Raw genomic sequence first — 57,671 nt, forward strand, 5'->3', positions numbered from 1 at the left:
GAATGTACAACGGTTAACCCTAGAGCCCCCCATTCTGTACCTAATACAGTCCCTAGACTCAAAGCAAAATAATCATCTCCGACACGCCCACCGCTATTTAGCGTCAGCATATTACTCAAACCATATTCAGAAATTAAATCTACAAAGTACCCACCAGACTCTGCTTGATCTACTTCACCAAATGATAACCCGTACTGGAAACTTCCTTCACGCAACGAGCCAGGCACAGCACTGAATGGCACAGTAAAACTAGAGACCTTCCCATCGGCTTCACTAATTTCAACTAACAAATCCCCCTCATAACTTGTGGGAAATAAGTCATTAATAACAAAAGGCCCCGCCGCTACTGTGGTTTGATAAATACTCACACCATTTTGCTTAATCACTACGCTGGCGGTTGAGTTAGCGAGTCCTCTGACGACAGGTGCATAACCACGCTGCGATTCTGGTAACATACGATTATCAGTCAGCAACTGTACGCCAGTAAAAGCTAAACTACCGAAAATATTTCCTCGAGTGTAGGCATCACCAAGCAAGAGTTCGCTCTGCATATCCGGCAAGGCTCTGGTGATATAAGTTCTAATAGAATTAAAACTTTCTTGAGTATTTTGGGCAACATCCTTGTACTGATAACTCGATTGATTTCTCAGGCGCCATAATCCTAAATTGACACCTGAATTAAGGCCCGTATAAATGGCACGCATATCGCTACCAGCACTGCGGCTATTAGTTTGATAGTAGTTACTGTTGTAACTGATAAATCCAGCATTCTCTCCCTCACTCCAAGATGAAGGATCAACATAGCCACGCGGAATCTGCCGTAAATAAGCTTGTGGGATCGCAATCTCTAATCTTAATTTCTCGGCATCAAATTGCGTCGATACCCCCTTGACCACAGTATCAGGGGCCGCACATTCAGCCTGCAATAATGCATCTTCGTTTATGTATATTGCAGTTACATTCGACTTGTTCCAGAAATTAAGGTCGAGACAAGGCACAACTCCTTGGGAGCCAACCTTAACAAAATTAATAATTTCCCTATTTAAGTAAGTACCATTTATATAGATATCAACTTGGTATTGACCTGGAATAGTTTCTGCTGTCGAGTTAAAGCGAGAAAGATAACTATCGCCATAACCACCACCAAGTAATAGGCTGTCATCAAATGTGAAATCCTGTAAGTCATCAGCCCTCAACGATGAAGACATGCAAAAGATCACACCAATCAATAGCAGCAAAGAGTAAATTTGGCTCATCAAACGCATGGATTTTTTCATAACCAATCTTATCAATGATGTTCAGATGCAATGACATATTCACTTTTTACAAATCCGCCGTAATCATTTACTAAAGTGAATTCAATCGTCATTGGATATGTGATGACAAACTGCTGATTCTGAATGTCTATCAACTGATTAGACTTAGGTTCAAGCATAGTAATAGGGATGATTAGCTCTTGTTTTCCCGACTTAATTTTTGCCTCAACAAAAGAGGCGAAAAAAGCCGCATTATTTTTCACATCAAGGTGAATTCCAGCATCAGCATACTGAACATCAAAGGCAATCTCTTTTGCCACATCATCTGGATTAGATTCAATCTCTACAGGCCGATAAAATATTTTCACTCTATTTTTGAGCATCACTAGCATCTGATTTTCACCAGCATTTTCTTTCGATAATGGAGGTATCTGTAGAAAATTAAGATAAAACACACTCTCACGGTCTTTTGGCAGCTCACCGCCGCTATAAATTAAGCGAATTAACTGCCCTCGCTTAGGCTCTATTCTGAAAATAGCGGGTAACGCCAAAAATGGGCCATCAGCATTCTCAGGTGTCGACTCTGAGTTATTAATATCAGTCCAGACCTGAACTACATTTGGAAAAGTATCGTTATTTGTTAACTGAACACTGCGCTCTTTAGCATCACTTGGATAAATAACACGAGTATTGGTCATCACAACACTGGCATTTACGAAATAGACCTGAAAAAAGATGACAATAAATAAAGAGAATCTAAGTAATACAGAAGATAATCGCATAAATTTTCCATCGAAAAGAAGGCTCACTCTGTATTAGAGTGAGCTCAAACAAGACAGGGTTAATACTGTTACAGGTAGGTGATAAGGTATTGCACAGTACTAATAACACGACCCGCTGTTGCACTGCCAGTTTCAGAGATATATCGCACTGCAAAATCATGGGAGGCAGAACTTTCACCTGCTGCAACATTTAATCCATCTATAGCATTTCCAATTGTTAAATCGATGCCAGCTCCACCCACGGACTCAAGAATTTGTAGTGCCACATTTGTTGCACTACCTGTATTGACCAAGTTACCACCTGCTGTAATATTATTAGAATAAAATACAGTTTTAATTGGTAGAGCTTTCGTTGCATTAACAGTACAACCACTGACCGATAAGGTAAATGGAGTTTCACCAGCCACAGCGCCTGCTGTTGCAAGCTCAACTGTAGAAACTGTGGGTAACAAGACTAGTGGAGTGGCAGCATTACCATTAATAGCCACTTCACAGGTTTGATCAGATACTTCACCTGCGAATGTAATAGTATTATTCGCTTGAACACTAGTACCAAACAATGCACCTAAAACTAAAATAGATAGCGTTAATTTTTTCATCAGACATCCTACTGTTATTACTATATGGGGATATTATGGTTATGGCTCATCGAAGCTGAGCACACAATAGCAACAACACTAACAATTACATATAGGACTAGACTTGCGATCTTGTAGGAAATTTCTGACAATAAATATACTAAATATAAAAATAAAAAAGCGATTTCAAAAAGTGAAATCGCCATTATTAATAGCAAAATTGTGCATCAATTATAATGAAGAGCAAGAATAACTTCATTCTCATTTTTTCGGCTAAAAACCAGATTATTAATTTGTTTGAACTGGGTTAATAAAACACGTTTTTCGCCACTATACATAGCGTTCGGCAATATCTTAGGCTGTATAACTTGGGTAAGAAATTGATTAAAATTCTGGTCATAACAAGAAATGGTAGATAGATCGGAGTTGCAACTTGGTTCTGCTATCTCACCTTGAAAAGAAAGAGTTCTAAACTCAGTTTTTGCTATCACGTTACAGCTTATCACCGCGCTCAACATGACTGTAGTTACGCCGAATAACGATACCTTTAACATCTCATCACCCATTTCGATTTGTAGGACACCTCCTAACTATCGACCAAGAATGGATGTTCTGAAGTATATTTACTGGCAATAAATGTACTTATTGATAGATTGAAAATTTATAACTAACTAATCACACTTATCTAGCTTAAAACACTACTCATTCATATAAAATGTCATAGCAAGAATAAGCATTTAAAAAAAACAGTAGTCAGCACAGGTTTGGTTAAGATCAACCGCTATACTATTCTTCCACTGCGCATAGTAGATTGTTGATACATTGCGGGGCAGCAACCATCGCACTTGGCTATCGTCTTGAAAATAATGAATATTGTTTTTTTTAAGCAGCTCAATTAAAACTCTCGTCTCAAATTGACATAGAATGACCTCAGCTCCCAATACATAACTAAGCTTTAAGTCCTCGCGTTTAAAAGCGATACCCTTGCAAACTAACCAAAACAAGCTCTGCTGACATACTTCGACGCCCCCATTGACACGAAATGCAGTACCCCAACCTGATTCTGATGATAGGGCTAACTTAGTGATCATTGAGAACATAACTTCCCACCTTTGTAAGCATTAAAAAAACCGCATAATGAGTATCTATCGTAAATTGGCGGGCATCCCTTCTAACTTAAAAGCTTTCCTTGGTACATAATCCATCGCTACCCGACCAAATCTTCCGTGCTCAATATCCATATCAACTTTGCTTAAGGCGATACTCAAAATGCGGAGGAACAAGAACGTTCTGTAATAAGCATCGAAAATAACTTTTGAATTGAGGCTCAAAAGTTAGTGATATATTAACTATTTATAACGGCTCTAAATGTAGGATAAATCCGATGTCTCGTGGTGAAATCAGCCATAGTCGCGTACGTTTCAATACGATTGAGCTTTATAGCTATAGCGAAATTCACTTTAAGTGTCGCGATTAAATCCATTCTTTCTCCCATAAAAAAACCTGCCGTAGCAGGTTTTTTTATGGCTAAATCACTGTCACCTTAAACGTGATGCGACTTAGGCTTCCATGCAAGCTTTCAGCTTGTTCATGGCATTTTTCTCAAGTTGGCGAATACGTTCAGCCGACACTTGATAAGTCTCTGCAAGTTCTTGCAGTGTGGTTTTATCGTCATCTAACCAACGGGCGCGCAGAATATGCTGGCTGCGTTCGTCTAAGGTTTTGATGGCCGATAATAAACGACCTTGGGCATTCGATTCCCAGTTGTCGTTTTCAATGTTTTCCGCTAAATCCGATGAATGATCTTCCAAGTAATGGACTGGGGCAAAATCATGCTCCTCATCTTGATCATTGGTTAAATCAAATGCCGGATCTTGCGCTGCCATACGTGATTCCATTTCGGTCACATCGGCCTTAGATACACCTAAATTTTCAGCCACCATAGTGACTTCTGCATCGCTGAACCAACCTAAGCGTTTTTTCGCTTTACGGATGTTAAAGAACAACTTACGTTGCGCTTTAGTGGTCGCGACTTTAACAATGCGCCAGTTTTTCAGCACATATTCATGAATTTCAGCTTTGATCCAGTGCACAGCAAAAGACACTAGACGCACGCCAACATCGGGATCGAAGCGTTTAACCGCTTTCATCAAGCCTATGTTGCCCTCTTGGATCAGGTCTGCCTGTGGCAAACCATAGCCTGAATAGCCTTTAGCAACGTGCACAACAAAACGTAAGTGCGACATAATCAGTTGCTTCGCAGCTTGTAGATCACCAGTTTCCTGTAAACGCTTGGCTAACTCATACTCAGCCTCAGCGTCCAGCATGCTGATGCTAGTCACTGAATGGATATAAGCTTCTAGACTACTGGCGCCCTGTGGGACTGTCAGTGCCATTGATTGCGTTTGAAAGGTCATTCGCTCTCCTACATTTATCAGACTACTTAACGAGTGCATTCTTAGGTTCAACAACAAAATACCCTAAGAATAAGCTCACGAACTATCGGCTAATTGACAGAGTATGTCAACCTCAGCTCGTTTGCGGATACCCTTTTTACCTCGCTGAAGTAGACATTGCAAGTGAACAAAAGTTCATTACTCAGCATATTTTTCATCACTTTTTTTAGTTTAATCGACTGATTATTATGAAGGTTCAATCGACCGTAAATGCTGGCGTACAGACAAATACGAACCTAACCAACCTAAAAATGACGCCAGTCCAACCAATTGCAACAGTTCAGTAAAAGTGAGCGATTTCATCTCGAGCTGACTGCCATACAAGCCCAACAGCTCGGCAAGAGCCGAATCGAGATACCACACTAATAAGTTAATGATAAGCCAAGCCAATATGCCACCAATGACACCATACCAAATCCCAGTGTAGAGGAATGGACGCTGAATAAAGGCTTCAGTTGCTCCGACTAGCTTCATCACTTCAATTTCGCTGCGCCGATTCATAATCGCTAAGCGAATCGTATTGCCTATCACTAAGACCACAGCCAGCACGAGTAACGCGGCAATCGCCATCACAGTACGTTCGAGTAGACGCACTACCGCCTGTAACCGTTCTAACCATTCAATATCTAAGCGGCCAAAGCTAATCTCAGGCTCGCGCTCTAGTTTAGTTAAGAGTTCACGGGCGCCCACTGGCGTTGAGTAACGCGGCGTAGGCGTAACGGTAATGACCGCGGGCAAAGGATTTTTATCTAAATAGGCCAAGGCCTCACCAAACCCAGATAAGCGTTGGAATTCTTCTAGCGCTTGATTTTTATCAATATATTGCACTTTATCCACTTCGGGATATGTCCGAATGCGAGTCAGCAGGCTCTGAATCGTTTGTTCACTACGATTATCGTCGATAAACAAGGAGATCTCTGCCGCGCTGTTCCAGGAACTGGTAATGGTCTCGGCATTTTTAACTAGCACTTGCAATGCTGCAGGCAAACTTAGGCTCACACCTAAGACTGCCATGGTCATCACAGAGGATATTGGGTTGCGCCAGAGCTCTCCCATGCTCGCCATTGCTTGCTGCGCATGGCGAATAAAAAACATCACAATCCGACCAGACAGAGGCAGCTTGCTGCGAGTTAATTTTGCGCTATCGCTCATTGCCCTTCACCTCTATTCGTCGGTGCACTGCGAGTGTGCACATTAGGATGCAACTCTTGTGCACCTAACATACGGCCCTGTTTGAGGGTAAAAGTGCGATATTTCATTCGTGCAATAAGACCTAAATCATGGGTGGCGATTAATACGCTGGTTCCCGCATCATTAAAGGTTTCAAACAGACGCAAAATATCCATAGATAATTTAGGATCTAAGTTACCCGTAGGCTCATCGGCGAGCAGTAAAGGTGGTTTATTCACAATCGCACGGGCAATGCCAACACGTTGCTGTTCGCCGCCGGACAACATAATTGGGTTATGCCGCTCCTTGCCATATAAACCCACCATATCGAGCGCACCCGCAACACGCTTACGGATTTCGCCATGGGAGAATCCCTCAATCACCAGTGGTAAAGCCACATTGTCGAACACACTTCGGTCCATTAATAGGTGATGGTTCTGGAAAATCATCCCGATATTGCGGCGCAAATAAGGCACATGTTTAGGGCTGACTTTGGCGATATCGTGACCGTTAATCGCGACGCGCCCCGTTGTTGCCCGCTCGATTACCGTGATTAATTTCAGCAGCGTACTTTTACCCGCCCCCGAGTGGCCGGTTAAAAATGCCATTTCACCTTGCTGTAGATGAAAATTCACATCCTCCAGCGCCATTTGGCCGCCAGGATAAATCTTACTGACCTGCTGAAAATCAATCATAAATTAGCTATCCGCTTTTTCTTGAGTGAACAAGGCATCGATAAATTCTTTCGAATTAAAGGTACGCAAATCATCAATTTGCTCACCCACGCCTATGTAACGGATCGGAATATTAAACTTGTCGGCAATCGCGAACACCACGCCGCCCTTAGCCGTTCCGTCTAACTTACTGATAGTTATACCCGTTACACCTACGGCTTCTTGGAATAATTGCGCTTGGCTAATCGCATTTTGTCCCGTGCTCGCATCGAGTGTCAGCATGACCTCATGCGGCGTATCTGGGTCGAGTTTTTTCATCACTCGCACCACTTTCTTCAATTCTTCCATCAAGTGCGCTTTGTTCTGTAAACGACCGGCTGTGTCAGCGATCAACACATCCACTTTACGTGCCTTGGCGGCTTGTAAAGCGTCAAACAGCACAGAGGCACTATCGGCACCCGTATGTTGGGCAATCACAGTAATATCATTACGTTGGCCCCAAACCTGTAGCTGCTCTACCGCAGCTGCGCGGAAGGTATCGCCCGCGGCTAACATCACCGACTTACCTTGGCTCTGATATTGTTTGGCTAATTTGCCAATAGTGGTGGTTTTACCCACGCCATTAACGCCGACCATTAAGATCACAAATGGGCCATTTGCATTGTCTGGCACTAACGGAATTGCGACTGGGTCGAGCGTCTTCTGCATCTCTTCCCGTAACAAGTCATATAAAGCTTCAGCATCTTTCAATTGCTTACGCGATGCTTGATCAGTCAAATTCTTGATCAAACGCGTGGTTGTTTCGACGCCAACATCGGCGATTAACAACTGTTCTTCGAGTTCTTCAAACAGATCATCATCGATTTTCTTGCCGCGAAATAGGCCGATAAAACCACTGCCAATATTCTCGCTGGTACGCATTAAGCCACGTTTCAGGCGAGCAAAGAGCCCTTCCTTAACGGGTCTAGCCTGCGGCTCAGGTTGCAATTCAGCAACGGCTATAACAGCTTGCTCAGTTTCAGCTTGTTGCTGAACTAAAGCCTCTGCTTGCTCACGTGCTAGTGCTTCGCCAGCGAGTTGTTCTTCCGCTAAGGCTTCAGCGGCATGCTGTTCGGCGGCCAAACGGGCAAGTTCAGCTTGTTCCGCTGCGAGTAATTCTGCTTCTAACTGAGCGGCAACTACACGCACCGCCTCTGCTTGAGCTAATTGCTCTGCGGCGGCTTGCTCAACCGCTAACTGCTGTGCTGCAAATTGTTCAGCGATGCGTTGTTCTGCTTCTAACTGTGCTTCGGCTAACTTCTCTGCAGCATGCTTTTCTGCACTAAGTTGTTCTGCAGCCAAACGTGTTGCTTCAGCTTGCTGATTAGCAAAATGCAACGATTCGATTCGGGCATGCTCAAGGGCGAATTGCTCGGCCTCGGCTTTTGCCTGTGTTTGTTCGGCCGCTAACTGTTCTGCAGCCTGTTTTTCAGCATGAGCTTCGGCCTCGATGGCCCCTTGTGCCTCTACTTGTTCCTGCGCTAAACGCTGTGCTGCATCAGTATCTTGTGTTGGAGTAACAACTGGCGTTTCAGCGACGACCTCATCTTGTGACTTATCTTTACGAAACCAAGAGAAAAAACCTTTCTTTGCCATGTGTGATTCCAGCGCTCTACTTCAGTATTGAATTTTGAATAAGACCCTGATGTTATACCAGATTGCCTCGGCAATTACGCCCAAAAAGTCGGCAATTAGCTAAGCTCAGTTAGCCTTCTCACCTTTTAGTGAGACTTTGATATAAAATAGCGGCCTTTATTAAGGTGGCACAGTCTACCACTTTCTTTCTTCAGGCAAAATCACGGGGGCACTTTGGTTAATCATCGAACGGTCAAAAATAATGTGACCAAGGGTCAAACAGCCAAAAATAAACCCGGCAGTGGACAAGTGCGGATCATCGCAGGCCAATGGCGCTCGCGTCGTCTACCTATCCAAGATCTCGAAGGTTTACGCCCGACGACAGACAGGGTTCGCGAAACACTCTTTAACTGGCTGGCGAATGATTTAGTCAATGCACGTGTACTCGACTGTTTTGGCGGTAGTGGCGCTTTAGCTCTCGAAGCCTTGTCCCGCTATGCCAGTTTCGCCAAAATTATCGAGTTGCAACGCGGCGCAGCCCTGCAATTAAAAGAAAATCTGCAAACCCTTAAATGCGATAAGGCCGAAGTGCTCAATGCTGATACGTTAGTGATACTGCAAAGGGGCTGCGAGCAAGGTTTCGATGTGGTGTTTATCGATCCACCCTTTCGTAAGGGATTGGCAGAAAAGACGATTCAACTGCTAGATACTCAAGGCTGGCTCAATGATGGTGCGCTGATTTATGTCGAAATCGAGTCTGAATTGCCGCAACTTGCTATCCCTTCTCGCTGGCACGCCTTAAAAGAAAAGAATGCAGGGCAAGTGAGCTACCGTTTATATCAATATCACTCAGAAACCACTGTTGAGCCCATCGAAGATGAAAACCATGCCCTTATTAATTAACTTAGGTAAAGCCATCACTCTGATTGCTTGGTTGATGATGGCCTACAACTTAGTCATCCCCTTTGAAGGCAATGTGGCGATTACTTTAAATATCCTGTTTGCCATTACCTGCATGATGCATTGCTTCCAAGTCGCGATTTTCCACATGCTGTTTAAGACCTTGCTGCCATTAACGCAACAAGATTATCTACAAGTGTTTATCTTCGGAATTTTCAGCCTGTTAGCTTATCGGCAACGAGTGATGACTCAAGCGAATTAACCGAGCACACAGACAGCGAAAAGCCCTCTATTGAGGGCTTTTTAATGGCTATCAATTAAGAAACTTAATCGCTAAACCTTATCCTTTTGGATATGGGTGTGCTACGCCTTTATGGCAGTCAACACAGGTCTTTCTGGCGTCTGGTTCTTTCTTGAAGTTATTTGAGTGCATTCTTACAGCCATTTTACTCATAGTTTCTGGCTGATTCTCGTAAATACGAGTGTGGCAATGCTGACAGTTAGCAGAATCGTTCGCACGGAAATAATTCAGCGCTTTATCCGCTTGTTCTTTACGATTTTCATCTAACCAAGCTTGAGTGTTAAAGCCATCAATTGTCATGAAACCATATAAATCTTTAGATACGATGATTTTTTTGATCAAATAATCGACTGGACCATGGGGTAAGTGACAGTCTTGACACTGAACCGTAATCCCCGCTTTGCCGCCGCCATGGGCAGAAGCCAACACTTCATCCTTCAGCGAATGATTGCTATGGCAAGACATACAGAACTCATCTGTACTGGTCGCGTGTAATGTTTGTTGAGTGGTAAAATATCCCACAACACCCACTACAATACCGACGACCAGTAGCGCCAGGATTGAATATTTCGCGCTAGGTTTAAATAGTGCACGCCAGTTCATCACTCTATCTCCAAAATTGTCAAAATTAGTTTTTATAAGACTAGTTTATGCTCTTTCATTTATTAGAAATTTGATTTTAAGCCGAAATTTGCTGATTAAATTAACCTTAAAAGCGCAAAATGAGACTTAGCTCTAACTATTTGGACGTCATTTGGTAAAAACCGCTAGCTGAACTGTGATGCACTTTAACTAAAGCTAATGCAATCACCCGATAATCGCAAGTTACCGATTATCGCGATGAGATTTCCCCTTTGAGAATCAATCACTATTGAAATCATTTCTAGAAAATAGAAATGTGATCCAGTCGATGTTTTGTTTAATTATTGAAGTAGGCGGAGAAATAAATCATTAAAAATTAAAATTTGAATCGTATATGAAACTTTATTGGGCTAACTAAGGTCTCTAAGGGTAAGCAATCAATTTTCAGAGTTATCATGGCTAAATTTTGGATCACCATAGCAGTGTTATTTTCGCTAATCGCCCAATCGGCGATAGTGAGTGCTATGCCAACTTCAGCCAACACCAATGGCCACAGCAGTCAAACCATGCTGATGATGGATGCAGAAATGAACTGCACCATGCCAGATTGTTCTGCATCCGATTGCTTGCAACACTGCCAAGATAGTATGACAAGTCATTGTCAAACCCATTGCCTATCATCACTTTACCTTGAGCCTGCAGTGCTAGAACTGGCCTTCGCCAACCCAGCAAGCAAGCGTATTGCCATACAAGGCTGGGCGATGCAAACTGCCGACCTCGGGCTCACCACACCGCCTCCTAACTCCAATTCACTGTAACGTCTTTCGTTTTTTACAACGTAAAACCGACTAAACACCTTTGATTGCGCCGCTGCATGTTCGCACCGCAACGAGGTACAGAGAATTTTTGGAGTTTATTATGAAAACCACTTTATTGAACAAAAGCTTACTAGGCCTTACTTTCGTTATCGGTGCCTTATTAAGTAGCACCACAGTTACAGCCGCCAGCTTAAATAGCACAGATGCGCTCAGTGTTATCAGTATCAATGGTGTGCCAACCACGCCCTTTAAACCCATCCAACTCTCCGCAGGGAAAGTACTGCTCGAGCTAAAATATCAGGATATATTTGATTATCGCGCCGATGATAGTGGCAACTGGGTTAAATCAGCGCCGCTTTACTTAGTGCTGGATGTGAAGGCGAGTGATAGCTACCAAATCACCCAGCCCAAAATAATGACTGAAGCTGAAGCGCGTCAATTTATTAAATATCCAACGATTCAACTCAGTATTAATGGTGACAAAGCGGGCGAATATCCACTGCAAAGCCACAGCCAACTGATGGCGAAAATGTTAGTCAGCAATCCCGCTTTCTAATTTAGACGAGTTAAATATTTAATCTGAGGCATGTGCTGAAATGTGAGTTAAATCATTACAGCATAATGCCTCTATGCTAGACTCGAGCCGTTCATCATTTGGAATACTTATGCATCACACACTCAGTCGTTATTTTTTAGTCATATTCACTCTACTCGCACTCGTCGGGCAAAGTGTCGTGTCTAATGGTCACGCCATGGTGCCACACACTATGGATATGAGTGCGATGAATCATGAGGTTTCCTACCAAATGCACCACGCTACAATGATGCAGATGGACACGGAGAACAGTTCTGACTCACATTCAATGGCCAACACGGATTGCTGCAACGATAAAATGCTTCCCGGCGCGAAACAGCATTGCTGTGATGGCACCACATCATGTTCAAATGATTGTGGTCATTGTTTGACGATTTCAGTCGCTGGCACTCTATTCAGCCCACACCTCTGGCCAAGTGTGAGCATGAGCGATACTGCAATGGCCACTCCTATGCCTCATTTCCACTCTATCTCTTTGTCTTCGGCCTTTAAACCACCGATAGCCTAGCTCTACTTTGTGCTTATTGGGCAAATAAACCCTTAAAAAAAGCCAAACGACCAAGCTAAAACGACAATGCTGTTAGCCCTAAGCTAACGCCCTATTTAGCCGTTTATTGTGGTGCCTTATCATTAAATCGTGCACCCGAGTCTAGCAAAACGTTGATTACTGAGCCGAATGCCAAATTGTGGCATCAATTCGTCTATCGAAGCGAACCGCTTTGATCCACTGTGCTCACTGACGTTTATGCGCTCGTATTCGGCCGTTAATCCGATGGAGTGAATAATATGAAAACACTAACTAATCTCGCCTTAATCACATTCTTGCTGACCAGCACAAGCGTGTTTGCGACGGCCGCGCCGCACGCACATCAACACGACAATGCCAATCCACAGGAACAAGCACATACCCATGTTTGCCCTATGCACCCTGAAGTGACTGGCAGCAAAGAGGATACTTGCCCTCAATGTGGTATGAACTTAGAGCCAAAGGCAATAGAAGCAAAACCGGCTGAAGGTGCGGCAAAAAACGCCCACAAACACCACTAAGCTAGGCTGGAGATGAGGCATATGAATTCATTTAAAACCGTAAAAAAGCAGACCCCTAAAGCCGTACTGATCTTGAGTAGCTTACTCTTAGGTACGCCTTGGTTGAGCCATGCCCAACTGGCGAGCACACAAGAGCCCGTGGCGACCGAAGCTGCAGTAAATTCTGCAACAGCGCCTAAAAATAATTCGTTAAATCAAGTAAAAACCTACACTTGCCCTATGCATCCCGAAGTGCTCAGCCATGAGCCTGGTCGCTGCCCTAAGTGCAATATGTTTTTAGTTGAGAAACAAGATACCGCAAACTCTGCGGCCGAGCATGCACAGCATCAAGTCGCAGATCACCAAGCCTCTGAGCATGGACAAATCTTGGCAGCGAAAGCTTCGAGCCAGGTATTCGATACCCCAACACCTAAGGCCGACAGCTTAGTTAAAGCCCAAAACCACGTGACAACAATCAAGTACGTTTGCCCTATGCATGCTCACATCATCAGCGATGTGCCCGGCACTTGCCCTATCTGCGGCATGAACTTAGAAAAAGTCGAAACGGGCGGCAATACCCAAGAAATCAATATCAATGTTTCCGGCAGTATGCAGCAAGCGCTGGCACTCAAAGTCGCCAAGGTTGAACGCGACACACTGTGGAAATTTGTCGAAACCGTCGGTCAAATCGATTACGACGAAAGCCAGATCACCCATATCCATGCCCGCGTCACTGGCTGGATTGAAAAGCTCATGGTCAAATCCGTGGGGGATACCGTCAAGAAAGACCAACTGATCTACGAGATCTACTCTCCCGATTTAATTAACGCCCAAGATGACTACCTGCTCGCCATGGACACCGCCAAAGCAAACGGCCAAGGCCGCTACAAAGATTTGGTGCGCAATGCGGGTTTACGCTTATCTTTCCTCGGTTTTAACGACAGACAAATCAAACAATTAGCCGAGTCACATCAAACCCAGTATCGCGTACCTTTCTACGCCAAAGAGGATGGCATAGTTAAAGCCCTCGACGTTCGTGATGGCATGTACATTCAGCCTTCGACCGAAGTCATGTCCCTAGTGGATCTCTCTAAGGTATGGGTGATTGCCGACGTATTCGAGAATGAGCAAAGCTGGATTGCTAAAGGTCAAAAGGCCGAAATTGCCGTTCCCGCCATGAATATCAGTGGCATCGAAGGCACGATCGATTATATCTACCCTGAGCTTGACCCAGTCACTCGCAGCCTGCGAGTACGAGTGGTTCTCAACAATGCCGACGTAGATTTAAGACCTAAAACCCTCGCGAAAGTCTCGCTATTCGGTGGCCCGAATAAAGATGTGCTCGTGATCCCGCAGGAAGCTTTAATTCAGACGGGTAAAGAAAACCGCGTGATCGTCAAACAAGCCGATGACAGCTTTACCGCCAAGGCAGTCACAGTCGGCATGATGAGCCAAGGTAAAGCCGAGATTATTTCAGGCCTGAATGAAGGTGAACGGGTGGTGATTTCGGGGCAATTCTTACTCGACTCCGAAGCCAGTCTCAAGGGCAGCTTAATGCGTTTAAGCAGCGGTCATCAGCACTAGGAGCGCGTTATGTTGAAATATATTATCGAGGCGTCAATCAGGCAGCGATTGATGGTGCTGATTATCGCCATCATGATCACTGTTTGGGGCGTACAGGAGCTGCGCAAAACGCCGCTTGATGCGCTGCCGGATTTATCCGACGTACAAGTGATCATTAAAACCCCTTACCCAGGCCAAGCGCCAAAATTGGTTGAAGAACAAGTGACTTATCCCTTGTCGACCGCCATGTTAGCTGTACCTGGCGCCAAAACCGTACGTGGTTATTCCATGTTCGGCGACTCCTATGTGTATGTGATTTTTGAAGATGGTACCGACATCTACTGGGCGCGCTCGCGGGTACTCGAGTACCTGAGTCAAATTAGCAGCCGTTTGCCCCAGGGCGTACAACCTTCACTCGGCCCCGATGCATCTGGTGTCGGTTGGGTGTATGAATATGCGCTGGTCGATCGCTCTGGCAATTTAGATTTATCGCAACTCAAAAGTCTGCAGGATTGGTATCTCAAGCTAGAGTTGCAAAGCGTGGCAGGCGTGTCTGAAGTTGCCACCGTCGGCGGCATGGAGCAAACCTATCAGATCGTACTCGAACCCGATAAAATGGCGATCTATAAGCTCGATATCGCCAGCATTAAACAAGCGATCGATAAAGCCAATAGCGAAGCTGGCGGCTCAGTGATCGAAATGGCTGAAGCCGAATACATGGTGCGCGCCAAAGGCTATCGCCAGACGCTAGAGGATTTTCGTGAAATTCCCCTTGGTATCACCAGCCCTTCTGGTACAGGTTTATTACTCAAAGATGTCGCCACTGTGCGCAAAGGCCCAGCCTCACGCCGCGGCATAGCCGAACTCGACGGTGAAGGTGAAGTCGTTGGCGGAATTGTGGTGATGCGTTACGGCGAAAACGCCTTAGCGACGATAGATGCGGTGAAAGCTAAACTCGAAGAACTCAAAGCGGGCCTACCCGATGGGGTTGAGATTATCCCAACCTATGATAGATCCCACTTGATTCTTAAGTCCGTCGACAACTTGTTTAGCAAGGTCGTCGAAGAAATGTTGGTGGTTGGCTTAGTCTGTCTGCTGTTTTTACTGCATGCGCGCTCCACACTCGTGGCCGTGATAACCCTGCCGCTATCCATCCTTATCGCTTTTATCGTGATGAATAAGATGGGTGTGAACGCCAATATCATGAGCCTTGGCGGCATCGCCATTGCTATCGGCGCCGTGGTAGATGGCGCGATTGTGATGATCGAAAACCTGCACAAGCATTTAGAACATTTCAAAGCCGAACATGATCGCGAGCCCGATACTAGAGAGCATTGGCGCATCGTCACCGAAGCGTCGATTGAAGTCGGCCCTGCGTTATTTTTCTCATTGATTATTATCACCTTAAGCTTTGTGCCTGTGTTTGCACTCGAAGCGCAGGAAGGTCGATTATTCGCGCCACTGGCCTACACTAAAACCTTCGCCATGGCAGCGGCGGCCTTTTTATCGATCACCTTAGTGCCGATTTTGATGGGTTACTTTATTCGCGGCAAAATTCCCAGCGAACGCAGCAATCCTCTCAGTCGCTTCTTGATCGCGCTTTACCAACCTTCGCTCAAACTGGTGCTTAAATTTCCTAAAGTCACCCTGATGTTAGCGTTAATCGCGCTGGCCAGTGCTTGGTATCCTATGACCCGCATGGGTAGTGAGTTTATGCCCGCCCTTGAAGAAGGCGATTTGCTCTACATGCCAACGGCATTGCCCGGTATCAGTGCCAGTAAGGCCGCCGAAGTCTTGCAGCAAACCGACCGCTTGATTAAAACCGTGCCCGAAGTGGCCCGCGTGTTTGGCAAGGTAGGCCGCGCCGAAACCGCGACAGATCCCGCGCCGCTGACCATGCTTGAAACCACTATCATGCTCAAACCCCATGAGGAATGGCGTGAAGGCATGACCTTAGATGGCATCATTGCCCAACTACAGCAAACCGTCAAAGTACCAGGACTCACCAATGCTTGGGTACAACCCATCAAAACCCGTATTGACATGCTCTCGACGGGAATAAAAACCCCCGTCGGCATTAAGATCACTGGTGCCGATGTCAACGAACTGCAAAGCATAGGAGCTAAGATAGAAGCTATCTTAAGCAAAGTACCACACACAAAGTCAGCCTATGCTGAACGCAGTGGTGGCGGGCGTTATATCGATATCACCCCCAAACTGGATGTCGCCGCACGTTACGGTATGTCACTACAAGATATTCAAGATGTCGTGCGTTACGCCATTGGCGGTATGGATATTGGCGAGTCGGTACAAGGGGCTGAGCGTTATCCGATTAACCTGCGTTATCCCCGTGAGCTACGCGATAATATCGAAAAGCTGCGCGAGCTCCCTGTGATCACTAAATCGGGAAATTATCTACCACTGCGAAATTTAGCGGATATAGAAATCACCGATGGCGCACCTATGCTCACCAGTGAAAACGGTCGCTTAATCTCTTGGGTGTTTATCGATATTGAAGGCACGTCTATCGGCGAATACATTACTACCGCAAAGCAAGCATTAACTACCGAACTTAAAGTGCCCCCGCGCTACAGCTATACCTTCGCAGGTCAGTACGAATATATGCAAAGGGTCGATGCCAAGCTTAAGCAAGTGATCCCTATGGCATTAGCCGTCATCTTCATCCTGCTGATGATGACCTTCGGCTCCACCATTCAGGCCAGCATTATTATGCTAAGCCTCCCCTTCGCATTGGTCGGCAGCACTTGGCTGTTATACCTACTGGATTACAACATCTCAGTCGCTGTCGCCGTCGGTATGATTGCCTTAGCGGGTGTCGCAGCCGAGTTTGGGGTAGTAATGCTGGTGTATCTCAATAACGCCATTAAGCACAGACAAGAGAAAGATAATTACCACAGCGTCAGCGACTTAAAAGAAGCGTTAATGGAAGGTGCCGTTATGCGGATCCGCCCCAAAGCCATGACAGTAGCGACCATCTTCTTCGGTCTACTCCCCATTATGTGGGGTGCAGGATCGGGTAACGATGTGATGCAGAAAATTGCCGCACCTATGGTCGGCGGCATGGTTACAGCTCCATTATTGTCACTGTTTGTACTACCCGCGCTTTATCTACTGATTTACTCGCGTAAATTAAAGAAAGATGCGGCGTAATTGAGTTTACGGCACTAGAACACCGATAAAAATCCCCTCAAACCATTAACGTTTGAGGGGATTTTCTCATTCAATCAGATTAAAAATCTAATTTTACAACAGTGCCATACACCACTCTGGGTAAAATAAGCCTCTAAGTTTATAGCGCTTATGTGTACCATTGACTCAGTGCCACACAGAATTGACTCAATTCACTGCCGTAGGAAGGATCCCATCACATGACCAAGTCATTTTGTTTAACCATCAGCCGGATATGGCCGCAAGCACTTTCCCTTAAAACCCCATCACGTGCGTTACTTGCTGCATTCGGTTTATGCTCTGCGCTCATCATTACAGCACCCGCCTTTGCCGCACCCGCAACCGGTGAGTTCGTTGCCGATAAACGCTGTGAGCTATTTCAATCGAAAAATAAGCAGACGAATCCAGACCAATGGCAGAGCAATATTGGTGAGCGCTACCCTGTACTTGAAATCCTCGGCAATAGCGCTAAACCTGATTGGCTAAGAGTGCGCACCAATGCGGTGAAGTCTCCCATGCGTTGGATTAGCGGCGATTGTGGTCAATATCTATCTAATGTTGCTGGCAGTAATTTATCAACACCTGCAACGGCGGCGGAACCGGCGCAAACAACCACGGCATCGGACATCAAAGCAAAAAGCCGAGATAGCCTTAAAGAGCATGGTACCCCAGAGAAACGCCAAGGAAATCAATGTCAAATCGGTGGCGAATTCGATGCTAACGTGCTCGCATTAAGCTGGCAAAGCACCTTTTGTGAACTCTATGGCCGCCGTAAAGCCGAATGTCGCGCCCTCAGCCAAACGCCAGAATCGAGCCAATGGCAACACTTCAGCCTGCACGGACTGTGGCCGAATAAACAACAATGCGGCACGCGATATGGCTATTGCAGCACAGTCAAACTGCAACCGAATGATTTCTGTACTTATCCGGAGTTTGAACTGAATCCATCGGTGCGCAAAAATTTAGAAGAAGTCATGCCTAGCGCCCAATATGGCACCTGTTTAGAACGCCACGAATGGTGGAAACACGGCACTTGCCGTAGCCAAGACCCTAACGAGTACTTTTTATTGGCAACCCAGCTGACCCAAGCGGTCAATGCCTCGGCATGGGTACAAAAATTTATTCATGACAACATAGGCAAGAGTGTCAGTAAAAGTGAGTTAAACCAAAGTTTTGATAGCAGCTTCGGTCAAGGCGCTCACACTAAAATGAGTCTTGAATGTGGCAAGGGATTACTGAGTGAAATCCGCATTAACTTGCCCGAAGTCATTAAAACCTCTGACTCTTTACCTAGCCTAATCGCCAAAGCCAATAAGGCCTCAAAAGGCTCCTGCCCTGAAACAATCATGATTGATAACGCTAATTAAACAAATAGTTAGACAAATAAAAACGGCGATTTAGCGTCGCCGTTTTTAACCTTAATGACAGTCCTTAATATGGCTGTCACATCTGATTAAGCTTGATCACCGCAAAGGTAGCGCCTTGGGCGTCAGCAATGACAGAAAATCGTCCCACATCAGGGATATCACTAGGCGGAATGCACACTTGCGCGCCTAAGCTTTGGGCTTTCTCAGCAAACGCATCGCAATCCGCCACCACAAAATAGAGCAGCCAGTGGGGAGAAATATCGCCCCATTCAGGCATTATCGTCATCATACCGCCGATGGATTGACCATCAAGCTGCCATTCTGAGTATTCAATGTCAGGCATGTCACTTGGCATGTTGGTCCAAGGGAAGATTTTGCAGTAAAAGGCTTCTTCAGTACGCGGCTCTTTGCAAGCCAGCTCAACCCAGCAAAGGGTATTGAGTTCACCCTGACGGCGAGCACCTATGTGGTTCTTCGCTTGCCACAAAGCAAAGCGTGCGCCTTCAGGATCGCTGACCTGCGCCATCACGCCCGCATCACCCACAATATGCGGCCCCATGTGCACTTGGCCGCCCGCCGCTTGAATCGCTGCAATGCTGGCATCCATATCATCGACGGCAAAGTAGATACGCCAGTGGCTGGGGATATGTGCTTCAGACTCAGGGATTTGATACATGGCGCCTAAGTCATCTCCCGCTAAATTAAATAGCGAAAAGTGACCTTCTGGGATCGGCATTTCAACCGAGTTCCAACCAAATAACGCTTGGTAAAATGCTGTAGCTCCCTGCCAATCATGGCTTGCAAGTTCAACCCAACATGCATGTCCTTGTGCGTACTGAGTCATTTTCATTATCGGCTCCTTTGTTTTAACAATTATTCGAGTTAAGCCTGAGTTTGTATTTCTGTCCAGTATTCAGGTTAAAAAGATCTGCAAGACAAAACTCAACCGCTAAAGACAAAAAAGCCCTCGCATAGAGGGCTTAAATCATCACAACAAATTAGGAATATTGCGGCAGTAAATTTGCCATCGCGAGCAGATGACATGCACCTGTGACTATGCCAAATAACACCACAAGAATAATCAGCGGTGTACCGCCTATCACTCTAAAACCTGTGCTATCGGGGAACAACTGCCGCGATTTATAGGCCATCAGCGCCGGGACGATTACCGCCCACACAGTTGCCGCTAATGCCGCAAAGCCAATCGCTACTAAGAAGCCATCGGGAAACAGTAATCCTAAAATCGTCGGCGGCACAAAGGTCACTAACGCGGTTTTCATTCGGCCAGAGCGTGAATCATCAAAACCAAACAAATCGGCAAGATAATCGAACAGACCTAAGGTCACCCCTAAGAAAGATGAAGCCACGGCTAAGTTAGCAAACAGGGTCAACATACTGTTTAACCAGCTACTCGCCATCACCTCAGATAAAGCGCCCACCAACACACCCATATTGCCGCCTTGGGCAATAATGTCGATAAACTGGCTGCGAGGAATATTGCCCATAGTCGCCACTAACCAACAGGCATAAATCACCAGCGCGATAAAGGTGCCGACGAAAATCGCCTTGATAATGGTGGAGGAATCTTTGCCGTAATACTTCACTAAGCTGGGAACGTTACCATGGTAACCAAAACTGGCGAGACCAAAGGGCAGCGCCGCCCACAGATAAGGTGAAAAGCTGTTATTACCATCGGGTTCGAGCAACTTAGTCACATCAATTTCGATCAGTAAATTGCCGATAGCGAGGAAGAAGGTAATGATCATACCGCCGAGCATAATCGTGGTAATCCGATCCACGGCTTTAGTACTGATCAACACTATGCTCGCCAATACTATGGCGAACACTAGCCCTGCCACACTTTGCGGTAACTCAATTCCCATGCCCTGCAAGCTGTGATTCACAATCGAACCACCGCCGCTGATATAGGCATAGGTCAAAATATACAACACGAAAGCGATAGAAACGCCGTTCACTATCCGCCAAAACTGCCCAAGAGTTTGCTTGCTTAAGGTATCGAAGCTAGCACCGGGTTCGAAATGCAAATTGGTTTCGAGCAACAATAAACCCGACATCAACATGCAAAACCAAATGCCCAATAACATCAAAATCGAATAGCCAAACCACATACCTGCACCGACCACGGGCAGAGAAAACATCCCAGCACCTACGGTCGTGCCAGCAATAATCATGGCACCACCAAGCAAGGACTTACCTGCGGGCTTATGCTTAGCCGCATTCATATGATTTGCCATTAAACTGTGTGCTCCGCGGTGACACTCGCCACTATCGTTTGTCTCACTGACGGACGTAATAAGCTATTGGCCTGATCTCGTATGCGATTGATATTGGACTTATCTTCACTATCCGCCAGATATCCCAATTCTTTGAGCTTCACGCTCAAAGTACCGTAGAGTTTTTTATCGTAGAACTCAGGCGCGGTAATACCATGTAAAGCCCCTAAACGCTGGGCGAGTAAATGGCTCTCAGACTCAAGTTCTGAGCGCTCCATCTTAGGTCTGTTCGCTAACAGATTGAAAATAATAGCGTAGCGTTGCAGAGTCTCGCTCACTGAACTGGCTAACAACAATAATTGGCTTGAGTGCTCAGGCACGACAGCTAAAGTATCTGTCTCAACCACTAAACCTTGCCCAATCAGGAAATCCAGTACTTGCTCAACATAGGCTGGTAAGTCTTTAATTCCCATGAAGAGTTCGGCTTTCAGCAGTGGATAAAAATCGGCAACGATTGAAACCACTTGCTGGCGCAGGATCTGTTCATTGTGGGTTAAACAACTCGCAATTAATGAAGGAACAATAAATAAGTGAATGATATTGTTACGATAGTAAGTCATAGACACAGCCTGACTCGCTTCGATAGACACTATTTCCCCTAAAGGATCGGCACTAACAACAAACTTGTTCAGCTCTAAACCTTGCTGCACTAAATGCTTACCATCACCTTCGGCAACAGATGTATAAGAAGTGTAAGGCACTTTTTTGAGTAGGGTCAGATACAAATCAAGCTGACGCTCCAGCAGACTACGTTCTAAGGCGTTTTGATCTGTCGCCAGTAAAACTAAGCTAGTCAAAGTCACAGAACTCGCGGCTGCGGCATCATTGATACGCGTCATCACCCGATTAGCCAGCACGTTTACCGCTGGCGTTAACCAACTTGGTTTCTGCTCGGGATCATCGGCCAACTCAGCACGCCAGTTTGGCGCACGCTCATTTAAGAAATTTTGCAGGGTAATAGGCTCGCCAAAATTCACATAACCTTGGCCGAAATTACCTAATTTACGAATGGCACCGAACACCTGCCACACAGATTCTTTTTTCTTTTTCTTACCGCTTAACTCTTTATGGTAAGTCGCTACTTCCATCACATGGTCATAGCCTAAATACACTGGCACAAGTGTGACAGGACGTTCAATACCGCGCAGTACGCTGTTCATCGTCATGGCGATCATGCCAGTTTTCGGCGCCAACAGACGGCCAGTACGTGAACGGCCACCTTCGGAGAAGTATTCCACCGAATAACCTTTAGCAAACAGCTGATCTAAATACTCACGAAATACTGCGGTGTACAGCTTGTTACCATTAAAACTACGGCGGATGAAGAAGGCACCACCGCGACGGAACATAGGTCCCGCGGGCCAGAAATTGAGGTTGATGCCAGCAGCAATGTGCGGCGGAACCATGCCTTGATAATACAAAATATACGATAACAGCAGGTAATCCATGTGGCTGCGATGGCAAGGCACATAAACAATCTCGTGGCCATCGTGGTGCAGCTGGCGAACTTGCTCGGCGCCTTTAATGTTGATCCCGCTGTAAAGCTTGTTCCACAGCCAAGTTAAGAAACGCTCGGCAATACGCACTAAACTGTCTGAGTAATCGGCAGCGATTTCATCGAGGTACTCAATAGCCGTCTCGCGCGCTTGGGTCTCAGAAATCTTTTTACTGGCCGCTTCTTCTTGAATCGCCTTGCGCAGCGACTCAGATTTGAGCAACGAATGAAACAGTGCTTGGCGGTTTGGCAGCACAGGCCCTGTCATTACTTTACGTTGACGACGGAAATGCACGCGCGCAACCCGTGCTAACTTATGGGCAATTCCCATGTCGGTGCCATGTTCGTCAGCCATGTAACGCAGGGATACGGCATTCGAAAACTGCACGAAGTTATGTCGACCTAAGAACAGAATCATCAAGCACTTGCGCAGCCAAGTCGGGTTTTCCCGCTCAAATACGGCCGCCTTCATAGTGTCGTCTTCTTTCCCTGGCGTGCGACCCCAATACAAGCTCACGGGTACTAGTTGAATATCTAATTCAGGACGTTCCTTATGCACGGCTAACAAACGCATAAAGCATTCGAGGAAAGGCTCATTACCAGCACGCTCGCCAAACAGTGGCTTACGTCCTTGAAGACAGACAACCCGAGGCGCAGTCACACCATTAGCCACTAGAGGCTCATAAGGGCTTGGTAAACCTAACTTAGCCGTTATTTCGCTCAAAGCAGCGATGTCACTGAGTGATTCTGTTTTCATCACATAAACAAGGGGTCTGGAAGCATCCAGATTCAGATCGGCAAAGGGATCCTGAGGCACCACAATAGTGTGCACTAAGTGTTTTTGGATCCAACGTAATGATTTCAACCAAAGAGAGTCGTGTTTAGGCATTATTCTTATGCAATTAAGTGCGTTTACTAGCCCGATAGAATACCAGACTATGGGCAATATTCGCTAATTCTCTCCAACATAGCTAAAAAGTGGTTAATACTTGCGCTGCAAATAATACTGTATATACTAACAGTAACTGTATAGAAAAACAGGAAACACCATGAGACCTTTGACGCCACGCCAAGCTGAAATTTTAGAGCTAATTAAACGAAATATTGCCGATACTGGCATGCCACCCACTCGGGCAGAAATCGCAACCCGTTTAGGTTTTAAGAGCGCCAATGCGGCTGAAGAACACCTTAAAGCGTTGGCGAAAAAGGGCTGCATTGAGATCATGCCAGGCACATCTCGGGGCATTCGTCTACCTGCGGAAATCGAAGATTTGACTGAAACAGGTTTACCGCTCATCGGCCAAGTGGCCGCGGGTGAACCTATCCTCGCCCAAGAACATGTTGAACAGTACTACCAAGTCGACCCAAGCATGTTCCATCCCGCCGCCGATTTTTTACTGCGAGTAAAAGGCGACAGCATGAAAAATATCGGCATTCTCGAAGGTGATTTGCTGGCAGTTCATAAAGTAGAACAAGCTAGAAATGGTCAAGTGGTTGTCGCTAGAGTCGATGACGATGTCACTGTTAAACGTTTCGAAAAAAAAGGTAATGTGGTCTATCTACATGCCGAAAATGAAGATTACTCCCCGATTAAAGTGGATTTAGGCTTCCAAAGTTTAACAATTGAAGGACTCGCCGTCGGTGTGATCCGTAATGGAGATTGGCTATGAATAAACTACTTGGCAATGCCCCCCGCCATCCGGGCTTGTGGCTCGATGAAGTCCGTGATGCCGACTATGACTGGCACCATGCGCCCATCGCCTGCATGCCAACTAAGACTCAAGGTCGCCAAGAATTAATTCATCTGAGTGCACAACTCGCTCAGTTAAGCCAACAGGGCCGTTGGTTAGTGCTCATCAACCCACCAAGTATTGGCTACAAGCAAATGCTCGCCAGTGCAGGTGTGCGTATGGATAGAGTCTTGCTGGTACATGCTAAAGATGAAGTCGAAACCCTGTGGGCGATGGAAAAAGCCCTGACAAGTGGTACGTCCAGTGCAGTCATTACTTGGACTCAATCATTAGATGCGCGGGATAATCGACGCCTACAAATCGTGGCTAAAAGTGCCCGAGCTATGGGCATAGTGCTTGAAGACGTAAACAGTCACTTACATGCCGACGTACGCATTGAGCAAGGCAATCTCTTCGGTCAGCAATCTTTTTTTAGCTCTGTACACTAAATATTCATTTAATTTTTTACCTTGAAAGCCGCCTCACCTATGAATGTGAGGCTTTTTTTGGCAATTTTTCAGATAATTAGATAAATAAGTGATCTTGATCAATATTTAAACAGCAAGTATGGTTGGTTAAGTCGGTGATGATATATCACCTTCCGTGGTCAATGAATCGAGTATTTATCGAACTCGAAGCGCCACTAAAAATAGAGAACAGATTTATTTCAGCAGTATGTGCCAGCGTGGCTAATTACCAGCAGTAACAATACTTGATTAAAAGTAACAGCCGCCAACGCACGTTGAAGTCAAAAAAGCTTTTTTGGGAACTGAAGAGTTTGCATAGAGTTGAGACTTACTGTGTTGCTCTTCTTTGTAGTTGCTATTCGCAATTGGCAGAGGAGAAGTCTTGTGAAGCAATTGTTGTATTGTTTACTCGTGGTGCTTTTCGCACCACCGTTGACCGCCGCGGACATGCGGTTCAACATGACCCCTGGCGTGACCGAGATCAGTGGCAAGGTTTATCACTTGCACATGACCATCTTGTATATCTGCTGCGCAATAGGCCTAGTGGTCTTTGGCGTCATGATTTACGCCATGATCAACCACAGAAAATCCAAAGGCGCTGTCGCGTCCCACTTTCACGAAAGCACTAAAGTTGAAATCGCTTGGACGATTCTGCCATTTATCATTTTGATCTTAATGGCGATTCCAGCGACAAAAACTTTAATCGCAATGGAAGATCCCAGTAACGCCGATCTCACCGTAAAAGTCACGGGTTCCCAATGGAAATGGCATTACAGCTATTTCGATCAAGATATTGATTTTTATAGCATACTGACAACACCCAGAGCACAAATCGAAGGCACCGAAACCAAGGGTGAAAACTATCTATTGGAAGTCGATAAACCGCTCGTTCTACCGATAAACCGCAAAATCCGCTTTCTGATGACTTCAGAGGATGTCATCCATTCTTGGTGGGTGCCCGCCTTTGCAATTAAGAAAGATGCCAATCCAGGATTTATCAATGAGGCCTGGACTCGCATCGACAAACCCGGCATTTACCGTGGTCAATGCGCCGAGCTCTGCGGTAAAGACCATGGTTTTATGCCTATCGTAGTACAAGCGTTACCCGAAGCCGAGTTTGAGGCTTGGGTCACAGAGCAGAAACAAGCCGCAGGTGCTGCGGCTGAAGCCGCTCAAGCCGCTTTATCACAAACCCTAAGTAAAGAAGAGTTGATGACTCAAGGTGAACAAGTTTACCTCGGGCACTGCGCAGCCTGCCACCAGCCCAATGGCGAGGGTTTACAAGGCGTATTCCCACACCTCAAAGGCAGTCCGATAGCTACGGGACCGCTCAGCGGCCACCTTGAAATTGTGCTCAACGGTAAAACAGGTACGGCCATGCAAGCCTTTAGTAAGCAATTGAGCGCACAAGAAATTGCCGCTGTGATTACTTATGAGCGTAATGCTTGGGGCAATAATACTGGCGATGCTGTGCAGGCCAAAGATGTCAATGAGCACATAAACGGCAGTGCTGGCACACAGGCACCTGCTACCACACCAGCCAACACGGCCCCAACTCCCGCACCTACAACTGAGCCCGCAGCAGTTGTCGACTCCGCAACCATAGTCGATCCGGCGAGTCTCCCCACGCTCACCCATGAGGCACTGATGGCCGAAGGTGAAACTGTCTACACCACCACTTGCGCGGCCTGCCATCAGTTAACGGGAGCTGGCATACCACCTGCCTTCCCCGCCCTCGCTGGCAGTGCTATCGCCACAGGGCCCGTCGCCAATCATCTCGATATTGTGATGCACGGTAAAACGGGCACGGCTATGCAGGCATTTGGCAAACAACTCAGCCCACAGCAACTCGCAGCAGTCATAACCTATGAGCGCAATGCTTGGGGTAACAATACCGGCGATACAGTGCAACCTGCTGATATCGCAAGTCATGGACAGTAGGGGATAATGATGAGCACTACGACTCAAGATCAAACCGCAGCCCATGATGACCATCATCATGGTGCGCCAAAGGGCATCATGCGCTGGCTGCTAACCACCAACCATAAAGATATAGGTACTTTGTATTTATGGTTCAGCTTCATTATGTTCTTAACCGGTGGCGCTATGGCCATGGTGATCCGCGCTGAACTCTTTCAACCTGGATTACAATTGGTCGAGCCCAACTTTTTCAACCAAATGACAACTGTTCATGGGCTGATCATGGTATTCGGTGCGGTAATGCCAGCCTTTACAGGGCTCGCTAACTGGCTGATCCCTATGATGATAGGGGCGCCCGATATGGCGCTGCCACGGATGAATAACTGGAGTTTTTGGATACTCCCCTTCGCCTTTACTATTCTTCTCAGTTCGCTATTTATGGAAGGTGGCGGACCTAACTTTGGTTGGACCTTCTACGCACCACTATCAACAACTTATAGCCCAGATAGCACGGCGCTCTTTGTATTTTCTATTCACATCATGGGGATAAGTTCGATCATGGGCGCAATCAACGTGATTGTGACCATAGTGAATTTACGCGCGCCAGGCATGACATGGATGAAGTTACCATTGTTTGTGTGGACTTGGCTTATCACGGCATTCCTACTGATCGCGGTTATGCCCGTACTCGCGGGCGCAGTGACTATGGTGCTGACCGATAAGTTTTTCGGCACGAGTTTCTTCGATGCGGCTGGCGGCGGCGATCCTGTGATGTTCCAACATATTTTCTGGTTCTTCGGCCACCCTGAAGTCTACATCATGATCTTGCCGTCCTTTGGCATCATCTCTGCCATAGTCCCAGCCTTCAGTCGTAAACCCTTATTTGGCTATGCATCCATGGTTTATGCTACGGCTAGTATTGCAATTCTGTCGTTCCTCGTGTGGGCGCACCATATGTTCACCACAGGTATGCCAGTGTTTGCCGAGCTGTTTTTCATGTATTGCACTATGTTGATTGCAGTGCCAACTGGGGTGAAAGTGTTTAACTGGGTTGCCACTATGTGGCGCGGCTCACTCAGTTTCGAAACGCCCATGCTGTTTGCTGTAGCCTTTATCATACTCTTCACTATTGGCGGTTTTTCGGGATTAATGCTCGCCATTACACCCGCCGACTTCCAGTACCACGATACTTATTTTGTTGTGGCACATTTCCATTATGTGCTCGTGACTGGTGCGATTTTCTCCATCATGGCAGCGGCCTATTACTGGCTACCTAAGTGGACGGGACACATGTACAACGAACGACTGGGACAATGGCATTTCTGGTGCTCGGTGATTTCAGTCAATGTGCTATTTTTCCCGATGCATTTCCTTGGGCTGGCAGGAATGCCAAGGCGTATCCCTGACTACTCGATTCAATTTGCCGATGTTAATCAAATCGTCTCGATTGGTGGGTTCGCCTTCGGCTTATCGCAATTGATTTTCTTAGTATTAGTAATTAAGTGCATCCGTGGCGGCGAAAAAGCTCCCGCTAAACCTTGGGAAGGTTCCGAGGGTTTAGAGTGGACATTGCCAAGCCCTGCGCCTTACCACTCCTTCACGACACCACCTGAGGTGAAATGAAATGGCAACCCAACACCAGCAAGATAAATCTAAGTCAAATCGTAAACTTATCAGCATGTTAGTTATAGGCTGTATTGGCATGTTTGGCTTTGGATTCGCGCTGGTGCCGCTCTACGATGTGTTGTGCGAGCAACTCGGTATCAATGGAAAACCCTCCAATACCGCGAGTAGTTATCAAGCAATCACAGTAGATACAAGCCGAATAGTGACTGTGGAATTTATTTCTCAGGTACAAACAGGCATGCCATGGACATTTGCGCCACAAACCAAACGGCTCGAAGTTCACCCTGGCGAGCTAATCCATACGGCATTTTTGGCGCGCAATATGTCCGCTAAAGCAACTATTGGCCAAGCGATACCTTCAGTTTCGCCCGGCCAAGGTGCCGCTTATTTTAATAAAACAGAATGCTTTTGCTTTAATCAACAACCCTTAGCGGCGGACACTAGCGCTGAGCTGCCGCTCATTTTCTATGTGGATCCTCAGTTACCTGAGTCTATCCATACTCTGACCCTCTCTTACACTCTCTACGACATTACCGACAAGCAGTTAGCGTCTGCCATAGAGCAAGGAGCTGCAAAATGACAACGAAACATCAAACTTACTACGTTCCATCCCAAAGTGTCTGGCCTATTGTAGGTGCCATTGGCTTGTTCTTAATCGCCTCTGGTGCAGGCCTTTTCGTGCAACAGTTGAAATCAGGTGCATCCGGTGGCGGTTATGTGCTGCTGGTTGGGATCGCTGTGATCCTATTCATGCTGGTAGGTTGGTTTAGAACCGTGATCCAAGAGTCGATGGCAGGGCTCTATTCTAGCCAAATGGATCGATCGTTTCGCCAAGGTATGAGCTGGTTTATTTTTTCGGAAGTTATGTTTTTCGGGGCTTTTTTCGGGGCACTATTTTATGCCCGCATGTTCGCAGTGCCTTGGCTCGGTGGCGCATCGAATAATGCCATGACCCACGAAGTACTCTGGCCTCAGTTTGAAGCTATTTGGCCGCTCATTACTACGCCAGATGGCACTAAAACCCAAGCTATGCCATGGACTGGACTGCCATTAATCAACACTATCGTACTGCTAACCTCCTCAGTTACCTTACATTTCGCCCATGTCAGCCTAGAAAAAGGTAAACGTTCTGCCATTACTCTCTGGCTTGGTATCACCATACTCTTGGGTATGGGTTTCCTTGCCTTACAGGCAGAAGAATATATGCATGCCTACCGGGAAATGGGACTCACTCTGACCTCTGGGATTTATGGCAACACCTTCTTCCTGTTAACTGGCTTTCACGGCATGCATGTCACACTGGGGACGCTCTTTTTATTCGTGTTGTTTTTCAGAGTGTTGAAGGGGCACTTTAGCGCAGATAAACATTTTGCGTTCCAAGCGGGGAGTTGGTATTGGCACTTTGTGGATGTGGTCTGGCTGTGTTTGTTTATTTTCGTTTACGTTCTCTAGTGCTTTAGTAAGGCGTGGGATTGGGGCTAATTAACCCAGTCCCTAAGGCCACCAGCAATAACAAGATAACGAGCACGGAGAAAATCACTCGCCGCCCAAGATAACGGCTCATAGGCACTTTTTCATCACCTTTCACCATAATAAACAAGGCGCGACCTAGATTAAAAATGATGAATAGCAACAGCAGAACTAAGACCAACTTAAAAATGAACAGGCTATTCATACAATATCCTTATGTTCTGCTGAATAAATTAACGGTTTTTCTACTGATATTGACTGTGGCTGTATTAACTATATTGGTCAAGTTGGGTTTATGGCAGTTAGCCCGTGGTGAAGATAAAACGACGCTTTTAGCCCAGATGGAAGCAAGGCAAGCTTTGCTGCCATTAAGTTTTGAGCAGCTCCAACTCAAGGTCGGCAAAGAAGGTGTGACTGGTTATCGACTGCAAGTACGCGCCACTCCCGCAAGCTCACAAATCTGGCTGCTGGATAATCAAATCTATCAAGGTCAAGTGGGATATTTAGCCTTTCAACCTCTGCAAGTAGAAGTTGAAAAACCTTGGTTGCTGGTCGAGTTAGGCTTTGTTGCCGCTGGCTCCCATCGGGATGAGTTGCCTCACATCACTCCCCTAAGCGGGGCATTAAATATCGAAGGCAGACTTTATCAAAAGCAAATCAATCCCTTGAGCCAAGCTTTAATGGCAGAAACAGGGACAAGTATTCGCTTTCAAAATTTAAATATGCCCGAAATGGCTAAGGTATTAGGGCACCCAGTGTTACCTGTCGTGTTGCAACCAGAGCAATTACCTTCCCTCACATTGCCCCATCCTTGGCAACCTTTCCCACTGTCAGCACAAAAAAATTGGGGCTATGCGTTGCAATGGTTTTCGATGGCAGCCGTATTTGCAGGACTAATGCTGTGGCAAGGGATTAAATATGTAAAACGCCATAGCGCCCAAACAGTCGCAAACTCAAGGAGCAAATAGGGAAATTCGTACCATACTTAGCAAGACACTAATAAAACTAAATAAATATAAAACAATAAATTAGGGATAATTTGAATGAGAGGAGCAAGCATGAACTCCCAGAACAAATCTAAACACAAAGCATTAGGGCTATTACTGCTGGCGTTTATTGCCCCCGTAGTGATTGCTAAGCTAGTGCTGAGCCTGAATTTATACCATGGCGGTGCCACCAATCATGGCGAGCTGATCAGTCCCGAAACCAGTTATGCCAGCCTTGGGGTTGAAAATTCTAATCCCAAAGAATGGCAACTACTGTATTTATTGCCCGCCAAATGCAACGATACTTGCCGCGAACGCCTGTATATTTTGCGCCAAAGCCACACAGCGTTAGGGCCAGATCAGGCGCGAGTAGAACCGCTCATCCTCACCCATCCCGACAGCGATCTTAACGCCTTAAGCGCCTTTCACTTCAACACTCGCCCCGCCAATGCAGACTTAAGCAAATGGTTAGATGAACAGCAGCTAATCATAGTCGATCCCTTAGGCAGCTTAGTCCTGCGCTACCCTCAAGTGCAGGGCAAAGAAGCACATTTAGCTCAAGGCAAGGCGCTGATTGCGGATCTGCGTAAGTTGTTAAAACTGTCGAGGGTAGATTGATGCAACTAACTTGGATCCTACGCTTAACCTTAGTCTTTACCCTATTGGTGATTTTAATGGGCGCTTATACTCGTCTATCGGATGCAGGGCTTGGCTGCCCCGATTGGCCAGGCTGCTACGGCCATATTAAAGTGCCCACCCAAGACCATGAAATCGCCCATGCGCAAACTATATTCCCAGATCACGATATCAATCCAGAGAAAGCTTGGCTGGAAATGATCCACAGATATATCGCAGGCGGACTTGGCTTACTGGTGTTATTCATCTTAATTTTGTGCTTAAAAACACCGGAAGCACCCAAAAAGTTGCCGATCATCATAGTGCTACTGATCCTTTTTCAAGGAGCACTAGGCATGTGGACTGTGACCATGAAACTCATGCCAATAATTGTGATGTCGCATCTTATTGGTGGCTTTAGCCTAATCTCACTGCTGTTACTCCTTTACCTGCGAACCCGACCTCGGCGTATATTTAATAGCGAAACCCATACTCGACATCTCGCACCGTTAGCATTGGTGAGCCTATTCGTCCTTGTGGGTCAGATTATGTTGGGCGCTTGGACATCATCGAATTATGCGGCGCTCGCCTGCACCTCTTTACCTATCTGTGAAGGAAATTGGGTAGATAACTTAGCAATAGCCGAGGCATTTTCACCGTTCCAAGGCCAACACCCTAGCTTCGAATTTGGGGTGCTCGATTACCCTGCACGAATGACTATCCACGTAGCCCACAGAATTGGCGCTATCGTCACTGCCAGCTTGTTACTCGTGCTCGCCTACCGATTATTTGTGGGCGCTACGAGACTTAAGGCTTTAAGCCTTTTATTAGTGGGCCTAGTCATACTACAAGTGAGCTTAGGTATTTCTAACGTAGTGATGCATTTACCACTCGGTATTGCCGTGTCTCACAACGGTGGTGCGGCACTACTGCTACTGACCTTAGTCACAATCAACTATTTTTTATGGCGCAAAGCATAAGCGAGGGATCCAAGATGGCAAAACCACTCTCAATCACCAGTAGCCTGCCCACTTTCAGCGTAACATGGCGCGCCTATTTTGAAATGACCAAACCTAAAGTGGTTGCACTGATGCTGCTCACTGTCTTAGTCGGCATGTGTCTTGCTGTGCCCCATGCGGTCCCCGTTCAACCCTTAATCGCCGGTATGCTGGGTATTGCTATGATGGCGGGTTCAGCGGCAGCGTTGAATCATCTGATCGATCGCCGTATCGATGGCTTAATGGCGCGCACCTACAATCGCCCACTGCCTAAGGGACGCATTTCGGCCACGCGCGCGTTAATTTTCGCCGCTAGCTTAGGTAGTTTTGGCTTTATCGTCTTATATTCCTTAGTCAATCCACTCACAGCTTGGTTGACCTTTGCCAGCCTGATTGGCTATGCCTTGGTTTATACTGCCTATTTGAAACGCGCAACATCACAAAATATTGTGATCGGCGGCCTTGCGGGAGCCATGCCACCCCTGCTGGGATGGACGGCAGTGACGAACGAATTTCACGGCCATGCGTTATTGCTAGTGATCATCATTTTTACGTGGACGCCGCCACATTTTTGGGCACTGGCCATTCACAGACGCGCCGAATATGCCAAAGTAGATATTCCCATGCTGCCAGTCACCCACGGTGTCGAATTTACTAAAACCTGCATCTTGCTCTACACAGTATTGCTGGCGATTGCTTGCCTGTTACCTGTGCTGGTTGGTATGTGTGGGCCAGTGTATTTCGTCAGCTCGAGTTTACTCAGTACGGGATTTATCTATAAAGCATGGCAACTTAAATATCGGGATCATGATGGCTTAGCGATGCAAGTGTTCCGCTTCTCTATCTACCATTTAATGTTCTTATTTATGGCATTACTGCTAGACCACTATTTGTGGAACTAGTGTATGGAACGAGTTTGTCGCGCTAACCTGTATTTATGGAGCGAATAATGCAGAAAAGAATTTTAGTCATCGCCATTTTGTTGTTCGGTCTTGGCGGCCTATTTGCGGTGAAATTTAATCCCCCAAAACCTATCGAGTTAGAGAGCGGTTTTCTGTTTCCACAGGCCTATGAATTAGCGCCCTTTGAATTGGTTGATCAACACAAGCAAGCTTTTACCAATGCCAGTTTGCAGGGAAAATGGAGCTTATTTTTTATCGGTTTTACCTTTTGTCCCGACATTTGCCCTACGACCTTAAATAAACTTGCGGCGGCTTATCCTGATCTAAACAAAATAGCGCCATTGCAAGTGGTGTTTTTATCCGTCGATCCCAAACGGGACACACAGGATAAACTCCTGACCTATGTGAATTTTTTCAATCCAGAGTTTAAAGCTGTAACGGGTGAACAAACGCAGATATTTCCCCTCACCCGCAGCTTAGGACTCACTTATGCCATGGTGGGTGAAGGAGAGAATTACCAAGTCGACCATAGTGCGGGTTATGTATTGGTGTCGCCGCAGGGAACGCGAGTTGCGGTATTTAAACCTACGGCAGCGTTAGGCAAACCGCCGCAGGTATTAAATGATAAATTAATTAGCGATTTTGAAAAAATAGTGGCGCAATACAAACCTAGCCGTTGATCACTCTTTAACCCAAGAGCCATCGTCCTTTGGCCTTACCCAAGGCTGAGAAAACCAATAGTAGCCATTGCGCGCCTTACTCGGCGCTGTGCAGTTATAACGCGAGCGCCCCGCGGGCAAGGCTAAATCCGCTTGAACACTAAACTCGTTTTCATTGAGCCAAGTCGGCTGTTTTGAGCCTTGACCTTGGATGTAACACATCACTTGCTTAGCAGAGATATCACTCATATCGAGGGTCACTTTAAGCTCAGGACGCCAATGGCCACCCTTTAACTCAGGATCACTTGGGGTTTGTGCAATCACAGGCATATTTAAGCTGTATAACTTTGCCTTAAGGCTTTTTAGGTCAGCATATTGTCCAGCAACGGGGAAACGCGGCAGGGCCGTTAATGGCGAATAGGGCCCCGCGGCACCGGACTGTTGCCCAAAAGCGACAAAGCCGTTCTCAGTTAACATATCCTGCAACGCTTGATTGTACTCACCGTAGGGATACGCCAGCATTTTAAAATTGTGCCCAGTGGCATCTGCAATCGCCTTTTCTGTATCTAAGATATTGGCTTTTATCCGCGCTAACCACTGCGCCTGTGATTCATTTTCTAAGGCGCGGATCAAATGTTCGTGCGCCCAACTGTGATTAGCAATATCGGCGCCTTCCTTGGATAATGTGATGAGTTCATCCCAAGTCATCATCTCGGTAAACTTTTGTTTAATCGGCTCAATTGCCACAAACAAGGTGTAGGGGAATCCAAATTCCTTTAGGATAGGATGCGCCGTAGTCGCTATACTGCGATAACCATCATCGAAGGTAATTGCGATTGTTTTAGCCGGTAAATCTTGTTTTTGCTTGATCGCTTCAACCACTTTAGAAAGCGGGATCACCTTAAAGCCGTCATCGACGAGAAACTGCATTTGCTCACGAAATTGCGCGGGCGTAACGCTGGTTGCCGCCGGAGTGGTTTCTGACACATGGTGATATTGCAGAATGACCACGGCATGGGCAGAAAACGTCATTAGCCCTATGAGTGCCAACAGCACACGTTTAACCATAATGTGAACACCTCTGAAATTAATGAATACTGCTAAATCAACTTGGCTCGACCTCATGCTCAACGGCGCGAAAAATCGCCAGTTACTGGCGCTCGCCCTGCCGATGATACTCTCCAATATCACTATCCCGCTGTTGGGCTTAGTCGATACGGCTGTTATAGGTCATCTGAGTGAGGCCTATTATTTAGGGGGAGTCGCTGTCGGGTCAACGATTATCACATTAATCATTTGGTTATTGGGATTTTTGCGTATGGCGACGACAGGTTTAGTCGCGCAAGCCTTTGGTGCTGACGATCTTCACGCCCAGCACAAGCTCTTAGTCCAAGGCGCTATGCTAGCGATGTTATTGGGCGCAGGCGTTATCGCACTGCAAGTCCCGATATTGGATTTAGCGTTAGGATTATCCGAAGCGAGTAGCGAAGTCGAGCGCTATTGCCGCGAGTATTTTCAGGTACGAATTTGGTCAACGCCCTTCGCCCTGCTCAATTTAGTGATGTTAGGTTGGCTCTTAGGGCGACAACAACCTAAAGCCGCCATGTGGCAGTTGATTTTAGCCAACCTTGCCAATATTATTCTCGATGTGGTGTTTGTCCTCGGCTTGGGTTGGGGCGTTAAAGGCGCTGCCCTCGCCTCAGTATTTGCCGATATCACCGCTTTCTCAGTCGCACTCACTATGGTGTTACAACAACTCAAGCGCGCACCCGAGTTTCACTTATCTCAGCTATTCCCCCATGTCACCTTAACGGGTTATGGCAAATTACTGAGGCTCAACACAGATATTTTTGTCCGCAGCCTCTGTTTGCAGGCAGCTTTTGCCTTTATGACATTCCATGGTGCAGGTCTAGGTGATAATACCGTTGCGGCCAATGCCGTGTTATTGAATTTACTGCTATTAATCTCCTACGCTCTAGATGGTATAGCCTATTATGCCGAGGCAGAAGTCGGTCGAGCCTATGGGCAAAAACAGGCAGAACAATTAAGGGAAGCTGTGATCTTAGCTTGGTGCTGGTCGGCCATAACGGCACTAGGATTCTGCGCTGTATTTAGTCTTTTTGGCAGTAATATTATCGCGTTATTGACCAGCATTAATGAGGTCAGAGCCACTGCGCAAACCTATCTTATCTGGCTAATATTCTTGCCTTTATGGTCCTTTAGCTCGTATTTATTCGATGGTGTTTACATAGGTGCCGCTAAAGGAAAAGTGATGCGCAATAGCATGATACTCGCCACCTTTGGCGCGTTTTTCCCGACCTGGTATTTACTGCAGCTGCTATTACTACCAGAGCAAGGCAACCATGCCCTCTGGGCCGCGATGAGTGTCTTTATGATCGTCAGAAGCCTAACGCTCGCGGGGCATTATTATTTCAGTCAGGCCTTTTTACATAAATAAATCTGTAAAGACAGTAGTTTACTAATCTCAAAATCATTATTATGTTGATTTTACAATTGTAACAAAGATGTGAATCGATAATGAAAAGGATTTTACCGCTGCTATTGCTGTGGCTATGTAACTATACGGTTGCCAACACTGCGCCACAATTACCCGTTGAAGCCTTTGCAAGCATCCCAGATGTTAGCTCTGTGCAGCTCTCGCCTAATGGCAAAAAAATCGCTTCTGTTGTACGGGTCGATCAAGCCAAACTCAAAGGTACTGTCGTTAGTATCCAAGATATAGAAACAGGCGAAAAAAGCATTCCGCTGCACACAGATAACCAAAAATTTGTCATCCTGTCTCTGCAGTGGGCAAACGATAATATCTTACTGATCAGTGCTAAGTTTCCGGCTAACCGTTACGGTACACCTACAACCGAAACCCGCCTTGTTAAGTATGATTTGACCACGAAAAAGACCTCGAGTGTCCTTCCGCGCAGCGTCTTAGACCGTCTTAATTGGATCCCGCAACATCAGGGGCAAATTATCGATCTTATGCCAGATGATCCCGATAATATTTTACTGTCATTAGACGGAATGGGAGAAAACGTAGGCGAAGACAGCGTTCTGAAAGTCAATTTAGCGCAGGGGAAATCCAGTTATACCCAAAATGCTAAAAAGAAGATCATCAGTTGGATTACCGACAGGCAGCACAAAGTCCGAATTTCTATCTACAACGATGATACTGAGTACCGCATTTATGAACAGGCCGAGCAAAAGAGTGATTCACGCTTGCTTTGGACCTTTAAAGCTTTTTCTGAGGACACTGTTTGGCCATTAGGTTTTGATGCAGACCCTAATATCCTCTACGTTCGCGCCTATCACCAAGGTTTCGAAGCCATTTTTAAAGTGAACCTGACCGACCCTAATCTTACAAAAGAGTTGGTTTACGCCAATGAAGCAACTGACGTCGAAGGGGATTTACTCTACTCGCAATTAAAGAAAAAAGTCATTGGTATCAGTGAAGGCGACGGCGAGGAATACACCTTCTGGGAAACAGAATATGTTGGACTACAAAATGGTCTTAAGGCTGTATTACCCGATGCTCACAACTATATTACTCAATTCAGTGCAGATGAACGCCGCTACATAGTGTATTCCACCAGCTCGACCGAGCCTGGCACTTATTATTTCGGCGATAGGGACGAAAAAACGTTATATCCCATCGCGAACAGATACGGCAAGCTCAATAGTGAGCTACTCGCCAACACCCAACATCTAACTTACGAAGCAAGGGATAAGCTCAAAATTGATGCTTACCTAACAGTGCCAAAGGGACTCGAAGCTAAACAGCTACCGACGATTATTTTCCCCCATGGCGGCCCGATCAGTTACGACAGTAACGACTTTGACTACTGGGCACAGTTTTTCGCTAATCGGGGTTATGCGGTATTTCGAATGAATTTCAGGGGGTCGGCAGGTTACGGCTATGAGTTTATGAAGGCTGGCCTAAAAAGCTGGGGACTCGAAATGCAAAACGATGTTGAAGATGGGACTCGTTACCTCATAGCTCAAGGGATTAGCGATCCCAAACACATTTGTATTGCCGGTGCGAGTTATGGTGGTTACGCGGCCTTAATGGGGGCAGCCATGACTCCCGATCTTTACCGTTGCGCCATCAGTGTAGCTGGTGTGACCGATGTGGCCTACCTAGTAAAATCAAGCCGCAGACATACCAACTATGAAGTGGTTAAAGAGCAAATAGGAGATGATCTCGATGCCCTCTATGAGCGCTCACCTATCAGTAAAGCAGATAAAATTAACATCCCAGTATTACTGCTACATGGCGATAAGGATAGAGTCGTTAAGGTTCAACATAGCCGAGAAATGTATGACGAGCTCAAATCACTGAATAAACCAGTGGAGTATATTGAGTTGGAAAATGGTGATCATTACCTGAGCAATAACGACAACAGACTCGCGACGTTTAAAGCCTTAGATAAGTTCTTAGCTGATAATCTCAACCCTAAGTTATAACTGAACAACTGCACTTAAAGCGAAAGCCAAATATAAAAAACGCGACTAAAGGTCGCGTTTTTCATTCAGCTTAACAAACAAGATTAAGCGTAAGAATGTTCACCGTGTTGGTGATCTGTCACGTCACGTACGCCAGTCAATTCACCAGGGAACATGTCTAACAGTTGTTTTTCGATACCATCCTTTAGGGTGATATCTACTTGAGAACAACCGTTACAACCACCGCCGAACTGCAGCACAGCCACGCCTTCTTTGGTAATTTCAACCAGCATGATATTACCACCATGGCCAGCTAACTGAGGGTTGATTTCAGATTGGATCACGTATTCGATACGCTCGACTAAAGGTGCATCACCTGACACTTTACGCATTTTTGCGTTAGGTGCTTTGAGCGTGAGTTGTGAACCTAATTGGTCAGTCACAAAATCGATAGTGGCATCTTCAAGGAAAGGTGCACTCTTCTCATCGACCATAGCATTGAAGCCAGTGAACTCGATTTCAATATCATCACTTTCTACTGCATCCGGTGGACAATAAGACACACCACACTCGGCTTGCGAGGTACCAGGACTGATCACAAATACGCGAATATGAGTGCCTTCAGGTTGATCTGCTAACAACTTAACAAAATGGGCTTGAGCCGCATCGGAAATGGTAATCATGAAAACCTGCTCCGTCAGGGGATACCTGAGTGTTTTAGTAAGAATTAGCCGTATGATACTCCGACTCACCTTCGCTTTGTAGTCCTTTGGATAGCAAGTTTATGGATTTTTGCCATAGCGATCACGATTTATTCATCATAAACAAGCTTTAAACGAATGTGTTGTACGCGAGTGAACTGCATCATTTACAAACAAAAGCGACCCAATTGGGTCGCTTTAAGCCAGACATAAAATACAAACTATTTAGCCGCTTCTTGTCCAGCGATACGACCAAAGACAATGATATCAGTGTAAGCATTTCCACCGAGTCGATTGGTTCCATGGGTTAAACCAGTCACTTCACCCGCAGCAAACAAGCCCGGAATCACCTTTCCTTGTTCATCAAGTACACGAGTACGTGTATCAACCGCAAGGCCACCCATTGTATGGTGCACAGAAGGTGTCGCTTTTAAAATCCAATAAGGTCCTTTACTTAAATCAACCAATCCTGAGCGATGATTAAAGGCTTCATCCTTTCCTGTTACGGCATAACGATTAACGTCTTTAATCGTTGATAACAACTTGTCTTCAGGAATATTAAAGACTTTAGCGGCTTCTTCTAGGGTGTCGACCTTATACATTAGCCCGTCTTTTGTGAATTCCTTCAGTTCACCTTGATGCATTTCAACAGTATGGGCAACATCTTCAATAGCTTGGTTCCAGAGCACATAAGTATAACGGCCTGGTTGGGCTAGAATGGCCTGTGAAATCACATCTCGGCGTTCCAATTCCTCAACAAAGCGCTCACCATTCTGGTTGATTAACACCGCACCAAAGAAGCGAGAGTCTGCAATCAAGGCAATCGCACCCGAGGTTGGGCTACAAATAGGATATGACTGGATATATCCCATATTTTTAGCTGCTGCATGTATTTTTTCTGCCATCACAATACCGTCACCAGTACCACCTGAATGACCAGTGCTGCCATAACGTTCATCTAACTCTGGGTTATATTTTTTACGCATTTCCATGTTAGACGAGAAGCCACCTGTGGCAATCACAACACCGCGTTTTGCATAGTAGGTTACCGTTTTGCCATTATGAATCGCTTCTACACCCACAATTCTGCCCGTTTGATCTTGAATTAACTTTTCAGCCTTAGTATTGGTATGAATTGGTAAGCCTACGTCTTCAGCTTTAATAGAAAACTTGCTGATCACCTCTGCTCCGGTATGACCTTTAGGGATAAGCGCACGTTTCACGCTGTGTCCACCAAACTGAAATAATTGATCTGGGTAAAATTCTACTTTGACGTAATCCTTTAACCACTCAGCAGCATCAACCGCATTATCGACCATGGTCTTAACCATTTCAGGGTCACCTTTGAAATCGCCGCCTTTTAGCGTGTCGCTAATAAACAGCTCTTTGCTATCGGTAACTCCCATATTTTTTTGCACCCAACTACCGGCCACATTCATCTCAGCGCCAGAAATCAAAGAATTACCGCCGATAATAGGCATCTTTTCAATAATAACGGCGGAGCGGCCTGCGGCCATAGCCTCTAAACCAGCACTGAAACCTGCACCACCCGAGCCAATAATCACCACATCATAGGTATATTCTGCTGGTGTTAATGCTTCATTTTTTTTAGCTGAAGCGACAGCAACTAACGTAACACCTGCGGCTTCAACACTTTTACCCACGGCTTCTTTAAGCGCTTTAGACGTTACGGTTGCGCCTGCAATACCGTCAACCTCGATAGAGTTATTATCAATAATCGCCTGTTTAACATCTTTAAATACGGCACCAGCAAGGACCTTATTTTCCTTTTGCTTTAGTACATCAATCGCCACAATGTGTCCGTCTTTGAATGTGGTTTCGACCTGCACTTCGCCATGCTTGCCTTGAGCGGTTCCCTGGCTTTTTACTATTTGATGGGTAACTTGACAGCCGACAATAATTGCTGTTGCCGTGGCAGCAATACCAATAATAGATTTTTTATAATGCATTACAATTCCCTTATTATTTTTGATGAAAATTAGAACAGCACCAAATTAAATGAGATTCTACTTATCAAAAATTCAACCTATTTGATAAACCGTTAAAACTGATAACCAACAGATACACCGTATTCAATACCATCATTATATTGCGAGCCCCAGCTATCATAATGGGTGATATATAACTTTGAAAATATTGAATCCGTGAGGCTTGTTTGTAATGTTGTAATTATCTGATGGCCATAGCTGTCATATGAAAATAATGATTGATGCGCTGCATCCCTATCAATTTGTGCTTCATAATTTAAACTTAAACTATGTTTTAACCCTAGCAATTCAAATGGGTACTTTGCATTTAAAACCACGGCATAACCTGACAGATCATTAAACTTCTCTGATGTGGGGGAAAAGCTACCAATGGTATAATTTAAACCGATACCATAGTTTAGTGATAAATTTTGAATTTTTGCATTATGGGTAATACCTAAGTAAAGATTATCTTCAACTAGCGTTTCACTCGCAGAGATAAAGTTCTGAGTCCAGAAGTTGAACTGCGACTCTCCCAGCTTATTTTCAAGTATCAATAATGACTTAATGGTAGTTTTACCATCAAGGTTCTTCTGATTTTCCGCGATTTCAGCAGGGTTTTCGAGCTTAAGATTAGCAAAGTAAGTACCCCAATCAGCAATTCCTAAATGATTCAACTTTACAAAAGGTTGATTAAAAACACCTGGGTTATCATTTTTTGCGTCACTGGTATAAAACTTATAACCTAAATCCACGCTCGTTTTATTCACATCAGCATATACTGAACCACTGAAAATAATTGCACTGATTAAAATAGATGCCACACTTTTTTTACACATAGAGCCCCTCTCAACCATGTATTCTAGGAAGTATTTTAAAATACTTATCGACCAGTAAACTTTATATAATAAAGTTACTACGAATAGCATGATGACTATGTGATCTAAGCCCAACGGCGCTTTTGCATTTTAAAAGTGTGTGGTTTAATGCAGTAAATCTATAGTTCCCATTCTTTAGTTATTAGATATGACCAGCCTAGCTGTAAATAAATTATTTGCAGATGAGCTAGTAAAAATCCAACCCAGTTGATTAGCGAGACGTGTCACCAGTAAAAGCCCTAAACCAAATCCATGACGGCCCTTACTATTGTAGGAATTGGTTATTTCTATACAACAAGCATCTTGAGTAATGCTAATATCCATCCCACCATGCTCAATACTATTCCTTAATAAATTGCTTAAGATTATTTTTAGCGGATGAAGCTGAACTGGCAAGCAAGTATCGTCACACAATAATTGAATTTTTTGCTCATAACCATGTACCCATTGCTGCTCCTCGATAATACTGGTAAGTAAAGGCGATAATGCTACGTTTTCCTTTTCTAGGTTTGAACACTCTTTATTAGTTAACCATAGTAGGGTTTCAATGAGTGACTTCATTTGATTGGTCGCTTGGGAAGCGTACAGAGTTGCCCCCGTAAGCTCACCTTGTTGTAATGCGAGGATTTCAAATGAAGATTGGCATATGGCGACTGGCGTACGTAACTCATGACTAGCAAAACGTAAAAAATTGAGTTCTCGCTGCTGAGCCTCCTGAAGTTGTAAAATCGAGTTATCTAAAGCATCAACAATAGCTTTTAATTCAGCATATTCTTGTTCTGGTAAACTCAGTTTTCCTCCTCCTTCCCAATCATGTTGTTTAATCGCATGACTAATTTGATGAACAGGCGTAATCACTTTACTTTGCATATAAAACGCTAAACTTGCACTGGCACAAAAGGTTATCAAGACAAGCAGCAAGATCGCCGTCATATTTTTAGGGGCAAATTGCAAATCATGGGTAACACTAAACTGCAGCCAAACATATAGCGGCTGGCCAGTTTGGGTGTAGTACACACTTAACGCGTTAACAATGGGACCTTCTGCATGCTCATAGTGAATTTTGCTCGCATCAGTTAAGACTTCATTGTTACTTAACTCACGAATTTGCAGCGGAATATCTCGCCAATGAGGATAGACAGTTAAGTTATCGGTTTTTAGAAGTGGTTGATGAAGTAATGATTGCTGAGTTGGCTCCGCCAGCTTCAGTAATGCTTCGGCCGCTTGCCCTGCATTGTGTATTGTGACTTCATGCATAGAAATCATACCTGCACACATCATGCAAAGCGGGATAAAACTATTTACACCTAAAGTTATTAATAGAAAAATAACTCCCCACACTTGATAGCTACGCTTGAGGCTAAGTTTAGGCGCTTGCATTGGTATCATCTCTAAGGCTTAAACCAACGCCACGAATCGTATGTAATATTTGCCGTTCAAAGGGGCGATCGATCACTCGGCGCAAAAGATGAATATGGCTGCGCAAGCTATCACTATCAGGTGCGCTGTCGGGCCAAAGCATTCGCTCAATCTCTTCTCTACTCACCGTTTCTGGACTACGCCTAGCTAATAAAGCCAAGATCTGCCATCCGGTTTTAGACAAAGCCAGCAGTTGCCCTTGCCGATACACCATGTGGTTTGCAAAATCGATTTCTAGGTCGCCAATAGTCAACCTTTGGGGCGCGGGACGACGCTGAGCAACCACCTTCAATCGCGCGACCAGTTCCTCCATTGCAAATGGTTTTACTAAATAATCGTCCGCGCCCACAGCAAACCCACTCAAGCGATCATTCAGACTACTACGTGCAGTTAACATGATTACTGGTGAAGTAATGCACTGTGCTTTCCAGCGATCACACGCTTCAATCCCATCACCATCCGGCAAATTTAGATCGAGAATAATAGCGTCGAACTGCTGCTGACTAATGAGCATATCCGCTTGTGCCAGGTTGAAAGCGTAATCACACTCTATACCACTCAATTCAAGATATTGAATGATGTTGTTAGAAAGAAGTCGATTATCTTCAACCAGTAATATCAACATATTTAGATCAACTCATATTGATGGGCTAAATGGATTAAATTTGCTCTATTTGTAGCCCCAAATTTCTTACGCATGGATTCCATATGATATTCAACTCCTCTGACACTTATCGGGAGCTGAGTTGAAATTTCGTCGTTTTGAAGACCGTTTGCGACCATAAGTAGGATATCTCTCGCATTATCTTTAAGTAGAGAGCTTTGTAGAAATGGATTGAACAATTGTTTATTACATTCAAAAAGTTTGTTTTGAGCTTCTTTTAAAGTGTCTGCCAATCCCTCTAACACCACCTCCGAAGCACTAAGATGGCTAAGTAGTATAAACCGGCCTGCCCAATGACGATTAGAGTGGCATGAGATGGGCCAGCTCAAAACACTTTGAATATTATGCTTACTAAACAGTAGGCTGGTCTTATCATTTTTTTCACTCGTGAATCTATACATATAAGATTTTGAAGTATCCAATGAAAAACCAAAATTGAAATCATGGGAGGCTATCTGATTTAAATAAAAACGCTGTAATTCAGCCATAACAGGGGAAGAAGCTATGCTGGCGATAGGTTTTCTTAGTGCCGTAGGAGAGAACAGATTGGTATCTTTTGGAAAGTGATAATTTTCATACGCACAATGTGGAACTCCTTGAAACCAGAAACCACAAAAACCATGTAGCTTTAAAGAGTAGTTTATCGCCTGAATAACGTCCTTCAGCGTTGATGCAGTATCTGCATTTGATCGCGCCAGTTTAGCGTCCATAAATACCCTCTAAACGAAATAACATAGGAAGGTATCTCAATACAGAAAATAAACAAAACCTATTGATACAGATACTTAAATCTTGTCGCAAAATTAAAACTTATTCATTTTTACGCAGTATTTTTGACATAATTTTGACATACACAAAGATATAATGGAGCAATGCTTTTAACCGTTTTTAAATGTCATCCAACAAGCCTGGCGCCTCAGCCCTTGCCAAACACCATACTTGAACATGCACATAACGCGCTTCGAATAAGCGAGCAATTTCAGAAACTGTAGTGCCAGTGGTGACCACATCATCCACCAATGCAATACGCTGGAACGCAAAATCATCCGCTAACATAAAGGCATCATGTAAGTTGCGTCGTCGCTGTGCACCCGAAAGCCCCGCCTGCGGTCGAGTGTCTTGTTGGCGCGTTAACCCTTCGCTCACTAATGGCAGTTGCAAGAGCTGTGATAACTCATGGGCAATTAACCACGCCTGATTAAATCCCCTTTGTTGCAAACGTTTTGGATGTAATGGAACTGGCACTATCGCTTGAGGCAGCGAGATTAATCCTTGCTGTTCTAATACCTTAAGTCGTGCCACTAAGGCGCGACACAGCACGGGCAAAGCGGCAAGTTGACCTTGATATTTAATCGCACCAACCCAAGCCCCCAAACCTTGATGATAACTACAAGGTGCAATGACTTTACGTGGCTGGCGCTTTTGGCATTCACCGCAATAATCGACTTCTATTTGCATCGACTTACCGCAACCTAAGCAAATAGGCCCATGATATAAGCCAGATTGAAGACAAACGGCACAAATGCCAGTCTCGGGAAGTGATATGGATTGGTGGCACAGCAGGCAACGGTTAGGTAAACTGCCCGCCAACCACCTTGTACCGAGTTGATAGCCTAAACGCATTATCCGCAAAGCAGATTGTGGCCAAATCCTTTTGACAAAGTGCGGCATACATTCACCTAATCCATTTTTGAGGCACTCAAGTGAGCAAAGTGACATCCACAAACCAAGCAAATTTGCATATTGAAATCAGCGGCCAAGGGCCAGATCTGGTGATGCTTCACGGTTGGGGAGTGAATAGCGCTGTGTTTACGCCATTACATGAGTCACTGTCTCAGTATAGGGTGCACTATGTAGACTTGCCGGGCTTCGGCCATAGCCAAATGGTTGAAGGTGGCCTATCAACCTGGGTCGATACCTTAGTCGCTGCATTGCCTGAACACGCTATTTGGGCCGGCTGGTCACTCGGTGGGCTCGTTGCGACTCAGGCAGCGTTAAGTTATCCACAAAAAATCAAAGGCTTGATTACTATTGCCTCATCCCCTTGCTTTATGGCAAGGGAAGACGAAGCATGGCCGGGCATTCCGCCACAAGTCCTTAATCAATTTAGAGAACAACTCGGCCAAAATTTACCTAAAACTATAGAGAGATTTCTGGCGATTCAAGCCATGGGTAGCGAAACCGCCAAGGAAGACATCAAACAACTGCGCGATCTTGTCCTCGCACGTCCTTTACCCAATGCCAGAGCCTTAACTCAAGGCCTAAATATGCTGACCGACGTCGACTTAAGGCAGCAACTGATAGAGTTGCAACAACCTTGGCTAAGGATCTGGGGCCGACTCGACGGGCTAGTACCCAAACGCGTACCACCTAAAATGCCCATCACAGCTCAAAGTGAGGATGTGATGCTCGCCAAAGCCTCTCACGCGCCCTTTATTTCCCATCAGCAGGAGTTTTTGCAGGTATTTATGCCTTGGTTAACGTTACAGACACGTTAACGCTTTATCTTTGAGCGATTAATGACTAGTATTTAACCATTAATGTGCCAAGGAATTTCCCATGTTAGTTGTCAGTAACTACCCCCAAGTCCCGCTAGCGACCAGTAATGTCGCGACGGACTCGGCTCGGGTCGACAACCAACTGAAACCTGTGGTCATCCCACCACAAGCGGCAACTAAAGGTCACGAAGAACGCGCCTTTAATCCACAGAATGAACGCACTGCGGATCAAGCTCAACAACAGGCAAAAACGCTCGAGTATAATCAACAGCAAGTTCAAGAAAAACAGCAGCAACAGCAATCCTCACAGCAACAGAACCAACAACAGCAAGAGAAAAAAGCGCCCCTTGTAGTGGCCGAGCGTGTTTTACCTAAAACGCTAAAAATTGCTGCAAGAGGCCAAGCGGCGCTGCAACGTAAGGATATACGCTTAAAGGTCAGTCAAGGTGCGGCAAATTATGCCAGCAGTAACGCCAAAGCGAATACCAGCAGTACAGCAAGGCAATCGCTTCAAGGCGAATCGAGTCAATTTTATCAACAACTTGGGCAACGCATTAGTCAGTTCTATCAACAACAGACTCAGCCAGAGCAAGAATCTATTATGTCGACGTGGATTTAACCTATTCCAATCGTATGAATCCGTTTGCGCACAAAATTAGCAGGAATGATAAACAAAAATGCCGCTAAAAATAGCGGCATTTTCCATTCTGTTTAACGCTTATTTAGGCAAACGATACAGCTCTTGCTGGTAGGCCAAACTGCCCCACAATGCCCAACTTAAGGCTTTCTTCTCTAGCGCGGCAGCAGCGGGTGGGTGAGGCGTTAACTGCTCGTTTTTTTCATTATATTCGAAACCCTGTGCCTCTTTCTCTGGTTGCAGAATGACCACATCTTTACCTTCCATCAGCGCAAAGTTTTTATCGTATTGCATCAGAGCACGCCCTGGCCAATCATCGCTGACCTGAGTTAAGTCACGGCCCAGCATAGGGTAAGAGTCAGATATTCCAATCAAGGATAACAAAGTCGGCGGCAAGTCAATTTGACTCACGATACGATGATCGCGTTTTGGCGCAACATTATCCCCAAGAATTAATCCCGGAATACGAAAACGCGATACTGGCACCAGCTCCGCGCCACCCACTCGGCTGTCATGGTCGGCAACCACGATAAAAATCGTATCTTTCCAATAGTCTGCGTTTTTCGCCAATTTGAAAAACTCACCAACCGCATAGTCGGCATATTTCGCCGCATTGTTGCGAGTTTGCTTAGGTTGTTCATAAAGTTCGATGCGATCATCTGGGAATTCAAATGGATCATGGTTACTCGAACTAAACACCAAACTAAAGAAAGGCTTACCTTCGCTATGCAGACGCTCAAACTCACTGTTGGCCTTGCGCATTAAATCTTCGTCTGACGCGCCCCACGAACCCACGAAGGCCGGAGATTTGTAATCTTTCTGATCTATGATGTCACTAAAGCCGTTGCCCAAGAAGAAGCTACGCATATTGTCGAAATGGCTCTCACCACCATAAATAAACTGCGTTGTATAACCATGATTTTTAAGTAATTCAGCAATACTGAAAAAGCCAACTTGGCTCTTACCTAGCTTCACCACAGCGCGAGCTGGCGTTGGCGTAAAACCTGTTGTCACGGCTTCGATTCCGCGTACAGATCGTGTACCAGTAGCGTACAAGTTATCGAAATACCAACCTTCTTTAGACAAGGCATCGATATTCGGTGTCAGGGGTAACCCACCTAAACTGCCGACAAAACGTGCGCCTAAGCTCTCTTGCAGTAGGATCACTAAGTTCTTTGGTTTACCAGTATAACTGGCTTGGTTAAAGCTCAGTGATGGGATATCCGTTGAAGTAAAGGCACTTTCAGGGCGACCACTTTCCTGCCGAATCGTTGCAATAACCTCCGCGTTATCTAGCTTGCCATACACTTTAGAAGCATCTTCTTCACTATCCATCTGCTTGATGGCAAACACCAAGGAATAGGCAGAGTTAATCACTAAAGAGTTCACTAATGGATCGTCAGCAAAGGCCACCAGAGCGGGGTTAAGCGGACGATGACCCAAGGTTGAACGGGCACCTAATATCGTAATTGCGATAACGATTAATGCTAATACTGGACGCCAATACCAGCGTGGAAAGCGCAGGTTTTTCGTCAGCTTACCGCTGAGAACCCAACCGCCCCAGAGTGTACCTATGGTTAATAATATTGAGAAAATAAGCTCAAGCTTACGACCCGCCCACAGCATAGAAAGCACTTCTTTCGGGTAGATCAGATATTCCACATACAAACGATTCGGACGAAAACCGTATTCTTCAATAAAGGCGGGGGTCGATGCTTCTAAAAACAGTATGATCCACAGACCGACAGTTAACCACACCCGCAAAATCGGCTGCCACAGACGGCCAATAAAATGATCACCTGAAAATAATGCAGTCCCTAAGGCAGCAATACCCCATAACCAGCACAGGGTAGCGATATCGACGCGTAAACCTTGGATTAAGAGATGCGACCAACCATCAACAGCGGCCACGCGATCGGCTTGCCACAGCCCTAAAGCGATACGGCTCGCGGTGGCAATGAAAAGCACTAATAACGAAAAGATAAAGATGGCGCGAAAAGGCCCATGGGCATTGTTTCGCCCGCGAGGTGATAAACCAGATTGCATGTGTTACCCCAAAACGTGTAAAAAGAGCCACTCTGCTTTGGAGTGTCAATTTGAAAAATCGGTGAATAAGCTGTGCTATGACAACCGATTTTGCTTAACGTTGCATTAAATGCCGACTTTATATTCCCTAAGACGACATTTATGCAACAATTTTGTGAGTAACAGGTTAAAAAGTCGACTCGGACATGACGTATGTCCGAGTATTAACATTACAGCGTCTACTTTTTCAGCTTAGCGAAGGCATCAGCAAAGGCATTGCCCATGGCCGCGTTTGCTGGCGCTTTAGGTGCTTGCTTTTGCGCAGGACGCGCAGCCGGTTTCGCTGACTGCGGTGTTTTACCATGATTAGTTCTGGCGGGATTGTGTGGTCTTTGCTGTGGCTTGCTCTGGTCGATAGCTTCATCCAAACGCATGCTCAAACCGATGCGGCGGCGCTCAACGTCAACTTCCATCACTTTGACTTTCACCACATCTCCCGCTTTCACCACAGTGTGCGGGTCGCTGATGAACTTGTCGGTTAGAGAAGAGATATGCACGAGCCCATCTTGATGTACGCCAATATCGACGAAGGCACCAAAATTAGTCACGTTGGTCACTACGCCTTCGAGTACCATTTCTGGTTTCAGATGCTTAAGTTCTTCAACACCATCTTTAAACTTAGCGGTTTTGAACTCACCGCGGGGATCGCGTCCTGGTTTATCCAGTTCGGCTAAAATATCCGTCACCGTCGGCAAACCAAATTCCGCCGTAATAAACTCTTCTGCCTTGATGCTGCGCAGCAAATCAGAGTTACCCATCAGGCTCGCCAACTCTACTTGCTTAGTCTTAGCGATAGTTTCCACTAGCGAATAAGCCTCTGGATGCACAGACGAGGCATCGAGTGGATTGTCCCCTTCTCGAATACGCAAAAAGCCCGCTGCTTGCTCGTAGGCTTTAGGCCCTAAACGCGGCACTTTCAGCAGCTCTTTACGATTCTTAAACTGACCATTGGCATCGCGATAATCGACCACGTTTTTCGCTAACGTCTTATTTAAACCTGCCACTTGTGACAATAACGGCACTGAGGCCATGTTGAGATCTACACCCACGCCGTTTACACAGTCTTCCACCACGGCTTCCAGCGAACCCGATAATTGGCTTTGACTCACGTCGTGTTGGTATTGACCGACACCGATAGACTTAGGCTCAATCTTCACCAATTCGGCTAATGGATCTTGCAAGCGGCGGGCGATAGACACAGCGCCACGAATCGACACATCAAGATCAGGAAACTCCAACGCCGCCAATTCCGATGCAGAATACACAGACGCACCCGCCTCACTGACCATCACTTTGGTCAAATGTGGATGGGTATCTTTCACTTCAGCAATCAGCTCAGCAGCCAGTTTGTCAGTTTCCCGTGATGCAGTGCCGTTACCAATCGCAATCAGCTCAACCTTATGCATTTTGACTAAGTTAGCCAAAGTACGGATCGACTTTTCCCACAGATTTTGCGGTGCGTGTGGGAAAATAGTCGCATGGCACAACAACTTACCCGTGTTATCGACCACAGCGACTTTAACACCGGTACGTAAACCAGGATCGAGTCCCATGGTGGCTTTCGCGCCCGCAGGAGCGGCCATCAATAAATCACCTAGATTACGGGCGAAAACTTTAATCGCTTCGGCTTCAGCGCGTTCGCGCATTTGCGAAATAAACTCAGTTTCCATCTGCAGGGCAATCTTAATACGCCATGTCGCCGTCACCACAGTTTTCAACCATTGATCAACGCTGCTATCACCTAATTTCAGCCCTAAATGATCACAGATAATCACTTCGCAGTAACTACCTTGGCCCGCTTCAGCGGCTGGATCGGCATTCATAGATAAGGTTAAGAAACCTTCATTACGCCCACGCAGCATAGCCAGTGCACGGTGTGATGGGATCTTAGCTAACTGTTCTGTATGCTCAAAATAATCGCGGAACTTCGCGCCGTCTTTCTCTTTGCCAGCAATTAAACGGCTTTCTAACACACTGTTTTGGCTTAAATGCTCACGCACTTTACGCAGTAATTCAGCGTCTTCGGCGTAACGCTCCATCAGGATATAACGCGCGCCCTCGAGCACAGCTTTAACATCGGCAAAACCCGCTTCGCTATTGATATAGCCTGCCGCTGTAGTCTCGACATCTACGCTACGATCAGCCAGTAATGCATCGGCTAATGGCTCAAGCCCAGCCTCGATAGCGATTTGGCCCTTAGTACGACGCTTAGGTTTGAAGGGCAGGTATAAATCTTCGAGGCGTGTCTTACTGTCTGCCTCGTCAATCGCCCATTGTAATTCTGGCGTTAACTTACCCTGAGCTTGGATGCTAGACAGGATCACTTGGCGTCTGTCGTTCAGCTCACGCAGGTAACCTAAACGTGTGTACAAGGTACGCAGTTGTGTATCGTCTAAACCGCCTGTGGCTTCTTTACGGTAACGGGCAACGAAGGGAACTGTCGCGCCATCGTCGAGCAGAGTGATGGTTGCGGCAACTTGTTGCTCACGAACATTCAGTTCTTGAGCGATAATCAGAGCGATGTTATGTGCATTAGTTTGCATAAATAAAGTGTCGTGCCTAACTGTAAAGTAAATCGTTATTGCGCCAAAGATACCACAGGCGCCCCGTATGTTTCATGCTAAAGCCTAGGTCAAATCAGAGAGTTTGATCTTTCCCGCAATCCAGTGACTACCGCCGCTATTTTAAGAGCGGCAAGTCTGTGGTTAATTCGCCTCGCTGGCGAGAGTAGTTTCAAAAGGGGTATAACGGATCTGATTGATATACCACTCTTTTGGACCCGATGGCGTTTGCACTAGCACCTCATCATCCACTTGCTTGCCGATTAAGGCACGCGCCATGGGCGAGTCGATGGTGATATAGCCTAATTTTGTATCGAGCTCATCTTTACCGACGATCCGATAACGCACTCGATCACCTGCTTCATTTTCAAGCTCAAACCAAGCGCCAAAGAATATTTTGCCTTCCTGCTGCGGCGAGTAATCGACGATTTTTAATTCTTCTAACCGCTTAACTAAGTATCTGACTCGGCCATCAATTTGTCTTAACAAACGCTTGTTGTAGGTGTAGTCCGCGTTCTCACTACGGTCGCCCTGCGCCGCCGCTTCTTGGACTTTAAGGGTGATTTGCGGCCGATATTCCTTCCACAAATACTTCAATTCTTTATCTAAAGTTTGCCAACCCTGTCGGGTGATCAAATGCGCTTTCATACTCATTACTCAATCGTTGGATTAAACGACCACAATTGATGCGGGATAATATATTAGACTGATGATACTCAGACTGGACGCTAAAGTTAACTCACTAAATCATCTCTGTGCATAATGGCTTTTAAATCACCTCTTTTGCTGATGCCAATTTAGTAACCATTTCAGCTTCGATCGACTGATACATTACTGTTTTCTATCAATATCAATCCAATAAATACAATAGCTGTATTGCCCATCATTAAGCTGGCGGTTATTGCTGGTCAGCTTGGGCTATAAAAGAGCTTTGTTTCCTAAATCGATTGAACTAAAACACTGTCTGCTGATCTGATCAGCATAATCCACTTTCTTCACTATCAATCGTGCCAAAACCTCACGACAAAACCACTCACTGGAAACGCTATAACCAAGCCTTGATAAACCGTGGTTTGCTTACCTTCTGGATTGATGAAGAGGCTATCGCAATGTGGAAAACGAAAACTGAGCATTGCAATAAAGGCGTCCCCGCTTGTTTAGTGACCTTAGCTATTACCACCGGATGGTTATACATGTTTTCTCTATGCCGTTGCGATCCCTGCAAGGCTTTATCAATTCAGTGCTTAAACTAGGCGACATCCAACTATCTTGCACCTGTATCATCAAGCGAGCAAAAAGCGTTAATATCGCCTTCAAAACCAAAACAAGAAGCACCATTGAGCACTTTGCTATCCAGTCGACGGACTTGAAAGTCGATGGCGAAGGCGAGTGGAAAATTAAAAAGCATGGCACGGATGGGAAGCGCCGAGTATAGCGTAAACTGTAGATACGTATAGCCACGCAATTTAGCCGTGAGCTTTCAGAAACTTTATAGTTCAAAGAAAAAACCAACGACCACTAATTATAATTTAACCTAATAAATGACTTTTTAAATAATTAACAATTTTCTTAATAAAAATTTAAGCAGCTAATAGTTGTTTTCAACTGATTAGCTGCTTAATTAGTTAATATAATAGAGAAAAATTAGCCAATTAACGAGAAAACTCTTTGTCAGCAAATAATGCGAACATCGAATGTTGCAATGATCTTGTTTCAAAGCTACCGCTATCTATACTAAGATCATCTCCTAATACATTCACACTGATTTTACCTTTATTTTTACTAACTAAAGCCATGGCATTTCCTACGCGGGCTTCATCTCGTTTTGGTCCCATGTCATAATCAAAGCAGTTTACATTGGATTGGTTCATGACTGACTCACCGTGACCACAATAAATAAAAGCAGATTGGTCGAAATGGCTAGATAAATAACTTACTAACTCTTGGTTATTAGTACATGGTAAAGTATTAGATGTGTCACTAGCTAAAAATTCAGCACTTTGTGCAATCGACTCCGCACCTTTCTCACCTGTAATCCAATCGTTATTTTCATTATTATATTGACCAGCATGGAAAGCAAACAACTTACTAGACTTAGTAGCAAACACAACAGAGCATCCAGATAAACTCCCAGCATGAATTAAAATAGGCTGGCCCTCTTTGACTTGATTTAAATCGAATGAGATACCAATAGTACCTTTATTACCATTATCCACAGCGAGTATATGCAGATTGTTATCAAATGTTGCTTGATGAAAATACTGCCCAATTGGGCTTCCAGGAATTAATTCCTCTGGTACAATGTGATCGCCAGTGTAATATATTAATCCAGTTTTACTTTCTAGAGTATCTGAAGAAATATACTGGCCATTCTTATCATTTTGAATATGAGTTATAGGGAATGGTAAGTGTTCGTACTTTTTATGACAATCAATAATCCCCTTGCCGATTAAGGGTGACAATTGACCTTTAAGAACAGTTTGCTTGTCTGATTGTAGGCTGTGTAACGATAAGTCTGCAGACTTGAAGTGATTTCGTCGCGGGTCATTTTTCCATTGAGCACTTGCTTCTTCGGTTGAACCTTTTTTAACTTCAATAGTTAAGCCTCGCTTACTTAACATTTTGTTCTTACCAGAGCTATTATCAAATAAAGATTTAATTTTAGTCAGTACGGTTGCAGACTTGATTGATTTGTTATTTTTAATAAAGTTAGAATAAGTTTTATTTTTTGTTAAATCTTTCTTCTCTTGTTCAGTCAACGGACGAACAGAAACCAATTGAATCGGTGACGAATTATCGCTATTTTTTAAATTCGGCGTCAATAAGTCATAAGAGTTAGCTTTACTAAATATATTCATGCGCATGTCAAGTTTCCCACTGAGTTAAAAAATGAGCATATTCGATATCAGTATATTTCCTTAATGAAAAAATATAATATTTCATCACTTTTAATTATCAAAAACTATTTAAGAGAACTAACGTGAATAAACATGAATAAATATTATCACCCCTCCTTCACTAAGCAGGATTGATAGACTTAAACTTTAGCCACAGAAAACACGTTTGAAAAAAATAAAAATTAGTAAATACAATGCATAGGTGGTGACTATAAATGGCTAATGCCGCTACCTCACCTTTAAAATACTCACCATGTAAAGGTGAGCTATATCGGTAAATTGTTATAAACAGTCCATCAGCCCGAAATTGAGTCTGCGGGATTACAACAGTCAGGTTTAAAAGTGATGAACAAGTCATAAGGCTAGCTATGCCCATCCGCCAGAGGGTTAATTAGCACAGGAAACAAGGTAGGAATGGGGTCACTGAAGAGTGATTTAAGTAATAAGACCTCTTGGATGGAAAAATATTTTCAAGCCAATACAGTATGATCGTCTAGAAACCATATAGATACAGATCTCAAGCTCTAATTCAATAATCATCAGAGTATTTCATTATTTTTATGGTGTACATCTGTCTAATAAGTCTGATAGTCATAAAACCGACAGATAACCAATAGGAAATATCCCTATGCCATTTCGCATAGTTCAAGGAACAATATTCGTACCACTCAATACGAACACCCAACACCGCAATCCTACAATCTCAATAAAACATGTTCGGCCTCTATTAGCATCATCCCAATCTCCACACTCACGACTAAAGTATCAGCACCATAATAGTGTGGTGAAGGGACCTGTATCGACACAGGATACGATTGATGGACCCACTCAGATGACAGACTTCAGCCACCGTTTATTTGAAGTCGCAGTAAATGATCACCAAGAGCGTCAACAAAGGCTTTCTAATATATTAACCCCTCATGATCACGCATCACTGAATCATATTAAACGTTTGGTCGTGATAGGAGATAGTCTATCGGATTCAGAAGGCCGAATGAAATCAAAAACCTTGGGAATAATGCTTTCCTCTAAACAATATCACGCTGGACGTTTTACCAATGGTTTCGTATGGCCAGATTTTATATCTTCACCTGCCTATTTGAATAAAGAACTGGTAAATTATGCCGAAGGTGGTGCTGTAGCGGCTAAATATTCCAAGTTAAATCCCACCTTCTGGTTTATTTCCAACATGGAACGTCAAATTAAAAAACATGATTTTAAATCTGATGACTTAGTCATACTCGCTCTGGGCAGCAACGATTATATGACGTTCGATAAGAAAGACACTCAAAAAGTGGTACACTGTTACGAGAAACAAATCACTAAATTAGTGGGAAATAAAAAAATAAAAAACATCTTAGTTACAGGGATTCCAGACTTCACGAAGACCGCCTATGCCCAAAAACAAGACGAAACATATCGCACCAGTAATAGTGCTCTCGCCAGTGAACATAATGCTAGCCTAAGCCAAAAAATAGCAGAACTCGCGGAGCGATATAAGGCCGAAGGAGTAAATATACAGCTTTTCGATTTCGATAATCAATTTACTGAATTACTAGATAAAGCTGATAAGATAGGTTATGACACTCACACAGCAAATAGTGTCGGTTATGTGGATATCTTTGGCACGAGTAAAGCTTTTGATCCTGCACATCGGCATGTATTTCATGATGAAGTTCATCCAAGCCAAGAGGTACACCAAATGTTAGCATCTCGAATGAGCGATTATATTATCTATAAATTTGGAAAATTAACCGATAATTAAAAATTATCAATTACATAAGATTTTATTGCGTCCATATTAATTAGACGCAATAATTTAATTCTATTATGGAACAACAAAAAATCTAGCCCCCCATGTTAAAAAAAACAATATTATGTGCGTTCGAGCGATAGTTCCCGAAGTCGATTTAATAAGAACTACTAAAAGTAGTCAAATACATAATAGAGGTAGAAATCGAGCTAATTCTTTCATAAATAACGTATTTAAGTTGCGCCAACTCATTGCCTAAAGGTTGGCGGTTTAAAATAGTTTTGGTGTCAGTTTTTTAAAAGTGCTGACAGCTTGTCGTAAAATGCCGCCGTCGTTTTTCTAAGTGTTCACAGTAATAGGTGAGTTCTTGCAGAGCCGTCACCACAGGGCTATAAAATATCTTAATCTAGATTTACCCTAATAAATTAGCTATGCGATTTTATGAAATCAAAATATGCAAAGCGAATTTCATTAACGAGATTCAATGCAGCTGGAGTTAATTTTTTGTTACGAGGAAAAATCAAGCTATAATGGCCCTCAGGAAGCTTATCCTTAATTGGAATAATAGATATCAAGTCTTTGTGATGTGGAGCTAAAAACATAGGTCTAGGACCAACAAACAAATAGTCCTCATTTAATACAAGTTTCCGAGCGATGGCACTTGAATCACCAAAAATTACCGAACCACAAGATTTGACTCCATTAGGAAAAATTACTATTTCTAAATCGCTATAATATCCATGGCTTGCAGCTGGAATATACCATTTTGCAGCCTGTAGTTCAGCTAGTGAAGTACTATTAGCAAGAGGATGTCCTTTGCGAGCTACGACCGAAAAACTACACGATGTCAACCTCTCTTCAACAAACTCATTAAGCATTAAATCGGAAGATACAACGCCAATAAAAAAATCTAGCTTCCCCATACGTAAAGAGCTTAGTAATTCAGAAAGCTGCCCTTCAATAATAGTAATCCGAGTGGAATTATGGCGTTCTTGGAACTTTTTAATAACATCAGGAACAATACTAGTAGCTGGGAAATGAGAGCAACCAAAAGCTATTTTTCCATCTGATAATTTCTCAATTTGTCGTAATTCATCAACTG

The 57,671-nt window shown here is 44.9% G+C and carries 51 protein-coding genes and 2 pseudogenes (2 of these 53 cut by a window edge); 26 read left to right on the forward strand and 27 right to left on the reverse strand.

Features of this window, described 5'->3' with window-relative positions:
• The 8 genes from GWI56_RS05925 to ftsY form a co-directional block, all read right to left on the reverse strand.
• Window positions 1-1,277, reverse strand: the 5' end (the start) of a protein-coding gene (locus tag GWI56_RS05925; protein WP_242068359.1) for a fimbria/pilus outer membrane usher protein. Its footprint begins 1,312 nt before the window's first position; 1,277 of the gene's 2,589 nt are visible here — the first part of the coding sequence; its start codon is at window positions 1,275-1,277; the stop codon falls past the left edge of the window.
• An 11-nt stretch (window positions 1,278-1,288) separates the two neighbouring features.
• On the reverse strand, window positions 1,289-2,038 hold the full coding sequence (locus GWI56_RS05930) for a molecular chaperone (protein WP_198572385.1): 750 nt from the start codon (window positions 2,036-2,038) through the stop codon (window positions 1,289-1,291).
• A 68-nt stretch (window positions 2,039-2,106) separates the two neighbouring features.
• Entirely contained in the window at window positions 2,107-2,637 is a 531-nt protein-coding gene (locus GWI56_RS05935) for a fimbrial protein (protein WP_198572386.1), read from the reverse strand.
• Window positions 2,638-3,353: 716 nt separating this feature from the next.
• Window positions 3,354-3,716 (reverse strand): hypothetical protein, encoded by a 363-nt coding sequence (locus GWI56_RS05940; RefSeq protein ID WP_198572387.1) that lies wholly within the window; start codon window positions 3,714-3,716, stop codon window positions 3,354-3,356.
• Between the two features lie 459 nt (window positions 3,717-4,175).
• Window positions 4,176-5,033, reverse strand: a complete 858-nt coding sequence (rpoH, locus tag GWI56_RS05945; protein WP_006079635.1) for an RNA polymerase sigma factor RpoH — start codon at window positions 5,031-5,033, stop codon at window positions 4,176-4,178.
• A gap of 225 nt (window positions 5,034-5,258) precedes the next feature.
• Complete coding sequence (ftsX, locus tag GWI56_RS05950) at window positions 5,259-6,224, reverse strand: permease-like cell division protein FtsX (RefSeq protein WP_105250625.1); 966 nt, start codon at window positions 6,222-6,224, stop codon at window positions 5,259-5,261.
• Complete coding sequence (gene ftsE / locus GWI56_RS05955; RefSeq protein ID WP_105250626.1) at window positions 6,221-6,937, reverse strand: cell division ATP-binding protein FtsE; 717 nt, start codon at window positions 6,935-6,937, stop codon at window positions 6,221-6,223. The genes ftsX and ftsE overlap by 4 nt, the downstream gene beginning before the upstream one ends.
• Window positions 6,938-6,940: 3 nt before the next feature.
• Window positions 6,941-8,551 (reverse strand): signal recognition particle-docking protein FtsY, encoded by a 1,611-nt coding sequence (gene ftsY / locus GWI56_RS05960; RefSeq protein WP_198572388.1) that lies wholly within the window; start codon window positions 8,549-8,551, stop codon window positions 6,941-6,943.
• A 213-nt stretch (window positions 8,552-8,764) separates the two neighbouring features.
• On the opposite strand from ftsY, the gene rsmD reads away from it, so the two are divergent.
• Together rsmD and GWI56_RS05970 are read left to right on the forward strand one after the other, a co-directional pair.
• Entirely contained in the window at window positions 8,765-9,433 is a 669-nt protein-coding gene (rsmD, locus tag GWI56_RS05965; protein ID WP_198572389.1) for a 16S rRNA (guanine(966)-N(2))-methyltransferase RsmD, read from the forward strand.
• Window positions 9,408-9,692: a DUF1145 domain-containing protein gene (locus GWI56_RS05970; RefSeq protein WP_173248200.1), complete on the forward strand. Its 285-nt coding sequence runs from the start codon at window positions 9,408-9,410 to the stop codon at window positions 9,690-9,692. Before rsmD ends, GWI56_RS05970 begins: the two co-directional genes overlap by 26 nt.
• Window positions 9,693-9,770: 78 nt before the next feature.
• Here GWI56_RS05970 and GWI56_RS05975 read toward each other — a convergent pair whose 3' ends face one another.
• On the reverse strand, window positions 9,771-10,334 hold the full coding sequence (locus tag GWI56_RS05975; RefSeq protein WP_105250630.1) for a NapC/NirT family cytochrome c: 564 nt from the start codon (window positions 10,332-10,334) through the stop codon (window positions 9,771-9,773).
• Between the two features lie 434 nt (window positions 10,335-10,768).
• Between GWI56_RS05975 and GWI56_RS05980 the strand changes: the two genes are divergently transcribed.
• The 7 genes from GWI56_RS05980 to GWI56_RS06010 all read left to right on the forward strand — a co-directional run bounded on the left by GWI56_RS05980 (window position 10,769) and on the right by GWI56_RS06010 (window position 18,871).
• A complete protein-coding gene (locus GWI56_RS05980; protein WP_198572390.1) occupies window positions 10,769-11,131 on the forward strand; it encodes a hypothetical protein in 363 nt (120 codons plus the stop codon).
• A gap of 100 nt (window positions 11,132-11,231) precedes the next feature.
• Window positions 11,232-11,687 (forward strand): DUF2057 family protein, encoded by a 456-nt coding sequence (locus GWI56_RS05985; protein WP_198572391.1) that lies wholly within the window; start codon window positions 11,232-11,234, stop codon window positions 11,685-11,687.
• A 109-nt stretch (window positions 11,688-11,796) separates the two neighbouring features.
• On the forward strand, window positions 11,797-12,234 hold the full coding sequence (locus GWI56_RS05990) for a hypothetical protein (protein ID WP_242068360.1): 438 nt from the start codon (window positions 11,797-11,799) through the stop codon (window positions 12,232-12,234).
• A 278-nt stretch (window positions 12,235-12,512) separates the two neighbouring features.
• Window positions 12,513-12,773, forward strand: coding sequence for a heavy metal-binding domain-containing protein (locus tag GWI56_RS05995; protein WP_198572393.1), 261 nt, complete (start codon window positions 12,513-12,515; stop codon window positions 12,771-12,773).
• A 21-nt stretch (window positions 12,774-12,794) separates the two neighbouring features.
• Entirely contained in the window at window positions 12,795-14,336 is a 1,542-nt protein-coding gene (locus GWI56_RS06000; RefSeq protein WP_198572394.1) for an efflux RND transporter periplasmic adaptor subunit, read from the forward strand.
• A gap of 9 nt (window positions 14,337-14,345) precedes the next feature.
• Complete coding sequence (locus GWI56_RS06005) at window positions 14,346-17,486, forward strand: efflux RND transporter permease subunit (RefSeq protein WP_198572395.1); 3,141 nt, start codon at window positions 14,346-14,348, stop codon at window positions 17,484-17,486.
• A gap of 218 nt (window positions 17,487-17,704) precedes the next feature.
• A complete protein-coding gene (locus GWI56_RS06010) occupies window positions 17,705-18,871 on the forward strand; it encodes a ribonuclease T2 (RefSeq protein WP_198572396.1) in 1,167 nt (388 codons plus the stop codon).
• A 76-nt stretch (window positions 18,872-18,947) separates the two neighbouring features.
• On the opposite strand, the gene GWI56_RS06015 is transcribed toward GWI56_RS06010, so the two are convergent.
• The 3 genes from GWI56_RS06015 to plsB all read right to left on the reverse strand — a co-directional run bounded on the left by GWI56_RS06015 (window position 18,948) and on the right by plsB (window position 23,549).
• Window positions 18,948-19,721 (reverse strand): VOC family protein, encoded by a 774-nt coding sequence (locus tag GWI56_RS06015; RefSeq protein ID WP_198572397.1) that lies wholly within the window; start codon window positions 19,719-19,721, stop codon window positions 18,948-18,950.
• A 148-nt stretch (window positions 19,722-19,869) separates the two neighbouring features.
• Window positions 19,870-21,126, reverse strand: a complete 1,257-nt coding sequence (mtr, locus tag GWI56_RS06020) for a tryptophan permease (protein WP_173497974.1) — start codon at window positions 21,124-21,126, stop codon at window positions 19,870-19,872.
• The gene (plsB, locus tag GWI56_RS06025) at window positions 21,126-23,549 is read right to left on the reverse strand and encodes a glycerol-3-phosphate 1-O-acyltransferase PlsB (RefSeq protein WP_105250638.1); all 2,424 of its coding nucleotides are present in this window, start codon (window positions 23,547-23,549) and stop codon (window positions 21,126-21,128) included. The genes mtr and plsB overlap by 1 nt, the downstream gene beginning before the upstream one ends.
• A 160-nt stretch (window positions 23,550-23,709) precedes the next feature.
• Between plsB and lexA the strand changes: the two genes are divergently transcribed.
• The 6 genes from lexA to GWI56_RS06055 all read left to right on the forward strand — a co-directional run bounded on the left by lexA (window position 23,710) and on the right by GWI56_RS06055 (window position 29,855).
• Window positions 23,710-24,330: a transcriptional repressor LexA gene (gene lexA / locus GWI56_RS06030; protein WP_105250639.1), complete on the forward strand. Its 621-nt coding sequence runs from the start codon at window positions 23,710-23,712 to the stop codon at window positions 24,328-24,330.
• The gene (locus GWI56_RS06035) at window positions 24,327-24,839 is read left to right on the forward strand and encodes a SulA-like leucine-rich domain-containing protein (RefSeq protein WP_105250640.1); all 513 of its coding nucleotides are present in this window, start codon (window positions 24,327-24,329) and stop codon (window positions 24,837-24,839) included. The genes lexA and GWI56_RS06035 overlap by 4 nt, the downstream gene beginning before the upstream one ends.
• A gap of 402 nt (window positions 24,840-25,241) precedes the next feature.
• Complete coding sequence (gene coxB / locus GWI56_RS06040) at window positions 25,242-26,798, forward strand: cytochrome c oxidase subunit II (protein WP_198572398.1); 1,557 nt, start codon at window positions 25,242-25,244, stop codon at window positions 26,796-26,798.
• 9 nt (window positions 26,799-26,807) lie between these two features.
• Window positions 26,808-28,400 (forward strand): cytochrome c oxidase subunit I, encoded by a 1,593-nt coding sequence (ctaD, locus tag GWI56_RS06045; protein ID WP_105250642.1) that lies wholly within the window; start codon window positions 26,808-26,810, stop codon window positions 28,398-28,400.
• Between the two features lies 1 nt (window position 28,401).
• A complete protein-coding gene (locus GWI56_RS06050) occupies window positions 28,402-28,983 on the forward strand; it encodes a cytochrome c oxidase assembly protein (protein ID WP_198572399.1) in 582 nt (193 codons plus the stop codon).
• The gene (locus tag GWI56_RS06055) at window positions 28,980-29,855 is read left to right on the forward strand and encodes a cytochrome c oxidase subunit 3 (RefSeq protein WP_198572400.1); all 876 of its coding nucleotides are present in this window, start codon (window positions 28,980-28,982) and stop codon (window positions 29,853-29,855) included. Before GWI56_RS06050 ends, GWI56_RS06055 begins: the two co-directional genes overlap by 4 nt.
• A gap of 4 nt (window positions 29,856-29,859) precedes the next feature.
• Here the strand turns inward: GWI56_RS06055 and GWI56_RS06060 are convergent, their stop codons facing one another.
• Window positions 29,860-30,078: a DUF2909 family protein gene (locus GWI56_RS06060; RefSeq protein ID WP_105250645.1), complete on the reverse strand. Its 219-nt coding sequence runs from the start codon at window positions 30,076-30,078 to the stop codon at window positions 29,860-29,862.
• On the opposite strand from GWI56_RS06060, the gene GWI56_RS06065 reads away from it, so the two are divergent.
• The 5 genes from GWI56_RS06065 (at window position 30,077) to GWI56_RS06085 (ending at window position 34,054) form a co-directional block, all read left to right on the forward strand.
• Window positions 30,077-30,841 carry an SURF1 family protein gene (locus tag GWI56_RS06065; RefSeq protein WP_198572467.1) on the forward strand — a complete coding sequence of 255 codons (765 nt, stop codon included), beginning with the start codon at window positions 30,077-30,079 and terminating at the stop codon, window positions 30,839-30,841. The genes GWI56_RS06060 and GWI56_RS06065 overlap by 2 nt on opposite strands.
• A 90-nt stretch (window positions 30,842-30,931) precedes the next feature.
• Complete coding sequence (locus GWI56_RS06070) at window positions 30,932-31,477, forward strand: hypothetical protein (RefSeq protein ID WP_198572401.1); 546 nt, start codon at window positions 30,932-30,934, stop codon at window positions 31,475-31,477.
• A complete protein-coding gene (locus GWI56_RS06075) occupies window positions 31,477-32,454 on the forward strand; it encodes a COX15/CtaA family protein (protein ID WP_198572402.1) in 978 nt (325 codons plus the stop codon). The genes GWI56_RS06070 and GWI56_RS06075 overlap by 1 nt, the downstream gene beginning before the upstream one ends.
• 14 nt (window positions 32,455-32,468) lie before the next feature.
• On the forward strand, window positions 32,469-33,374 hold the full coding sequence (cyoE, locus tag GWI56_RS06080; protein ID WP_198572403.1) for a heme o synthase: 906 nt from the start codon (window positions 32,469-32,471) through the stop codon (window positions 33,372-33,374).
• Window positions 33,375-33,421: 47 nt separating this feature from the next.
• Window positions 33,422-34,054 (forward strand): SCO family protein, encoded by a 633-nt coding sequence (locus tag GWI56_RS06085; RefSeq protein WP_173497969.1) that lies wholly within the window; start codon window positions 33,422-33,424, stop codon window positions 34,052-34,054.
• Here the strand turns inward: GWI56_RS06085 and GWI56_RS06090 are convergent, their stop codons facing one another.
• Entirely contained in the window at window positions 34,055-35,101 is a 1,047-nt protein-coding gene (locus tag GWI56_RS06090; RefSeq protein ID WP_168827212.1) for a polysaccharide deacetylase family protein, read from the reverse strand. It abuts the gene before it with no gap.
• A 22-nt stretch (window positions 35,102-35,123) separates the two neighbouring features.
• Between GWI56_RS06090 and GWI56_RS06095 the strand changes: the two genes are divergently transcribed.
• Entirely contained in the window at window positions 35,124-36,491 is a 1,368-nt protein-coding gene (locus GWI56_RS06095; RefSeq protein WP_168827210.1) for an MATE family efflux transporter, read from the forward strand.
• A gap of 80 nt (window positions 36,492-36,571) precedes the next feature.
• Complete coding sequence (locus tag GWI56_RS06100; RefSeq protein ID WP_198572404.1) at window positions 36,572-38,509, forward strand: S9 family peptidase; 1,938 nt, start codon at window positions 36,572-36,574, stop codon at window positions 38,507-38,509.
• Between the two features lie 83 nt (window positions 38,510-38,592).
• Here the strand turns inward: GWI56_RS06100 and nfuA are convergent, their stop codons facing one another.
• From nfuA to GWI56_RS06135, 7 genes are all read right to left on the reverse strand, one after another.
• On the reverse strand, window positions 38,593-39,171 hold the full coding sequence (nfuA, locus tag GWI56_RS06105; protein WP_006079591.1) for a Fe-S biogenesis protein NfuA: 579 nt from the start codon (window positions 39,169-39,171) through the stop codon (window positions 38,593-38,595).
• 239 nt (window positions 39,172-39,410) lie between these two features.
• Window positions 39,411-41,159 (reverse strand): urocanate reductase, encoded by a 1,749-nt coding sequence (gene urdA / locus GWI56_RS06110; RefSeq protein ID WP_198572405.1) that lies wholly within the window; start codon window positions 41,157-41,159, stop codon window positions 39,411-39,413.
• A 92-nt stretch (window positions 41,160-41,251) separates the two neighbouring features.
• Window positions 41,252-42,016, reverse strand: coding sequence for an outer membrane protein OmpK (locus GWI56_RS06115; RefSeq protein ID WP_198572406.1), 765 nt, complete (start codon window positions 42,014-42,016; stop codon window positions 41,252-41,254).
• A gap of 174 nt (window positions 42,017-42,190) precedes the next feature.
• Window positions 42,191-43,435 (reverse strand): HAMP domain-containing sensor histidine kinase, encoded by a 1,245-nt coding sequence (locus tag GWI56_RS06120; protein WP_198572407.1) that lies wholly within the window; start codon window positions 43,433-43,435, stop codon window positions 42,191-42,193.
• Entirely contained in the window at window positions 43,422-44,099 is a 678-nt protein-coding gene (locus GWI56_RS06125) for a response regulator transcription factor (RefSeq protein WP_198572408.1), read from the reverse strand. The genes GWI56_RS06120 and GWI56_RS06125 overlap by 14 nt, the downstream gene beginning before the upstream one ends.
• A 2-nt stretch (window positions 44,100-44,101) precedes the next feature.
• Window positions 44,102-44,848 (reverse strand): helix-turn-helix transcriptional regulator, encoded by a 747-nt coding sequence (locus GWI56_RS06130; RefSeq protein ID WP_131524845.1) that lies wholly within the window; start codon window positions 44,846-44,848, stop codon window positions 44,102-44,104.
• 178 nt (window positions 44,849-45,026) lie between these two features.
• On the reverse strand, window positions 45,027-45,809 hold the full coding sequence (locus GWI56_RS06135) for a ComF family protein (RefSeq protein WP_198572409.1): 783 nt from the start codon (window positions 45,807-45,809) through the stop codon (window positions 45,027-45,029).
• A gap of 32 nt (window positions 45,810-45,841) precedes the next feature.
• Here GWI56_RS06135 and bioH point away from each other — a divergent pair, with 32 nt between their 5' ends.
• Window positions 45,842-46,636: a pimeloyl-ACP methyl ester esterase BioH gene (bioH, locus tag GWI56_RS06140; RefSeq protein ID WP_198572410.1), complete on the forward strand. Its 795-nt coding sequence runs from the start codon at window positions 45,842-45,844 to the stop codon at window positions 46,634-46,636.
• A gap of 61 nt (window positions 46,637-46,697) precedes the next feature.
• On the forward strand, window positions 46,698-47,255 hold the full coding sequence (locus GWI56_RS06145) for a hypothetical protein (RefSeq protein WP_198572411.1): 558 nt from the start codon (window positions 46,698-46,700) through the stop codon (window positions 47,253-47,255).
• A 99-nt stretch (window positions 47,256-47,354) separates the two neighbouring features.
• On the opposite strand, the gene GWI56_RS06150 is transcribed toward GWI56_RS06145, so the two are convergent.
• The 3 genes from GWI56_RS06150 to greB all read right to left on the reverse strand — a co-directional run bounded on the left by GWI56_RS06150 (window position 47,355) and on the right by greB (window position 52,567).
• Window positions 47,355-49,319, reverse strand: coding sequence for an LTA synthase family protein (locus tag GWI56_RS06150; protein ID WP_198572412.1), 1,965 nt, complete (start codon window positions 49,317-49,319; stop codon window positions 47,355-47,357).
• 218 nt (window positions 49,320-49,537) lie between these two features.
• Complete coding sequence (locus tag GWI56_RS06155; RefSeq protein ID WP_198572413.1) at window positions 49,538-51,901, reverse strand: Tex family protein; 2,364 nt, start codon at window positions 51,899-51,901, stop codon at window positions 49,538-49,540.
• A gap of 162 nt (window positions 51,902-52,063) precedes the next feature.
• A complete protein-coding gene (greB, locus tag GWI56_RS06160; RefSeq protein ID WP_105250662.1) occupies window positions 52,064-52,567 on the reverse strand; it encodes a transcription elongation factor GreB in 504 nt (167 codons plus the stop codon).
• A gap of 359 nt (window positions 52,568-52,926) precedes the next feature.
• Here greB and GWI56_RS06165 point away from each other — a divergent pair.
• Window positions 52,927-53,351, forward strand: a pseudogene (locus GWI56_RS06165) (transposase); the annotation flags it as partial.
• A 220-nt stretch (window positions 53,352-53,571) separates the two neighbouring features.
• On the opposite strand, the gene GWI56_RS06170 reads toward GWI56_RS06165, so the two are convergent.
• Window positions 53,572-54,783, reverse strand: a complete 1,212-nt coding sequence (locus GWI56_RS06170; RefSeq protein WP_198572414.1) for a cytotoxic necrotizing factor Rho-activating domain-containing protein — start codon at window positions 54,781-54,783, stop codon at window positions 53,572-53,574.
• Between the two features lie 865 nt (window positions 54,784-55,648).
• Between GWI56_RS06170 and GWI56_RS06175 the strand changes: the two genes are divergently transcribed.
• Window positions 55,649-56,581 carry an SGNH/GDSL hydrolase family protein gene (locus GWI56_RS06175; protein ID WP_242068361.1) on the forward strand — a complete coding sequence of 311 codons (933 nt, stop codon included), beginning with the start codon at window positions 55,649-55,651 and terminating at the stop codon, window positions 56,579-56,581.
• Between the two features lie 283 nt (window positions 56,582-56,864).
• On the opposite strand, the pseudogene GWI56_RS21690 reads toward GWI56_RS06175, so the two are convergent.
• Together GWI56_RS21690 and GWI56_RS06180 are read right to left on the reverse strand one after the other, a co-directional pair.
• Window positions 56,865-56,972: pseudogene (locus tag GWI56_RS21690) on the reverse strand (transposase); the annotation flags it as partial.
• Between the two features lie 22 nt (window positions 56,973-56,994).
• Window positions 56,995-57,671, reverse strand: partial view of a LysR substrate-binding domain-containing protein gene (locus tag GWI56_RS06180; protein ID WP_173248252.1) — the 3' portion only. It continues 244 nt past the right edge of the window; the window shows 677 of its 921 coding nt (coding positions 245-921); its start codon lies beyond the right edge, outside the window — the gene reads right to left on this strand; its stop codon occupies window positions 56,995-56,997.

This window comes from Shewanella sp. DW31, assembly GCF_015767295.1.
In the GTDB taxonomy this organism is placed as follows: Bacteria; Pseudomonadota; Gammaproteobacteria; order Enterobacterales; family Shewanellaceae; genus Shewanella; species Shewanella oncorhynchi.

Bases quoted from the DNA above. Each gene is read 5' to 3' on its own strand.
- GWI56_RS05930 (WP_198572385.1), bottom strand. From the start codon at position 2,038: ATGCGATTATCTTCTGTATTACTTAGATTCTCTTTATTTATTGTCATC.
- GWI56_RS05935 (WP_198572386.1), bottom strand. From the start codon at position 2,637: ATGAAAAAATTAACGCTATCTATTTTAGTTTTAGGTGCATTGTTTGGT.
- GWI56_RS05940 (WP_198572387.1), bottom strand. From the start codon at position 3,716: ATGTTCTCAATGATCACTAAGTTAGCCCTATCATCAGAATCAGGTTGG.
- rpoH (WP_006079635.1), bottom strand. From the start codon at position 5,033: ATGACCTTTCAAACGCAATCAATGGCACTGACAGTCCCACAGGGCGCC.
- ftsX (WP_105250625.1), bottom strand. From the start codon at position 6,224: ATGAGCGATAGCGCAAAATTAACTCGCAGCAAGCTGCCTCTGTCTGGT.
- ftsE (WP_105250626.1), bottom strand. From the start codon at position 6,937: ATGATTGATTTTCAGCAGGTCAGTAAGATTTATCCTGGCGGCCAAATG.
- ftsY (WP_198572388.1), bottom strand. From the start codon at position 8,551: ATGGCAAAGAAAGGTTTTTTCTCTTGGTTTCGTAAAGATAAGTCACAA.
- GWI56_RS05970 (WP_173248200.1), top strand. From the start codon at position 9,408: ATGAAAACCATGCCCTTATTAATTAACTTAGGTAAAGCCATCACTCTG.
- GWI56_RS05975 (WP_105250630.1), bottom strand. From the start codon at position 10,334: ATGAACTGGCGTGCACTATTTAAACCTAGCGCGAAATATTCAATCCTG.
- GWI56_RS05980 (WP_198572390.1), top strand. From the start codon at position 10,769: ATGGCTAAATTTTGGATCACCATAGCAGTGTTATTTTCGCTAATCGCC.
- GWI56_RS05985 (WP_198572391.1), top strand. From the start codon at position 11,232: ATGAAAACCACTTTATTGAACAAAAGCTTACTAGGCCTTACTTTCGTT.
- GWI56_RS05990 (WP_242068360.1), top strand. From the start codon at position 11,797: ATGCATCACACACTCAGTCGTTATTTTTTAGTCATATTCACTCTACTC.
- GWI56_RS05995 (WP_198572393.1), top strand. From the start codon at position 12,513: ATGAAAACACTAACTAATCTCGCCTTAATCACATTCTTGCTGACCAGC.
- GWI56_RS06000 (WP_198572394.1), top strand. From the start codon at position 12,795: ATGAATTCATTTAAAACCGTAAAAAAGCAGACCCCTAAAGCCGTACTG.
- GWI56_RS06005 (WP_198572395.1), top strand. From the start codon at position 14,346: ATGTTGAAATATATTATCGAGGCGTCAATCAGGCAGCGATTGATGGTG.
- GWI56_RS06010 (WP_198572396.1), top strand. From the start codon at position 17,705: ATGACCAAGTCATTTTGTTTAACCATCAGCCGGATATGGCCGCAAGCA.
- GWI56_RS06015 (WP_198572397.1), bottom strand. From the start codon at position 19,721: ATGAAAATGACTCAGTACGCACAAGGACATGCATGTTGGGTTGAACTT.
- mtr (WP_173497974.1), bottom strand. From the start codon at position 21,126: ATGGCAAATCATATGAATGCGGCTAAGCATAAGCCCGCAGGTAAGTCC.
- plsB (WP_105250638.1), bottom strand. From the start codon at position 23,549: ATGCCTAAACACGACTCTCTTTGGTTGAAATCATTACGTTGGATCCAA.
- lexA (WP_105250639.1), top strand. From the start codon at position 23,710: ATGAGACCTTTGACGCCACGCCAAGCTGAAATTTTAGAGCTAATTAAA.
- GWI56_RS06035 (WP_105250640.1), top strand. From the start codon at position 24,327: ATGAATAAACTACTTGGCAATGCCCCCCGCCATCCGGGCTTGTGGCTC.
- ctaD (WP_105250642.1), top strand. From the start codon at position 26,808: ATGAGCACTACGACTCAAGATCAAACCGCAGCCCATGATGACCATCAT.
- GWI56_RS06050 (WP_198572399.1), top strand. From the start codon at position 28,402: ATGGCAACCCAACACCAGCAAGATAAATCTAAGTCAAATCGTAAACTT.
- GWI56_RS06055 (WP_198572400.1), top strand. From the start codon at position 28,980: ATGACAACGAAACATCAAACTTACTACGTTCCATCCCAAAGTGTCTGG.
- GWI56_RS06060 (WP_105250645.1), bottom strand. From the start codon at position 30,078: ATGAATAGCCTGTTCATTTTTAAGTTGGTCTTAGTTCTGCTGTTGCTA.
- GWI56_RS06070 (WP_198572401.1), top strand. From the start codon at position 30,932: ATGAACTCCCAGAACAAATCTAAACACAAAGCATTAGGGCTATTACTG.
- GWI56_RS06075 (WP_198572402.1), top strand. From the start codon at position 31,477: ATGCAACTAACTTGGATCCTACGCTTAACCTTAGTCTTTACCCTATTG.
- cyoE (WP_198572403.1), top strand. From the start codon at position 32,469: ATGGCAAAACCACTCTCAATCACCAGTAGCCTGCCCACTTTCAGCGTA.
- GWI56_RS06085 (WP_173497969.1), top strand. From the start codon at position 33,422: ATGCAGAAAAGAATTTTAGTCATCGCCATTTTGTTGTTCGGTCTTGGC.
- GWI56_RS06090 (WP_168827212.1), bottom strand. From the start codon at position 35,101: ATGGTTAAACGTGTGCTGTTGGCACTCATAGGGCTAATGACGTTTTCT.
- GWI56_RS06095 (WP_168827210.1), top strand. From the start codon at position 35,124: ATGAATACTGCTAAATCAACTTGGCTCGACCTCATGCTCAACGGCGCG.
- GWI56_RS06100 (WP_198572404.1), top strand. From the start codon at position 36,572: ATGAAAAGGATTTTACCGCTGCTATTGCTGTGGCTATGTAACTATACG.
- nfuA (WP_006079591.1), bottom strand. From the start codon at position 39,171: ATGATTACCATTTCCGATGCGGCTCAAGCCCATTTTGTTAAGTTGTTA.
- urdA (WP_198572405.1), bottom strand. From the start codon at position 41,159: ATGCATTATAAAAAATCTATTATTGGTATTGCTGCCACGGCAACAGCA.
- GWI56_RS06115 (WP_198572406.1), bottom strand. From the start codon at position 42,016: ATGTGTAAAAAAAGTGTGGCATCTATTTTAATCAGTGCAATTATTTTC.
- GWI56_RS06120 (WP_198572407.1), bottom strand. From the start codon at position 43,435: ATGCAAGCGCCTAAACTTAGCCTCAAGCGTAGCTATCAAGTGTGGGGA.
- GWI56_RS06125 (WP_198572408.1), bottom strand. From the start codon at position 44,099: ATGTTGATATTACTGGTTGAAGATAATCGACTTCTTTCTAACAACATC.
- GWI56_RS06130 (WP_131524845.1), bottom strand. From the start codon at position 44,848: ATGGACGCTAAACTGGCGCGATCAAATGCAGATACTGCATCAACGCTG.
- GWI56_RS06135 (WP_198572409.1), bottom strand. From the start codon at position 45,809: ATGCCGCACTTTGTCAAAAGGATTTGGCCACAATCTGCTTTGCGGATA.
- GWI56_RS06145 (WP_198572411.1), top strand. From the start codon at position 46,698: ATGTTAGTTGTCAGTAACTACCCCCAAGTCCCGCTAGCGACCAGTAAT.
- GWI56_RS06150 (WP_198572412.1), bottom strand. From the start codon at position 49,319: ATGCAATCTGGTTTATCACCTCGCGGGCGAAACAATGCCCATGGGCCT.
- GWI56_RS06155 (WP_198572413.1), bottom strand. From the start codon at position 51,901: ATGCAAACTAATGCACATAACATCGCTCTGATTATCGCTCAAGAACTG.
- greB (WP_105250662.1), bottom strand. From the start codon at position 52,567: ATGAAAGCGCATTTGATCACCCGACAGGGTTGGCAAACTTTAGATAAA.
- GWI56_RS06170 (WP_198572414.1), bottom strand. From the start codon at position 54,783: ATGCGCATGAATATATTTAGTAAAGCTAACTCTTATGACTTATTGACG.
- GWI56_RS06175 (WP_242068361.1), top strand. From the start codon at position 55,649: ATGACAGACTTCAGCCACCGTTTATTTGAAGTCGCAGTAAATGATCAC.